Here is a 57,393-nt window from a genome sequence, read left to right on the forward strand (position 1 = left end):
GAGCATCCTGAACTTCGCCCCGTGCGTACTCTCGGTCCCGGAGGGGGTCGACGTGCGCAAGGTCGATCTCGCCATCGAGCTGCAGATCCTGTCCTTCCACGAGCACCGCAAGGCATCGCTGACCGCGCTCCCCGCCACCGGTGGGTCCGCCCTCACCGCCCTGCCCGGCGGCCTCGCGGTCACCGACACCCAGGAGGCGATCGGCACGTGAAACTGCTCGTCGTCGGTGCGTCCTACCGCACCGCTCCCGTCGCCACGCTGGAGCAGCTCGCGGTCCCGCCGGCCGACCTCACCCGCACTCTGGACCGCCTGGTCGCCCAGCCGTACGTGACCGAGGCCGTGCTCGTCTCCACCTGCAACCGGGTGGAGGTCTACGCCGCCGTCTCCGGTTTCCACGGCGGCCTCGGTGACATCTGCGCGGTGCTGGCCGACCAGGCCGGCTGCCAGCCCGCCGCGCTCGCCAACCACCTCTACGTGCACTTCGACGCCGCCGCGGTCGACCACGTCTTCCGGGTCGCCGCCGGGCTCGACTCGATGGTGGTGGGCGAGGCGCAGATCCTCGGCCAGCTCCGCGACGCCTACCACTCGGCGACCGGGGCCGACACGGCCGGTCGGCTGCTGCACGAGCTGATGCAGCAGGCGCTGCGGGTCGGCAAGCGGGCCCACGCGGAGACGGGCATCGACCGGGCCGGTCAGAGCGTGGTGACCGCGGCGCTGGAACTGGCCGCCGGCCACCTCGACGGTGACCTGGCCGGCCGCCCGGCCCTCGTCGTCGGGGCGGGGGCGATGGGCTCGCTGGGCGTCGCCACGCTGTCCCGGCTGGGCGCCGGGCCGCTCACCGTGACCAACCGGGGCGCCGACCGGGCCGTCCGGCTGGCCGAGGCGTACGGCGCCAGCGCGACGCCCATGGCGGAACTGACCGCGGCGCTCTCCACAGTGGACATAGTAGTGGCCGCCACGGCGGCCACGGAGGCGGTCCTCACCCGCGAGGTGGTCAGCCGGGCGCTCGCCGGGCGCGACCCCGGCCGGGGGCCGCTGGTCCTGCTCGACCTCGCGGTGCCGCGCGACGTGGAGGCCGGAGTCGCCGAGCTGCCCGGCGTCGAGGTGATCGACATCGACAGGATGGCGACGCTGCTCGCCGACGGCCCCGCCGCCACCGACGCCGCCGCCGTCGAGCGGATCGTGGTCGGCGAGGTCGACGCCTTCCTCACCTGGCTGCGCGGGTCCGACGTGGCGCCGACCGTGGCCGCCCTGCGCGGCCGCGCCGACGACGTGGTCACCGCCGAGCTGCGCCGGCTCGCCCAGCGCCGCCCGGACCTCACCGACGACCAGCGCGCCGAGGTCGCCCGGACGGTGCACCGGGTGGTCCAGCGCCTGTTGCACCAGCCCACCGTGCGGGTCCGGCAGCTCGCCGCGGAGCCCGGCGGCGACCAGTACGCGGCCCTGCTGCGCGAGCTGTTCGACCTCCAGGTGCCGCAGACGTCACCGGTCGACAGCGTCCCCGACATCGTGGACAGCGACGTCGCGCCCCTGCTCGGTCTCGCCGACTTCCCGCCGTCGTCCGTCCCGGCCGACGTCCCGCCCACCGGAGGTGAGCGATGAGCACGCCCCTGCGCCTCGGTACCCGGGGCAGCAAACTGGCGATGGCCCAGTCCGGCCACGTCGCCGAGGCACTGACGGCGGCCACCGGCCGCCCGGTCGAGCTGGTCGAGGTGGTCACCGCCGGCGACCGCTCCTCCGCGCCGGTGCACCGGCTCGGCGTCGGCGTCTTCGTCTCCGCGCTGCGCGACGCGCTGACCGCCGGCACGATCGACTTCGCGGTGCACTCCTACAAGGACCTGCCCACCGCGGCGGCCCCCGGGCTGCACGTCGCGGCGGTGCCGCCGCGGCAGGACCCGCGCGACGCGCTGGTCGCCCGCGACGGCCGGACGCTCGCCGAGCTGCCGCCCGGCGCGGGCGTGGGCACCGGCGCGCTGCGCCGCGTCGCCCAGCTGCACGCCCTCGGGATGCAGCTCCAGGTCACCCCGATCCGCGGCAACGTCGACAGCCGCCTCGCGCGGGTGCTCGGGCCGGAGGCCGACCTGGACGCCGTCGTCCTGGCCCGGGCCGGGCTGGCCCGGCTCGGGCGGACCGACGTGATCACCGAGACGCTCGACCCGATGCTGATGCTGCCCGCCCCCGCCCAGGGCGCGCTGGCGGTGGAGTGCCGGGTCGACGACACCGACATGGTGGAGCTGCTCGCCGTGCTCGACCACGCACCGTCCCGCGCCGCGGTCGTCGCGGAGCGGGCGCTGTTGGCCACCCTGGAGGCCGGATGCTCCGCTCCGGTCGCCGCCTACGCCGTCATCGCCGAAGGCGAGCCAACCGGCTCGAACGCCGAAGGCGACGCCGGTGAGGAGATCTACCTGCGCGGGGCGGTGATCAGCCCGGACGGCACGAGAGACATCCGGCTGTCCCGCACCGGTACGCCCGCCGACGCGGCGGAGATCGGCAAGGCACTCGCCGCCGAACTCCTCGACCTCGGCGCCGACTCGATCCTCGGCCAAGAAGGACACGCCGGCCCGGGGACCCAGCAATTTGGGAGCACAGAATGACCCGCACCCGTAAGCCCGTAGGCCGTATCGCGTTCGTCGGGGCCGGTCCCGGCGACCCGGGCCTGCTGACCCGCCGGGCGCACGACGCCCTGGTCGACGCCGACCAGGTGGTGTACGACCGGGGAGTCCCCGAGTCGCTGCTCGACGCCGTCCGTGCCCAGGCCAGGTCCGACGCCCAGTTCACCCCGGCCGAGGGCGCGCCGGGTGACGTGGCGAAGGTGCTGATCTCGGCGGCCCGCTCCGGGCTGAACGCGGTGCACCTGGTCGCAGGCGACCCGTTCGGCCACGAGTCGGTGGTCCGGGAGGTGCAGGCGGTGGCGCGTACCGCCGCGCACTTCGAGGTGGTGCCGGGCGTCGGCCAGGCCGAGGGCGTGGCGACCTACGCCGGCGTACCGCTGCCGGGCGTACGCACGGCGGCCGACGTCGAGGACGTCAGCACGCTCGACTTCGACGCGCTGGCCGCGGCCGTCGGCCGGGGCTCGCTCGCGCTGGCCGTGGACGCCGGCGACCTCGCCGCGATCCGGGACGGGCTGCTCGCCGCCGGGGTGGACGGTGCCACCGGCGTCGGCGTGACCGGGGACGGCACCGGCGAGACGCAGTACACCACCACGTCGACCGTGGACTCCTTCGTCGCGGCGGCGCTCGGCTTCACCGGCCGGGTGGTGCTCACCGTCGGCGAGGGCGTGGGCCAGCGGGACAAGCTGAGCTGGTGGGAGAACCGCCCGCTGTACGGGTGGAAGGTCCTCGTGCCCCGCACGAAGGAGCAGGCCGGCGTGATGAGCGCCCGGCTGCGCGCGTACGGGGCCATCCCGTGCGAGGTGCCGACGATCGCGGTCGAGCCGCCGCGCACCCCGGCCCAGATGGAGCGGGCGGTCAAGGGCCTGGTCGACGGCCGGTACGCCTGGGTGATCTTCACCTCGGTGAACGCGGTCCGCGCGGTCTGGGAGAAGTTCGCCGAGCACGGCCTGGACGCCCGGCACTTCGGCGGCGTCAAGATCGCCTGCATCGGCGAGGCGACCGCCGACGCGGTCCGCGCGTTCGGCATCCAGCCCGAGCTGATCCCGTCGGGGGAGCAGTCCTCCGAGGGGCTGCTGGCCGAGTTCTCGCCGCACGACGAGATCCTCGACCCGGTCGGCCGGGTGCTGTTGCCGCGCGCCGACATCGCCACCGAGACCCTCGCCGCCGGGCTCACCGAGCGCGGGTGGGAGGTCGACGACGTGACCGCCTACCGCACGGTGCGCGCCGCTCCGCCGCCCGCCGAGATCCGGGACGCGATCAAGTCCGGTGGCTTCGACGCGGTGCTCTTCACCTCGTCCTCCACCGTCCGGAACCTGGTCGGCATCGCGGGGAAGCCGCACGCGCGTACCGTTGTTGCGGTGATCGGGCCCAAGACGGCGGAGACCGCGACGGAGTTCGGCCTGCGGGTCGACGTCCAGCCGCCGCACGCCTCGGTCCCCGACCTGGTGGAGTCGCTCGCCGCCTACGCCGTCGAGCTGCGCGAGAAGCTCGCCGCCATGCCGGCGAAGCAGCGCCGCGGTTCGAAGGTGCAGGGGCCGACCGCCCTGAGGTTCCGGTAGTCGTCGTAGCAGGAGGCCCGTGATGCCGTACCCCGAGATCCGGCCCCGCCGGCTGCGCCGCAACGCGGCAGTCCGGCGGCTGGTGTCCGAGACCCGCGTCGACCCGGCCAATCTGGTCGTGCCGATGTTCGTCAAGGAGGGGCTGACTGAGCCGCGGACGATCGCGTCGCTCCCGGGGGTGCTCCAGCACTCCCGGGACTCGCTCCGCAAGGCAGCGGCCGAGGCGGTCGAGGCGGGCGTGGGCGGCATCATGCTCTTCGGGGTGCCGGAGCGGCGGGACGCCACCGGCTCCGGCGGCATCGACCCGGGCGGCATCCTCAACGTCGCGATCCGCGACGTCGTGGCCGAGGTGGGCGACGCCACGGTCGTCATGAGCGACCTCTGCCTCGACGAGTTCACCTCGCACGGGCACTGCGGCCTGCTCACCCCCGGCGGCGAGGTGGACAACGACGCCACGCTGGCTTCGTACGCCGAGATGGCCGTGGCCCAGGCCACCGCCGGGGTCGGCGTGGTCGGGCCGTCCGGGATGATGGACGGCCAGGTCGGCGTGGTGCGCAGGGCGCTCGACGCCGCGGGCCACCAGGACGTGGCGGTGCTGGCGTACGCCGTCAAGTACGCCTCGGCCTTCTACGGCCCCTTCCGTGACGCGGTGGAGTCGGCGCTGGAGGGCGACCGGCGCACCTACCAGCAGGATCCGACGAACCTGCGGGAGTCGCTGCGCGAGGTCGAGCTGGACGTCGCCGAGGGCGCCGACATGGTGATGGTGAAGCCGGCGCTGCCGTACCTCGACGTGGTGTCGGCGGTCCGCGCGGCGGTCGACGTCCCGGTCGCCGCCTACCAGGTCTCCGGCGAGTACGCGATGGTCGAGGCGGCCGCCGCGAACGGCTGGATCGACCGCGAGCGGGTCATGCTGGAGACGCTCACCTCGATCCGGCGTGCCGGCGCGCAGATCATCCTCACCTACTGGGCGGTCGAGGCCGCCCAGCTCCTCCGCCAGCGCTACTGACCGGTCCCGACACCGCGTCCTGGTCCCGACCGCCCGGCAGCGCCCGGTCGCGCCGGTGTCCGGTCGTGCCGGTAAGCGCTCGCTCGTGCCGGACGCCGCGTCGGCGAACCATTTCGCCACAGCCGGCGGGGTGCCGGCCAGCATCATCGCGATCAGGCGCCGGCAAGCCACGCATGATCGTCACTCATCGTGTTCATGGCTGCGATCCCCGTACCTTTTCCTCACACGCTTTGCTCTGCACCCATACCCGCACCGGTAACCGAGGGTGCCCGGTGCGGATGTGGGTGCAGAGCAAAGGGCGCGCGGCGAGTTCCTGGCCGGCTCCGCGCCGACCCATGAATGTGCTGTTCAGGAGGGTGTCCGCCCTGGCCGGCTCCCCGTAAGCCGTTTAGTGACGCTCGTGCCGGTACGGAGAGTGACCGTCGGGCGCTCTTCGCGCTGATGTCACGCAGAGTCATTTCGGGCGCTGGGTGACCGGCTGCTCGTCCCGATTGAGCGCCCTTACGTTTTCCACAGGCGGATGTGTTTTCCACAGGTCGAGCGGGCAGGATTGCGGGCGGGGCGCGCCGGCCGCGACGGGTGACGGGATGACCGACGCTTCCTCCGCCGAACCGGAGAACGACGACCACGCCGGCTGCGACAACCACGCTGGCTGCGACAACAGGGCCGGCTGCGACAACAGGGCCGGCTGCGACGACCAGACCGGCTGCGGCGATGGGGCCGGTTACGACCACCGAACCGGCTGCGGCGAGCAGCGCGACTCGGGGGCGCAGCCGGGTCCCGGTCGTCAGCCCGGTGTCCGTGACCAGCCGGACGCGGATTGGCCGGTGCTGTTGACCAAGCCGTTCGACGTTCCGTGGCCCGCCGCCGGCATCGTCCGGGCGGTCCGGCGCCGGGCCGACCTCAGCCAACGTGAACTGGCCCGATGGGCGGGGGTGCACCACGCCACCGTGGGGCGGGAACCGGACCCGGAACCGAGGTCAGGACCGAAGCCGGAGTCGGAGCCGGGGCCGTGAACGGCCGACGGTCCGCTGGCCGGGTGCTCCCCGGCCAGCGGACCGTCGGAACGGGCCGTCGAGCGACGTCAGTCGTCGTCGGTGATGGTGCCCACCGCGACCGGGTCGGCGAGGCGCAGCCCCGGCACGCCGGCCACCAGCAGCGTCAGCCTCTCGTCGGCCTCCGGCTTGCGGTCGCCGCGCACGGTCACCGGGAACACCACCGACGTCTGCCCGGCCGCGAGGACCTTGCAGCCGACGTACGGCTCGTAGTCGGCGCCGGCCTGGGCCGTGGTGCCGTACGTGGTGGCGCAGAGCAGCACGGGCTGGGACAGCGGCCGGGACACCGTGGCGGTGAAGTCGAGCTGCCGGGTGCCCTTGTCGCCCTCGACCACCGAGACGTCGGCGACGCTCAGCGCGGCCCGCGAGCGGAACCGGGCCACCTGCGGGTCGTGGTCGCTGGAGCCGCGAGTGCCGTCGGCGGCGTGGTCGGCGGGCCAGTCGGCGTTGATGTGCGCCGCCCGCATCTGCACCAGGTCCCGGTGCAGCGCGCCGTTGACGAACAGGTGGTCCAGCGTCTGCGCCTGCCCTTCGAAGCTGTACGAGTAGGCGGACGACGGCGCGTCGGCGAGCAGGTCGTCCCAGAGGTTGCGCATGCCGGCGGCGTACAGCGGCCCGAGCTGGTCCGACGGGATCGGCTCCGCCGCCGTGGCGATCGGGTCGTCGGGGCGGGGGAAGACGTTCAGGTCCCCGCCGTACACCACCCGTGCGTGCGGGTCTGACGCCTCGACGGCGGCGACGATCGCGGCGCCGTACGCGGCCTGCTCCCGGCGCTGCCCGACCCGGCTGTCCGGCCCGGACGAGTAGTGGTTGCTGGCGGCCCACAGCGTGTACCGCTCGGTGGAGCCGGGTGCCGCGGCGACGGTGAACTTGCCGAGCTGCGGAGCGCGGGTGAAGACGTTGTCGCCGTCCTTGCCGGTGGACGTGTCCACGTCGGCGGGGAGCACGGCGTTGAGCGCCTTCGGGTTCTGCACGTCGGCGTTGCCCGGCAGGCCCGCGCCCCGGTAGGCCACCGTCGGCGCCGAACCCAGCAGCGGGTCGTCGGCGGTCGCCTCGGCCAGCGAGACCCGGTCGGTGCGGTACAGGAAGGCCGCGGTGATGCCCCGCGCGTCCGCGCCGCTGCGGTCGTACGCGGCGGCGTAGGCCGGGCCGCCGTTGGCCGCGATGGTCAGCGCCAGGTCCTGCAGGCTGTCCGGCGCGCCGTCCGCGTTGTCGGTGGTGCCGCAGACCAGCCGACCGTCCGAGACCGAGCAGATGTCCTGGTCCTCGGCCTCCTGCACCAGGATCAGGTCCGGCGAGTGCAGGTCGGTGGTGATCTGATCGGCCAGCGCGGCGAGCTGCTCGCGGTACTCCTGCTCACTGCCCGGCACGTAGTCGAACGGCGGGCGTACCCCGGTGCAGCCGGCGTTGCCGGCGAAGTCGCAGCCGTCGAACGGGTCGTCACGGTGGTCGTACAGGTTCTCGACGTTGTAGGTCGCGACCGCGAGCTCCTCCGACCGGTTGGCCGGCTGCGGCGGGTGGTTCGTCGACGGGTCGGTCCCGCCGGTGAACGCGGCCTGCTCGACCTGCACGCCGTACTTCTCGAACGAGTAGTAGAGGCCGCCGATGGCGTCGGCGGTCAGCGTGTCGAACGTGCGGGCGGGCGGAAGCAGCGCGCCGCTGTCGCCCGTGGCGCCCTTGACGCCCATGCTGCCGAGCAGGATGCGCTGGCCGTTGCCGTCGTCGAAGCGGCGGGTCGGGTCGTTGTCCAGCGGGTGCGCGTCCCGGAACACCCGGCGGGCGTACGGGTCGGCGCGGTCCAGCAGCGGGTCGTCCCGGTCGATCACGAAGACCTCGCCGTCGGCGGTGGAGGCGAAGACGTTCCGCCCGCTCACCGCGCCGGAGCCGGCCCGCACCCGCAGCCGGGCGCCCTCGTGCCGCTCCCAGAACCGTTGCGCGTCGGCCAGCTCGACCGGCGGCACCGCGTCGGCCACCTCGACCTCGGCGTTCACGTCGACGCCGGAGGCGAGCTTGCGGACCAGCGACGCGCCGGAGAGCTGGGTGAAGTTGAAGTACTCCGAGACCCGCGCCCGGAGCACGACCTCGTCTCCGACCGTCGGCACGTAGCCGCCGATCAGCGAGGTGAACCCGCCCATGAAGACGAAGATGCCGTCCGAGCTGGTGGGGTCGCCGTCGGTGGCGTCCTTGCGGCTCTGCAGGAAGAAGCCGCGCTGGTCGCGGCCCGACGAGTCGCGCGCCAGGGTCAGCTGGGTGATCACGCCGCGCACGTCGTACAGCGTGCTGCTGGTCCCGTTGCCGGAGGCCGGCGCGAGCGGGGACCGGTCGGCCGGCCCGGCCTCGCCGGCGGTGGTCGGGCCCTGCACCTCGCCGACGGTCAGCTCGCGGGTGACCTGCACGGCCAGGGTGCAGGTGGCCGTGCCGCCGTCCGCGTCGGTCGCGGTCAGCACCACGGTGTACGCCCCGGCGGCCAGGTCGGCGCTCGCGCGAACCGTGGCGCGGGCGGTGCCGCCGACCGCGTCGGCCGGGGTGACGGCCGTACGCGCGACGGAGCCGGCGGCAGGGGTCGGGCTGACCGAGGTGAGCGCCACGTCGACGATCCGGTCGTCGGGGTCGACGGCGGTGACCTCCCGGGTCGCCGCCGTGCCGGCCGGGGTCACCAGGGCCGGGCCGCAGGTGAGCGTCGCCGGCGCGTCGACCGGCCCACCGCCGTCGACGGTGTGCGTGCCGAGCCCGTCGAACGTGTCGACGGGGAAGCCGGCCCACTGGGCGGCCGGGTCGAACGCGTCGGACGGGTCGGTGTCGCCGGCGGTGACGGCGGCCGACCGGCGCAGCGTGTTGTCGGCGGTGCTGGTGACGCCGGCGCCCCACTCGGTGCCCGGGTCGACGCCGACCTGGCCGATCGAGTCGAGCACGGTGCCGCCCCGGCGCAGCACGATCGCGTCGTCGCCGTTGAACAGGCTGGCGGTGGTGGTCTGGTCGGCCCGGTCGAGGATCCCGGCCGCGGCCGAGGCGGAGGCGAGGACGAAGGTGTCGCCGGCCGCGACGGTCCCGGTCAGCGCCAGGTTCGTCGGGTTGGTGGAGCCGTTGAAGTGCAGCTGGAGCTGGTATCCGCCGGCGGCCAGGTCGACGGCGGCGCCGGTGCCGTTGAACAGCTCGATCGCCTTGTTGTTCGACGAGCCTTCGACGTACTCGGAGATGAACAGGTCGGTGGGCGCGGCGCTGGCCGCGGTGGGTGCGACGCCGACTGCCGCCGCGGTCACGGCGGCGGTGGCGGTCGCGAGCGCGGCAAGAGTGCGGCGCGGGCGCATGAGGCCTCCACGATGGGTGGACGGGGAACTAACGCACGTTAAGGGGCGTTGCTGACCCTCGTCCATCCCCCACCGGAGGCGATTGGTGAACCTCCCGGTCAACGTCCGGCGTCGAGACGGTGCACCAGTTCGGCCACGTCGACGCTGTATTCGCACCACTCGCGGTCCGGACGGTAGCCGAGCTCGGCGTTGACCTTGAGCATGGCCTCGTTGGCCTGCGCGTTCCAGGTCTGCACCTCGGTCAGCTCCGGTGCCGCCGAGCGCAGCTCCAGCAGCATCCGGGCCTTGATCGCCCGGTCGATGCCGTAGCCCCGGTGGTCCTGCACGACGATGGTGTCGTACTGGTCGGCCCGGGTGGGATGCTGGGCCGGCACCACCACCTCGGTCAGGCCGGCCACCTCCCCGGTCTGCTCGTGGAGGGCGAGCACGATGTAGGGCTTCATGCCCCGCCGGTGCAGGCAGTCCAGGCTGTCCCGCAGCCGCTGCGGGTCGTAAGAGCTGGGGCGCAGGTCGCCGTCGTCGACGTCGCGCACCTCGGCCTTGGCCCGGGCGTACGCCTCGATCAGCTCGTCCGGCGGGCCGCCGGGACAGAACTCCAGGTGGTAGCCCGCACCGATGCCGGTGGCCATCTCGGCCAGCTCGGCCCAGTCCACCCCGGACAGGTCCAGCACGCTGCGGGTCTCGACGTACTCCTTGGAGAAGCCGAGCGACTCGAAGAAGGCGACGGCCGGCGTGTCGCCGACCACCTCCACCCCGATCGACTGGAAGCCCTCCTGGTAGACGCGGCGGGCGGCGACCAGGACGAGGTCACGGCCGAGCCCGCTGCGCCGCTGCGAGGGGTGCACCAGCACCTCCAGCACGCCGATGTCGCCGAGCAGGAGCACGTTGACCTGGCCGAGGATCGGCCCCGGCGCCCCGTCGGCGGCCGGCCCCGCCTGGGCGACCCAGCAGATCCGCCGCTCGCCGGGCATGACCTCGGAGAGGTATTCCCGCAGGGAACTCTCCCGCCACGGCGGATCCTGCGGCAGATCGGCCGCCAGGACCGCGTTCAGCGTGCCCAGCAGCGACGCGATCTCGGCGGACGAGGCGGTCCTGGGGTCCCACTCGCGCACCATCACCTGTCTAGCTTGCCGGTAACGGCTGCCCGGGGGAAGTGTCCAGTTCTCCAATGTGCGCGGACGATCACTTCACGTGCGGCTGGCCTGCCCGTAGCGGTTGGCGGTGTCGAAGACGTCCTGGGCGTAACGGCGGACGTCGTTGTAGGACAGGATGGCGTTCCACCAGTCGGCCGGGATGGTCAGGTTCCGCCCGCCCTTGCAGAGGTAGTTGCCGGCGGCGAGGGCGGCGTCGTCCAGGTCGTGCGGGTCCTTGACGCCGTCGTTGTCGGCGTCCGCCCCGATCTCCTGCCAGGTGGTCGGGATGAACTGCATCGGCCCGACGGCCCGGTCGAAGGTGGTGTCCTTGTCCAGCCGGCCGCCGTCGGTGTCGGCGATCCGCATCCGGTTGCCCTGCCCGTCCAACGGCAGACCGATGATCTCCGGGAGCGCCTTGCCGTCCTGGCCGAGCCGGGCGTTGTTGGCCTGCCCGTGCCCGGACTCGACGAAGCCGATCGCCGCCAGCGTGGTCCAGCTCAGGCCGCAACTGCGGTTGGTCTGGGCGAGCACCAGCTCGGCGTAGCCGTACGCCTGCATGGCGACCGGCGAGATGCCGACCTTCGGGCCGAACTCGGCGGCCCAGCCGGCGAGGGCGTCGGAGGGCCGGCCGGTGGTCACCCCGCCGACGGCGGGACCGGTCGGCAGCGTGCCGAGCGGCGGCACCGTCTGGGTGGGCAGCGGCAGCCCGCCGGGCAACGGATCCTGCGGGGCCGCCGTCGGCGCGACGGAGGCGGCGTCGGCGACCGGGCGGGGCGCGCGGACCGTGGCGGGCACCAGCAGCGCCCCCGCCGCGGCGGTCGCCGCGACCAGGGCCAGCAGGAACACTCCGGGCAGGGTCAGCCGCCCGCTGGGCCGCCGCGACCAGTCCCGGGTCGCGCGGACCGCGGTCGCCGCCACCTTGCGCGGCCGCAGGCGTACGGCGTGCGCGAACGGCACCCGGTGCCGCCGCGCCCGCCCGGCCGCTCCGTCGACGGGCGCGTCGACCTTCGTCGTGGTGAGGTCGGTACCGCCCGCCGACGCCCCGGCGGAACCGCCCCCGCCCCCGGCACCTGAGCCGGCGGGCTTCCCCGCGTCGCCGGCGGCCTTCGCCGTGTCGCTGGGTGCGTCGCCGGTCTTCGCCGTGTCGCCGGTCTTCGCCGTGTCGCTGGGTGCGTCGCCCGTCTTCGCCGTGTCGGCGGGTGCGTCGGCGGCCTTCGCCGTGTCGGCGGGTGCGTCGGCGGTCTTCGCCGTGTCGGCGGGTGCGTCGGCGGTCTTCGCCGTGTCGGCGGGTGCGTCGGCGGTCTTCGCCGTGTCGGCGGGTGCGTCGGCGGTCTTCGCCGTGTCGGCGGGTGCGTCGGCGGTCTTCGCCGTGTCGGCGGGCGTGCCGGCGGTCTTCGCCGTGTCGGTGGGCGTGCCGGCGGGTTTCGCCTCGTCGGCGGCCCGCCCGGGGGTGGCCGCCGCTGGCGCGGGCCCGGGCGCCGGGGCGTCCTGACCGGACGGTGGGGCGGGCGGGGTCGACGGCTCGGCGGGCCTCGGGGCGTCGGCGGGGGCCTCGGACCTCAGCCACGGACGGCGGGGACGGGGCAGCCGTGCCGGCGGCCCGGACGCCGCCCCGGAGCCGGGGAGCGGCCCGTCGGGCGGCACGGCCGGTCGCAGGGGCCGAAGGTTCGATCTGTCCTCGCCGTCCACCACAAGTTGAGTATCACCCATGTCTCCTCGGGAGTCAGGCTCGGCCGTACCCTGATGTCATGCCCCGGTACGAGTTCCGTTGCCGCGCGTGCGGCGACACCTTCGAGGTCAACCGTCCGATGGCGCAGGCCGGCGAGCCGGCGCCCTGCCCGTGGGGACACACCGACACGGTCAAGCTCCTCTCCACGGTCGCCGTCACCAGCCGGGGCGCCGGCGCGGCCGGCGGCGCGCCCGCCGTGGGCGGAGGCGGCTGCTGCGGCGGCGCCTGCGGCTGCTGACGCGTCGCGTCCGCCGACCGTCGGGCCGGTCCCGCCCGTCCGCGCCGCGACCGTCGGGCACCGTGAGTCCGACCCGGTCGACCGTTCTCACGATGCGTGACGGCCCGGTATCAGGCAGCATGAGTCCGACGTCACGGGGGAGGTCCCACGCATGTCGCCACGGATCCACCTCCCGAGCGGGTGGGTGACCTTCGTCTTCACCGACATCGAGGGGTCGACCCGGCTGGCCCAGATGCTCGGCCCGGACTACCGGCCGGTGCTGCGGGAGCACCGGCGCCTGTTGCGCCGGACGATCGCCGCGACCGAGGGCGCGGAACTGCTGACCGAGGGCGACTCGTTCTTCCTCGCCTTCGGCGACGCGACCGCCGCCCTGACCGCGTGCCTGACCGCCCAGCGCGCGCTGGCCAGCCACGACTGGCCCACCCCGGACGCCGTGCCCCGGGTCCGGATGGGCCTGCACACCGGGCGGGCCGAGCCGCGCGACGGCGAGTACGCCAGCCCCGAGGTGCACCGCGCGGCCCGCGTCGCCGCCGCCGCGCACGGCGGGCAGGTGCTCTGCTCGGCGTCGACCGCGCGGCACGCCGACCCGCTGCCGGCCGGCGCGTCCCTGCTGGACCTGGGCCTGCACCGGCTGCGCGGCTTCGACGACCGGGAACGCCTCTTCCAACTGGTCGCCCCGGGTCTGGAGCGTCAGTTCCCGCGCCCGCGTACCGCCGACGCGATCGCGCACAACCTGCCCACCCAGGTCACCTCGTTCGTCGGCCGGCAGGCCGAGCGCGCCGAGCTGAGGCGGCTGGTCGAGGCGCACCGGCTGGTCACCGTGCTGGGCGCGGGCGGCGCCGGCAAGACCCGGCTCGCCGTGGAACTCGCCGGCGACCTCGTGGAGGCGTACCCGGACGGCGTCTGGTTCGTCGACATCGCCGCGGTCACCGACCCGGGTCTGGTGGCGTTCGCCGTCGCCGCCGTGCTCGGCCTGCGCCCCGAGCCCGGCCGCCCGATGGTCGAGACCCTGGTGGAGTACGCCGCCGCGCGCCGGATGCTGGTGGTCCTGGACACCTGCGACGCCCAGCCGGCCGCCTCGGCCGACGTGATCTCGCGGCTGCTCGCCGGCGGTGTGGGCGTCCAGGTGCTGGCCACCAGCCGGGAGTCGTTCGGCCTGCCCGGCGAGGTGGTCTGGCGGATCCCGCCGCTGTCGGTCGACCCGCCGCCGGACGGGGCGGAGAGCGACGCGGTCGCGCTGCTGCTGGCCCGGACGGCGGCGGCCCGGGGCGGTCGGCCGCCGGACCCGGCCGAGTCGTCGGACCTGCGCCGGGTGGTGCGGCGGCTGGACGGGCTGCCGCTCGCCATCGAGCTGGCCGCCGCCCGGCTGCGGGTGCTCTCCGTCGGCCAGCTCGCCGAGCGCCTCGACGACGTGCTCGGCACGCTGGACGCGGGCCGGGAGGACCCGGAGCCGCCCCCGGTGGAGCGCGGCTGGACGGGCAACCAGCAGGACACGGTGGACCTGGTCGCGGCGGCCGTCGGAGTGTCGCCGCCCACTCCGGCGACCCGGGCGGTGCAGCGGTCCGCCACCGAACGGCACCTCACGATGCAGGCCACGGTCACCTGGTCGTACCGGACGCTGGGGCCACGCGCCGCCCGGTTGCTGCGCTGGCTGGCGGTCTTTGCCGGTCCGGTGGACCTGGCGGCGGTGGAATGGCTGCTCGGCACCGATCCGCTCGACCCGCTCTCCGTGCTGGTCGACAAGTCGATGGTGCTGGCCGAGCCGCACGCTTCGGGCAGCACCTACCGGATGCTCGACCCGATCCGGGCGTACGCGGCCCGGCGGCTGGCGGAGGCGGGGGAGGAGCAGGCCGCCCGGGACCGGCACGTCGCCTGGTCGACGCACGCGCTGGAGCGGGCACACCTCGGCCCGGACGGTCGACCGGTCACGCTCTCGCTCTACGCCCTCGACCCGCTCGCCGGGGAGTTGCGCGCCGCGCTGCGCTGGTGCGCGACCGGCGGCAGCGCCCGGGCGGGCCTGCGGCTGGCCGGTGGCCTGGACCAGTGGTGGCGGGAGCGGGGCCTGGCCCGGGAGGGGCGGCTCTGGCTGTTCCGGCTGTACGGGCGGATCGCCGAGACCGGCGAGCGGATTCCGGAGGCCGAGCTGGCGGCGGCGTACCACATGCACTCGCTGCACGCCGGCGCGGACGGCGAGTTCGCCGAGGAGCTGCGCTTCTCCCAACGGGCGGAGGCGGCGGCCCGGCAGGCCGGCGACGCGGCGCTGCTCGCGCGGGTGCTCGCCGGGCGGGCCGCCCCGCTGGTCGACATGGGACAGTTCGCGGAGGCCGAGCGGGTCTGCCGGGAGGTCATCGACTGGGCGCACGACGAGGACGTGGTGGGCGACGCGCTGTTCGCCGTGTTCAGCCTCGCCGGCCTGCTCTGGCGGCGGGGCGCCCTGGACGAGGCCGCCGAGCTGCTGGGCGCGGCCCGGCCGGTCGAGGCGGCCCGTCCGGTCGAGCGGGGACGGCGCTCGGTCGACATGCTGCTCGGGATGGTGGCCCTGGCCCGCGGCGACCTGATCGCGGCGCACGAGCACCTTCAGGTGGCGCTCCGCTCCCGGATGAGTCACGGCTTCCACGGCCGGGCCTGCGACACGCTGCACGCGCTCGCGGTGCGCTGCGCCGCCGGCGGCGACGGGCTGACGGCCGCCCGGCTGTTCGGCGCGGCGGGCGCGATCCGGGCGAGCATGCGGTGCGCCCCCGGCATCTACGGGACGTACTGGGCGCGGTGGCAGGTGGAGCTGCGCCGGGTGCTGGGCGACGCCGCCTTCGACGACGCGTACGGCGAGGGCGCGGAGTTGGGCCTGGAGGAGGCGGCGGCGCTGGCGCTGGGCGTCGAGCATCCGGACCTGGCCGCCGACTCGACCCGGTTCGGCGTGGATTCGGCCCGCCCGGCCCGCCGGCCGGTCACGCCGGACCGGCACACCGAGCACGCCTGACCGTGGCCGGTGCACCGCGCACGCTTGCCGAGGCAGGCGAATGCCCCGGGCGCCAGGGGCACCCGGGGCATTCGGTGGAACGTCAGCGCACGAACGCCGGCGGGCTGGCCGGGCTCTCGTTCGCCAGCCGGTCGAGCGCGGTCACGTAGTACGTGTACCGCTTGCCCGCCTCGGCGGTGGTGTCCACCCAGGACTGCGTCCGGAGGTCACCGTCGGCGCGGACCGTGTCGACCAGGTGTGCCGCGTCGGCGAAGTCGCACCGGTCCGCCAGGCCCACCCCGTCGAAGCGGTAGATCGCGTACGACGCGGCGGTGCCGAGCGGGCTCACGCCGTCGGCCGGCTGGAGCCAGTTCAGCCGGACCCCGTCCTCCTGCCGCGCGGCCTTGGTGACCACGGGCATGAGCAGCGGCTTCTTCGGCAGGTGCGTCATGGTCGGGACCAGCGCCGGCCGCGAGTAGTGCTCCGCGGCGTAGATGTCGGTCGCGCCGAGCCGGTTGGCCCGGACCTGCACCGCCGAGAAGTGGACGTTGCCCAGCACCTCCGGGTACTGCCGGTTCAGCGTCAGGTGGTTGGTCAGCTCCCGCGGGTTCATCCAGAACGAGCCGTAGACCGGTTCGCCGCTCTTGTAGTCGGCCTGCCCGATGTAGAGCTGCACCCGGGTGCCCTTGACCACGTCCGCCCACCACGGCACCAGCCGGGCGTAGTCGGCGGCCGGGTACTGGCCGATGTACCAGTAGAGCTGCGGCACGATGTAGTCGATCCACTCCTCCTTGACCCACTTGCGGGTGTCGGCGGAGATGATGTCGTACGACTGGCTGCCGGTGGTGTCCGAGCCCAGCGGGTCGGCCGACTGGTTACGCCAGATGCCGAACGGGCTGACGCCGAACTTCACCCACGGCTTCGCGGCCTTGATCTTGGCGTTCATCTCCTGGATCAGCAGGTTGATGTTGTCCCGCCGCCAGTCGGCCTTGTCGGTGAAGCCCCGGTTGTGCGCCGCGAAGGTGGCGTCGTCGGGCACCTGGTGGGTGCCGCTCGGGTAGGGGTAGAAGTAGTCGTCGAAGTGCACGCCGTCGACGTCGTACCGCTTGACCGCGTCCATCATCGCGGTCTGGACGAACTCGCGGACCTCCGGGATGCCGGGGTTGTAGTAGAGCCGGCTGCCGGCGACCCCGGCCGGCGGGTAGGCGAAGGTCCACTCGGGGTGCTCGCGCGCCGGGTGGTTGGGCGCGAGCTTGCTGATGTCGGCGCCGGCGCCGCCCGGGGCGGGCATGGAGACGCGGTACGGGTTGAACCAGGCGTGGAACTCCAGGTTCCGCTCGTGCGCCTCGGCGACCAGGAAGGCCAGCGGGTCCCAGCCCGGGTTCTCGCCACGGACCCCGGTCAGGTACTCCGACCACGGCTCGTGCGGCGAGGGCCAGAACGCGTCGGCGGTCGGCCGGACCTGGACGACCACGGCGTTGTGGTTGAGCCGCTCGGCGAGGTCGAGCAGTTCGCGGTATTCGGCCTTCTGGGTGGCGATGCGGTCGGGTGCGGTCTGGGACGCCTTGGTCGGCCAGTCGATGTTGACGACCGAGGAGATCCACATGGCCCGGAACTGCCGCTTCGGCGTGGCCGGGTCGGTGACGCAGGTGGTGGTGGAGGCGGTGGTCGCCGCGTCGGGCGCCGCGCCCGCGGGGGTGGCGGCGACGAGTGCGCCGAGCAGTGCGGCGGCCAGCCCGGCGGCTCCGAGCCGAGTTGCCTTCATGCGGTGTGTCCCTTCGTTGGGGCTCCCGTGTCAGGGGGTTCGTCGCGGCGGTTACCGGCAAGATTCGCCGTCGGCTATCTGCCGCTTGGTAGAAAATTTTCACACCTCCTGGGTTCGGCGCAAGGGTCTGCGCCGGATAGGTCCGTCCGTCGGGTTCGGCTCGCCCGGGTGGCCGGGATCACGACGCGGTCCGTGACGCCGCGCACACCCGCGGTTGTGACCGGAATGCGATGGCCGCAGCGATTGGGACGGGTTCGCCCCGGGTAGCAACGCCGGTCACCGGCCCGCCGTGGGGCGGTCCGGCGGCGATAAGGGGGTGACGCGCGGTGTCTGTGCTGCGTACCAAGCCGATCGGGGACGTGCTGGCCCAGGGCGAGTCCGACGGCGGCGACGGCGGGCCGGGCCTGCGGCGGCGGCTGCGCGCCCGCGACCTCACCGGCTTCGGCATCGGCATCGTGATCGGCACCGGCATCTTCACCCTCACCGGCATCGAGGCCCGCGACAGCGCCGGGCCGGGCGTGGTGATCTCGTTCGCCATCGCCGGCCTGGTCGCCCTGCTGGCCGCCCTCTGTTACGCCGAACTGGCCTCCAGCGTCCCGACCGCCGGCAGCGCCTACACCTACGCGTACGCGACGATGGGCGAGATCGTCGCCTGGATCATCGGCTGGGACCTGCTGCTGGAGTTCGCCCTCGGCGCGGCCGTGGTGGCGCGCGGTTGGTCCGGCTACCTCGCCGAACTCGTCGGCCTGCCCACCGCCTGGTTCGGCGAGGAGGGCAGCGTCGTCAACGTCGGCGCCATCGGCATCGTGCTGCTGCTCGGCGTCGTGGCGATCGTCGGCGTACGCGAGTCCGCCCGGGTCACCAACCTGCTGGTGCTGGTCAAGGTCGCCATCTGCGTCTTCATCGTGGTCGCCGGCCTGTTCTTCGTGAAGGCCGCCAACCTCACCCCGTTCATCCCGCCGGCCCGGCCCGCCGACGGCGGCGAGGACGGCGTCAGGCAGCCCGTCACCCAGGCGCTCTTCGGCCTGGAGCCCTCGGTGTTCGGCTTCGTGGGCGTACTCAGCGCCGCCGCCGTGGTCTTCTTCGCGTACACCGGCTTCGAGGCGGTCGCCAACCTCGGCGAGGAGGCGAGACGACCCCGCCGGGACCTCACCCTCGGTCTGCTCGGCACCCTGCTGATCTCGACCGTGCTGTACATCGGCGTCTCGCTGGTCGTGGTGGGCATGGTGCCGTACACCGAGATCGACCGGGGCGCCCCGATCGCGGCGGCCTTCAACGCGGTCGGCGCCGAGTGGGCCGGCATCCTGGTCTCCATCGCCGCCGTCGCCGGCCTGACCAGCGTGATCCTCGTCGACCTGGTCGCCATGGGCCGGATCGGCTTCGCCCTCGGCCGGGACGGGCTGATCCCGCCGTCGGTCGCCAAGGTGCACCCGCGCTGGGGCACCCCGTACCGGATCTCGGCGGTCATGACGGTGGCGGTCGCGCTGCTCGCGGGCTTCCTGCCCCTCTCCGCCCTGGCGGATCTGGTCAGCATCGGCGCGCTCGCCGCGTTCGTGCTGGTCTCGGTCGCCGTGCCGATCCTGCGGCGCAAGCGCCCCGACCTGGACCGGCCGTTCCGGGTGCCGTTCTCCCCCGTGCTGCCGATCGGGTCGGCGCTGGCCTGCCTCTACCTGATGCTGAACCTGTCGGTGGAGACCTGGCTGCGGTTCGGCGCGTGGATGCTGCTCGGCGTGCTGATCTACGTCGGCTACGGCTACCGGAACAACCGGCTCGCCCAGGGCTCCCCTGCCGCCGGTTCCCGGGATCCGGCTCCCGTCTGATCCGGCAGCGGCCGGGCGTCATCCCTTGAGGCCGCTGCGGGAGACGCCCTGGATGATGTGCCGCTGGGCGAGCACGAAGAGGATCAGCACCGGCACGCTGGCCAGCACCGCACCCGCCATGATCACCGGATAGTCCGTGTTGTAGGCGCCCTGGAGCAGGCCCAGCCCCGGCGGCAGGGTGAGCATCTCCGGGCTGAACAGCACGAAGATCGGCCAGAGGAAGTCGTTCCAGTTGGTCAGGAACGACAGCACGGCGAGGGTGGCGAGCGCCGGCTTCGACAGCGGCAGCACCACCTTCCAGAAGATCTGCCACTGGCCGGCCCCGTCGAGCACCGCGGCCTCCTCCAGCTCGCGGGGCAGGCTGAGGAAGAACTGCCGCAGGAAGAACACCCCGAACGCGCTCGCCGCCCCGGGGACGACCACCACGGCCAGGGTGTCGACCCAGTTCAGCTCGTCGACGATCAGGAAGTTCGGGATGATCAGCGAGGTCGGCGGGACGAACAGCGTCCCGACGATCAGCGCGAAGAGCACCCTGCGGCCGCGGAACCGCATCCTGGCCAGGGCGTACGCGGCCATCGAGGCGGTCGCCAGCACCAGCAGCGCGTGCAGCGTGGCGGCCAGCATGCTGTTGAGGAACCAGCGCAGCACGGGGTTGGCGGAGTTGTTCAGGATCTGTTCGTAGCCGTACCCGGAGACGGGGCTCGGCAGCCAGGTCGGCGGGATCCGCTGGGCCCCGGTGTAGGTCTTCAGCGAGGTGACGACCATCCACACCAGCGGCGTCAGGAAGACCAGGGCGAGGGCCACCAGGGCGGCGTAGAGCGCGGCGCGGCGCAGCGCGGTCCCGGGGGCGCGGCGGGCCGCCGGGGCGCCGGTCCGGCTCGGCGCGGGGGCGGGCGTGGACGTGGGCGTGGACGTCGTCATGGCGGTCCCCTCAGTCTTCCCGGTAGCGGAAGAGGCGGAAGTTGGCGATGCTCACCACCGCCAGCATCAGGGCGAACACGATGCTCATCGCGGCGGCGCGGCCCGCGTCGTTGTCCCGCAGCCCCTCGTCGACGATGAACCAGACCACCGTGCGGGTCTCCGTGCCCGGTGCGCCCTGGGTGATCAGGAACGACTGCCCGAACACGTTGGCCGAGGCGAGCACGGTCGTGGTGATCACGAACAGCAGCACCGGACGCAGCCCGGGCAGCGTCACGTGCCGGAACCGTTCCCAGGCGCTCGCGCCGTCGACCCTCGCCGCCTCGTACAGCTCCTGCGGGATGTCCTGGAGCCCGGCCAGGTAGATCACGGCGTTGAAGCCGGAGGTCCACCAGACGGTCACCCCGACCAGCGACACCCAGGCCCACGGCACGTCCGTCACCCAGGGGGTGTCGGCCGGCAGCCCGACCGCCCCGGCGAGCCGGTTGACCAGGCCCAGGTTGGCGTCGAGCAGGAACCGCCAGAGCAGGCCGATCACCGCCACGCCCAGCACGTACGGCGCGAAGTAGACCGCCCGGAAGAAGGTCCGGCCCGGGAACGAGCGGTTCAGCAGCAGCGCCAGCCCGAGCGGGACCACCACCAGCAGCGGCACCGCGAACACGGTGAAGATCGCGGTGGCCCGGACGCTCTGCCACCAGTCGCCGTGGACGGCCGAGTCGCTGGAGAAGAGCTCCCGGTAGTTGTCCAGCCCGACGAAGGGTCGGTTGGGCAGCTGGAAGTCCCACTGGTGCACGCTGAGCCAGAGGCCGAGCAGGATCGGCAGGAGGCCGAAGAGCCCGAACAGGACCAGGTACGGGGCGAGGAAGAGGTACGGCGTCAGCCGCCCCGACCGGCCCGACGGGGCGCCCCGGCGGGCGGCGCCGGCCGCCGGGGGCGGCGCGTCGCCCCGCGCCGCCCCGACCTCGATCACGTCCGCCACGGGGACTCAGCTCCCGTACTTCTTGCGGTTGTCCTCCAGCTGCTTGTTGGCCTTGGCGACCCCGTCGTCCAGCGCCTGCTTCGGCGACTTCTTGCCCAGCGCGGCCTCGTTGAACGAGTTGTAGAAGGTCGTCATGACCTCGCCGAGGCCGGGGGTGGCCGGCGGGAAGGCCGCGTACTCCAGCTCGGGGGCGAGCGCGTTGACCTCGGCCAGCGCCTTGAAGTCGGCGCTGTCCCGGACGGTCTTGCGGGCCGGGACCTGGCCGCCCTTGGCCCAGTCGAGGGAGTGCTGGCTGAGCCAGTTGATGAAGACCTTCGCCGCCGAGACCTTGTTGGCGTCGCCGGCCCGCTGCTTGACGATCGTGAAGTTGTGCGAGTTGGCCCAGGCGGCCGGCTGCGTGCCGATCTGCGGCAGGGGCGCGACGCCCCACTGGATGCCCGGGCTCTTCTTCAGGTCGTTGACCTGCCAGATGCCGTTCCAGTTGAAGGCGTTCCTGCCGCTCTTGAAGGCCAGGTAGTCGGCGTCCTGGCCGACGTTGGCCGGGGAGTGGCCCTGCCTGACCATGTCGGTCAGCCAGGTGCACGCCTCGACGGCCTGGTCGGAGTTGAAGGTGGCCCTGGTGGCCTCGGCGTCGAAGACGCTGCCGCCCCACTGGTGCAGCAGGGAGTAGAAGGTCATGCCGCCGGTGAACTGGAACGGGCTGACCCAGAAGCCCTGCACGCCGGACTTCTTCAGCTCGGCCAGCGCGGCGGCGTAGTCGTCCTTCGTCGTCGGCGGCCTGTTCGGGTCCAGTCCGGCCTTCGCCATGACCGCCTTGTTGTAGTAGAAGCCGAGCGGGTGCATGTCCAGCGGGATGCCGTACCGCTTGTCGTTGTAGAGCCCGCCCTTCCAGACGGTGGGGGCGAAGTCGCCCTCGCTCAGCTCGAGCGCCCTGGCCACGTCGTCGAGTTCGGTGATGACGCCGCGTGCGGCGAAGGTGGCGAGCTGGTCCATGTGCATGACCGCGATGTCCGGCCCGCTGCCGCTGGAGGCGGCGCCGGGAAGCTTGGCGTAGTAGTCCACCCACTCGTACGTCGCGGTCGTGACGGCGATGTTCTGGTGCTCGCTGTTGAACCGGGTCACCAGCGCCTTGAAGATGTCGCCGTCGCCGCCGGTGAACCCGTTCCAGAGCTTCAGGTCCACCTTGGGGCCGGTGTAGTCCTTGCCGCCGTTGCCGGCCGTCGGGCCCGAGCTGTCGTCGTCGCCGCCGCATCCGGCGAGGGTCAGCGAGGCGGCGGCGCCGAGCCCGAGGCCGAGGCCGAGCAGTCGGCGCCGGCTCATCTCGTTCTGCGTCATTGGGATCCACTCCTTGGGGACGGGGATGAACTGTGCCTGCCCGGCGTCAGCGGCCGGCGGGGGAGAAGCGCAGCACGTTCCAGGAGACGGCGGGCAGGCGCAGGGAGCACCGGCCGCCGTCGATGGTGGGGGTGGGTTGCGGCCGGGGCGTCACCCGCTCGGGCTCCGCCTCGGTGTTCGTCGCCGTCGGGTCGTCCCCGGCGGCGAGGCTCACGTGCGATGAAGCGGACAGTCCTGCGAGGCCGCGCAGGTCGAGGTGCAGCTCCAGGTCCGTGTTGCCCCGGTTGACCGCGAAGACGGTCAGCTCGCCCGTCTCCTCGTCGTGCACGGCGACCGTGTCGAGCACCGGGACCTCGCCGTACCGCTTCGTGACGTAGGTCGGGCCGACCGGCTCGGTGCGCAGCACGGTGCCCCGGGCGTGCCGGGCGGTCAGCGCGAACGGGTGGAAGATGCTCTGCCGCCAGGCCGGACCGCCGGTGCGGGTGCGGATCGGGGCGATGACGTTGGCGAGCTGGGCCTGGCAGGCCACCCCGACCCGGTCGGCGTGCCGGAGCAGGGTGATCAGGAGGTCGCCGACCACCACCGCGTCGACGGCGGTGAAGTCGTCCTCGATCAGCGCCGGGGCCTCCACCCAGCCGCGCCGGTCCAGGTCGGCCTGGAGGCGCGACTGGTACCAGACGTTCCACTCGTCGAAGGAGATCCTGAGCTTGCGCCGGTGCCGCTGCTTGGCGGCCACGTGGTCGGCGGTGGCGACGACCTCGCGGATGAAGTTGTCCATGTCGACGGCGGAGGCGAGGATGCTGGCCCGGTCGCCGTCTGACGGGTCGTAGTAGGTGTGCGCGGAGATGTAGTCGACGTGCTCGTAGGTGTGCTCCAGCACGGTCGCCTCCCACGAGGCGAACGTGGACATCGTCCGGTTGGAGCTGCCGCAGGCGACGAGGCTGATCGACGGGTCGATCATCTTCATGGCGCGGGCGGTCTCGGCGGCGAGCCGGCCGTATTCGTCGGCGGTCTTGTGGCCGACCTGCCACGGGCCGTCCAGTTCGTTGCCGAGGCACCAGAGCCGCACCCCGTACGGCTTCTCGGCGCCGTGCTTGCGGCGCAGGTCGGACAGCTGGGTCCCGCCCGGGTGGTTGGTGTATTCGAGCAGGTCGCAGGCCTCCTGCACGCCCCGCGTGCCGAGGTTGACGGCCATCATCGGCTCGACCTCGGCCGCCGTGGCCCAGGTCATGAACTCGTCGAGCCCGAAGGCGTTGGTCTCGATCGTCTTCCAGGCCAGGTCGAGGCGGCGGGGGCGGTCGCCGGCGGGGCCGACGCCGTCCTCCCAGCGGTAGCCGGAGACGAAGTTGCCGCCGGGGTAGCGGACGACCGACACGCCCAGCTCGCGGGTCAGCTCCAGCACGTCGCCGCGCAGGCCGCGCGGGTCGGCGCTCGGGTGCCCGGGTTCGTAGACTCCGCCGTAGACGCAGCGGCCCATGTGCTCGACGAAGGAGCCGAAGAGTCGCCGGTCGGCCGGTCCGATCGCGAAGGCCGGGTCGATCGTGAGCTGCGCGGTCCGCAAGGGATGCCACCTTCCTGTCACCGGTCTCCGGGTGACCCCGGTCACCCGCCGTCCCTGGTTTCTACAACGTTGTAAGCAACGTTGTAAAGAGCCGGTTGCGCGGTAAAGTGCGCAGTCATGGCGGGAGGTGGCGCGGTGCGACACAGGCTCAAGGACGTTGCGGAGCGGGCCGGCGTGTCGGTCAAGACCGTCTCCAACGTGGTCAACGGCTACGCGCACGTCCGGCCCGACACCCGGGCCCGGGTCGAGGAGGCCATCGCCGAGCTGAACTACCGGCCCAACCTCTCCGCGCGCAACCTGCGCAAGGGCCGCACCGGGGTGATCGCGCTGGCCGTGCCCGAGCTGGACATCCCGTACTTCGCCGAGCTGGCCCGGCACGTCGTCACGGCCGCCGCCGAGCTGGGCTGGACGGTGCTGATCGACCAGACCGGCGGCGGCCGCGAGCAGGAACGGGTGGTCGCCTCCGGCATCACCGAGCACCTGATCGACGGGCTGATCTTCAGCCCGCTGGCGCTCACCGCCGAGGACCTGACCGGCCTCGACGGCACCCCGATGGTGCTGCTCGGCGAGCGGGTCGACCACGGGCCCGCCGACCACGTCGGCATCGACAACGTGGGCGCGGCCCGTGAGATCACCGCCCACCTCGTCGGGCTCGGCCGCAGCCGGATCGCCGCCATCGGCGCGCAGCGCACCGCCGAGGGGGCCAGCGCCCGGCTCCGGCTCGCCGGCTACGGCGCCGCGCTCGCCGACGCCGGCATCGCGTACGACGAGCGGCTGGTGGCGCCCGCGGCGGCCTGGCACCGCGCGGACGGCGCCGCCGCGATGCGCGCGCTGCTGGCCTCCGGCGTACGCCCCGAGGCGGTCTTCTGCTTCAACGACACCCTGGCCCTGGGCGCCCTGCGCGCCCTGCACGAGGCGGGCCTGCGGGTTCCCGAGGACGTCGCGGTGGCCGGCTTCGACGACATCGAGGACGGCCGCTTCTCCGTGCCCACGCTGAGCACGATCGCCCCCGACAAGGAGCGCATCGCCCGGCTGGCCGTGGAAATGCTCGCCGGCCGCATCGACGGCGACCGCACCGCCCCGGCCCGCGAGCTCTCGGCCCCCTACCGCCTGGCCCTCCGCGAGAGCACCCTGGGCCGCTGAGCGGGTGGGGTCAGGCGAAGAACCGGGCCAGGTGGGTCGGGGTGGGTGGATCGGCGTCCGGGGGGATCGGTGTCAGGTCCGCGAAGATGGAGGCGCCGTCGCAGCCGGCGTGCAGGGGGTGCCAGCGCGGGGTGCCCGGCGGGCGCTGCACGCAGATCCCCTTGATCGTCTGCACGTCCAGCAGCCGTACGTGGGTCGGGTCGGCCACCGCGTTCACGTGCCCCCACCAGGGGCTCATGACGTGCAGCACGCCGCCCGGCCGGAGCACCCGGTGGCACTCGTCCACCAGGGGCAGGAAGTCGATCAGGTGCTCCAGGATGTGCACCGCGAAGAGTACGTCGACCGACTCGTCGGCCAGCGGCAGCGAGCCCGAGAGGTCCGCCACCGCGTCGACCGCCGGGGCCGGGAAGATGTCCAGCCCCAGGTTGCCCGGCCACTGTTTGGTCGCCCCGCAGCCCAGGTCGACCACCACGGGATCCCGGCCGGCGACCCGCACCCGGCACCAGACGCCGAACACCCCGGCCAGCCGGCCGATCCGCTCCCGGACCAGCCGCAGTTCGGCCGGGTCGGCCACCTCCCCGGTCACGTGCGCGACGCCCCGGTCGAAGCGCACCTCGACGGCGAGGCCACGCAGCCGGTCGTCGTGGCCGGCCTGATCCGCCCACGCCTCGGCGAGGAACTCGTCGATCGCCCGCAGCCGGTCTGCCGACGGCGCGATCTGGGTCAACGGGACCATGGGGCACCTCCGGCCGCCCGATACCCGCATCGCCGCCGGATATGCCCCACTCCGGTGACGTACGCGGCCTGAGCGGCAGTCGGGCATTTCGCTCGGCGACCTTCGGAGCTGACGTCGCAGGCGATCCGGCCGGCTCGGGGCGACGGCCGGGTCAGCCGGTGAGCGTCCGCCGGGGACGCCCGCCGCGCATCCGCTGCCGGGGCGGCGGGTCGGCCGGCCTGGGCCGCTTGAGGTGGTAGCGGTGCAGCTCGTTGTTGCCGGGCAGGGACGGGTCCTCGCTCATCGCGACCAGCTCCCAGCCCTGGTCACCGGCCCGGTTGAGGTGGGCCAGCGCGGTGTCGCCGTAGGGCGTCACGTCGACCATGGAGCCGTCCGGGCCGTACCAGACGAAGACGACCTCCCAGCCGATGTCGTTGGTGGCCGCCTGGCGGCGGCGGACCAGCAGCGCGTACTCCCACTTGAGCATGGGGTCATTGTCACCCGGCGCGAGCGGGTCGGCACGGATCAATCCTCGGCGATCCGTCCGGCGTCCACCCGCAGCCGCCGGTTGGTGGTCACCGCGTCGAGCATCCGCCGGTCGTGGGTCACCAGCAGCAGCGTGCCCGGGTAGCTCGCCAGGGCCGACTCCAACTGCTCGATGGCCGGCAGGTCCAGGTGGTTCGTCGGCTCGTCCAGCACCAGCAGGTTCACCCCGCGCCCCTGCAACAGCGCCAGCGCCGCCCTGGTCCGCTCGCCCGGCGACAGGGTCGCCGCCGGCCGCAGCACGTGCCCCGCCCGCAGGCCGAACTTGGCCAGCAGCGTCCGCGTGTCCGCCGGCGACAGATCCGGTACGGCGGCGCGGAACGCGTCGATCAGGGGCGCGTCGCCGAGGAAGAGCCCCCGGGCCTGGTCCACCTCGCCGACCACCACGCCCGGGCCGAGCGCGGCGTGCCCGGAGTCGAGGGGGAGCCGGCCCAGCAGGGCGGCGAGCAGGGTCGACTTGCCCGACCCGTTCGCCCCGGTCACCGCCACCCGGTCGGCCCAGTCGACCTGGAGGGTCACCGGGCCGAGGGTGAAGCCGCCCCGGCGTACGACGGCGTCGCGCAGCGAGGCCACGACGGCGCCGGCGCGGGGCGCGGCGGCGATCTCCATCCGCAGCTCCCACTCCTTGCGCGGCTCCTCGACCACCTCCAGCCGCTCGATCAGCCGCTCGGTCTGCTTCGCCTTGGCGGCCTGCTTCTCGGAGGTCTGGCCGCGGAAGTTCTTCACGTGCTTGTCGTTGTCGCTGGCCTTGCGGCGTGCGTTGCGCACGCCCTTCTCCATCCAGGCCCGCTGCATCCGGCCGCGCGCCTCCAGCTCGGCCCGGGTCTCGGCGTACTCCTCGTAGTTCTCCCTGGCGTGCCGGCGGGCCACCTCGCGCTCCTCCAGGTAGCCCGCGTAGCCGCCGCCGTAGTGCCGGACCTGCTGCTGGGGCAGGTCCAGTTCCAGCACGCGGGTGACCGTGCGGGCGAGGAACTCGCGGTCGTGGCTGACCAGCACCGTGCCGGCCCGCAGCCCGGTCACGAACTCCTCCAGCCGCTCCAGGCCGGCCAGGTCCAGGTCGTTGGTCGGCTCGTCGAGGAGGAAGACGTCGTAGCGGCTGAGCAGCAGCGACGCCAGCCCGGCCCGGGCGGCCTGACCGCCGGAGAGCCCGGTCATCGGGTGGTCCAGGTCGACGGTGAGGCCCAGTTCGGCGGCGACCTGCTCGGCGCGCTCCTCCAGGTCCGCCCCGCCCAGGCCGAGCCAGCGCTCCAGCGCCTCGGCGTAGGCGTCGTCGGCGCCCGGCGCGCCGTCGGTGAGCGCCACGGTGGCCGAGTCCAGGGCGGCCTGCGCGGAGCAGACCCCGGTGCGCCGGGCCAGGAAGTCGCGGACGGTCTCGCCGGCCCGCCGCTCCGGCTCCTGCGGCAGGTGCCCGACGCTCGCCGTGGGCGGGCTGAGCGCGACGCTGCCGGCCTCCACCGGCAACAACCCGGCGAGGGTACGCAGCAGCGTCGACTTGCCGGCCCCGTTCGGCCCGACCAGCCCCACCACGTCCCCCGGCGCCACCACGAGGTCCAGCCCGGAGAACAGCGCCCGGTCCCCGTGCCCCGCGGCCAGCCCTTTGACGATCATCGTCGCGCTCATCAGCCCCGACCCTATCCCGCCCCCCACCCTCGCGGCGATCTTGTACTTTCTGCCCCGGCGAAAAGCGCGAAAGCCGCGAATGACGGGCCGAAAGTGCAAGATCGCGGGGTGGTGGCGGGACGTCGGGGCGGGGTTCGGGAGGTGGGGGACGGGGGCCGGGTGGTGCGCGGCACACTGCTGGGGTGGTGACCACTCTGGCGATCGACTGCGGCGGCGGCGGGATCAAGGCGTCCGTGCTGGACGAGGCCGGCACGATGCGCGCCCGGCCGCTGCGGGTGCCCACGCCGTACCCGCTGCCGCCGGCGCTGTTCGTCAAGACGCTGCTCGACCTGGGTGGCCGGCTGCCCGCGGCGGACCGGCTGACCGTGGGCATGCCGGGGATGATCCGGCACGGCGTGGTGGTCGCCACCCCGCACTACGTGACCCGGTCCGGGCCCCGGTCGAAGGTCGACCCGGCCCTCGTCGCCGAGTGGTCCGGGTACGACGCGCGGACGGCGCTAGCCGAGGCGTTCGGGGTGCCGGCGCTGGTGCTCAACGACGCCGAGGTGCACGGCGCCGGGGTGGTCGCCGGGACCGGCTGCGAACTGGTGCTGACCCTCGGTACGGGGCTGGGCAGCGCGCTCTTCGACGGCGGGCTGCTCGCCCCGCACCTGGAGCTGTCCCACGCCCCGGTGCGCTGGGGCACCACCTACGACACGTACGTGGGCGAGCCGGAGCGGCGCCGCCTCGGGGACGCGTTCTGGTCCCGCCGGATCCGGCAGGTCGTGGACGGGCTGCGCCCGGTCTTCCGCTGGGACCGGCTCTACCTGGGCGGCGGCAACTCCCGCTTGATCCGGCCAGAGCAGCTCGCCCGGATGGGCGACGACGTGGTGGTGGTGCCCAACACCGCCGGCATCGTCGGCGGCGTACGCGCCTGGGAGCTGGTCGCCGGCCGGCACGGCGCCGCCACCTGACCGCCGGTCGGCACGCGCCGCCACCTGACCGCCGGCCGCGCGTCCCGGCGCGGGGAACAGTCGCGGTGCGGCGGGTGTTGTGCCAGCGTCGGTAGAAGTGGCGGCGCGACACGAGGGGGTGGGTCGAATGGATCTTCTGGCCGAGTACCGGCGGGCGACCATGTTCTTCGAGGCCGGTGACCCGACCGGAGCGGCCCGGCTGCTCGAACCGATCGTCGAGGCCGAGCCCGGCAACGCCTCCGTGCGGCAGTTGCTGGCCCGGGCGTACTTCCAGTCGGCCCAGCTCAACCGGGCCGAGGAGCAGCTTCGGGAGCTCGTCGACCGGGACCCCAGCGACCACTACGCCCACCACGTGCTGGGCCGGACGCTGGAGCGGCTCAACCGGCACGTCGACGCGCTGCGGCACCTGCGCATCGCGGCGGCGATGCACAGCGCCAACGACGACTACCGCACCGCCCTGGACCGGGTGCAGAGCCGGGTCGCGGGCGGGCGCTGAGAGGGGACGGCGCGGCTCCGTCGGAGCCGCGCCGCCTACCATCGGCGTCATGGGACGGGACCGGACGGCGGGTGTGCGATGAAGCTGAAGCTGGACCTGCACGACATCTTCAACAAGGGCCACGACATCGACCGGGCCCTGCGCGGGGTCATGGACGAGGCGGTGGCGAAGAAGGCCACCCTGGTCGAGATCATCCCCGGCAAGGGCTCCGGCCAGCTCAAGAAGCGGGTGCTGCGCTTCCTCGACCAGAAGGACGTCAAGCAGCTCTACCACCGCGTCGAGAAGGACTCGAAGAACTTCGGCCGCCTCTTCGTGCACTTCCGCTGGAAGTAAGACCGGCGGCCTCCCAGCCTCCCGTGCGCTCCCTGACGCGGCTTCTGACCTTTTGAAACGTCTTCCGCAGTTTCCGGCGTCTTCCGTCGCTACTCGCGCTCGGTTGTGCCGGATCGGTGCCTGGACCTGAGCCCGGGGATTGCCAGCGAGGCGGTCGCTGGTGCCCGGTATGCAGGCAGGCTGCGGGCGACGGGCCAATCGCAAATTGACGCTTTGCTTACAAGCTCTGTGCGTCGCGTTCGCATGTGTTCGGCAACGGCTGCGCCCTCGGAGCCGTCACCCAGTTAGTCACGCACTCACTCGGCAGCCGCACCACCTGATTCTCCGACTAGACGCTGTGCTGCGGTAGTAGGAAGTCCGCCGTTCCGGCATGCCACCTGTGATCATTTTGTCCGATCCAGGACAGCAGTGTGGCAAGGGGTGCGGCGAGACGATATGGTGCCGCCACTGCCATTTCTGGCTAGCGCAAGGGAGGATGTGTGATCCAACCTCAGCAGGCATGGCCGGGCGGCCCGCATCCCGGCCAGATTGCTGCCATGCAAGCACAAGCCGCTGGCATGCGACAACGTAAGGCGGTCCTACGTCATCTACTGCTTCTGCGTCGATGAACCCACGTTGGGAATACCTGGTCGTTATTTATGAGACATCGACCCAGCGAGGCTCGATGGGCCAGCAGACATGGAAGCACGTCTACCATGTCTTCCACCCAGAGCCAAATAGGACGGGAATTCGCTCGGCCGATTCAGTAACATGGGCGGGCCTGCTTAACGAGTTCGGATCCCAGGGCTGGGAGCTAATTTCGGAATCCACCGTAGACACTACTGTCGTCGGCCAAAAGGATGGTTGGCTGGAAGTTGGCGTGCCAGTGAGGGTCAGGTTCACTTTCAAACGCCGGGTCGAATAGCCGACGACCACTCTCAGTGACTTGAGGGAAGTGGCTTCCAGTGACCGGGACACTTCCCATCCCGATTCTCCTATGGAGGTCAAGGGGTGAGGGCGGCGAAGTCGGCTCGTAGGGCGGTGTAGACGTCGCGGACGATGTAGCGCTTGAGGCAGCGGATGATTCTTGCTTGCTGAGGCCGGTGATGCGTCGTTGCTGGTACGCGGTGCATGGGTCGTGGTTAGTGGTGGGCGCCTCTTGCACAGGCTGCTATCAAGTCACGACGCCTGGCCGGTGACATGCAGATGTCGGGGCCACCGAACCGGCCGACGAATCGGGATCAGGACAGCAACCGTCGGTCTGCCGGTGAGTCAGACCAACCCGGCGGACCCAACCCCACCATCCTTACTGTCTGCCGCCGACCCGCCGCCAGGGGAGCGGCCGCCGCCCGGCCCGCCATGTCAAGCGATTGACGCACGGACAGACGCTACCCGCACAGACTGAATCGGCTCTCGCGTCACGGATAGCCCGCCCGACGGGTCCGCTGTCCGACGGGATCCCCGCTCGACGGGCCCGCAGTCCTGCCGGGATCGCCGTTCGTCGGCGTCGTCAGCCGGGGTGCCGGATGCTCTCGACGATCCGGGCGAAGCCCTCCTTCCCGTGGCCGGCGTCGATCTGGCGCCGGATGAGGCGCTGGACCATGTCGACGACCTCCGTGCTGACGCCCTGCTCGACGCTCGCGGTCAGGATGTCGCGCAGGTCGGAGAACTCCAGGCTCTGCTGCCCCTCGACGGTGTAGTCCCCACCGTCGATGACCTTGGCGAACTCGTGGAAGCCGCCGGTCATGGCGGTCAGCCAGGGCGCGGCCATGGCCGCGAACCTCGTCGCCGACACGCCGGCCGGGGCGACCATCGCGGCGCCGTGCATGAACCCGGCGAACATGACATACATGCCGGCGAGCAGGGCGAGGTCGTAGAGGGACGCGAGCCCGGGGTCCTCGCCGAACCAGGTGCTGTCGCCCCAGAGGTCGAGCACCGCCCGGTGCTCCTCGAAGGCGTCCGCCGACCCGCTGTAGAGGATCGACGAGCCGGGCTGGCCGATCATCTGCGGAACGGCCATGATGCCGCCGTCCAGGTAGGCGACGCCCGCCTCGGCGGCCCAGGCCGCCAGCTCGCGCGACTGCTCCGGCGACGTGGTGGTCACGTTGACCAGCGTCCGGCCGGCCAGGTCTCCGGCGAGCGGATCGAGCACCTCGTGGACCGACGCGTGATCCAGCAGGCAGGCGATCACCAGCGGGCTGGCCCGGACCGCGTCGGCCGCCGTGGCGGCGACCCGGGCCCCCTGCGCGACGAGGTCGTCCGCCCTGCCCGGCGAGCGGTTCCAGACCGTCGTCTCGTGTCCGGCGCGCACCAGGGCGGCGGCGAGGGCGCTGCCCATCGCGCCCAGCCCGAGCACGCTCACCCGTACGCCGTCGTTCGTCGTCATCGTCGATCCCCCTCGTGATTGGTGGTACGGGAGGATCGTCGCCGGCGCGGGGTAAGGTGCGCCAGTACCGACTATTTACTCAGGTACTCACCTTCAGGTAAGTAAGGCGGGGAGGGCGGATGGCGACGTCGGGGCGACGCGGTCCCTACATCTGCGGCATCGACGCGGCGATGGACGTGGTCAGCGGCAAGTGGAAGTCGCTGATCCTCTGGGAGCTGCACCACCACGGGATCCGGCGCTTCGCCGAGCTGCGGCGCGGCCTGCCGGGCGTCAGCGAGAAGATGCTGATCCAGCACCTGCGGGAGATGGAGGAGGACGGGCTGGTGCACCGCGAGGTCTACCGCGAGGTGCCGCCCAAGGTCGAATACTCCCTCACCGAGCACGGCGTCTCCCTCAACGCCGCCCTGGCGCCCCTGGGCGAGTGGGGCACCGACCGGATCCGGCGCATCGGCGCCGACCGGGTCCCGGTGGATGCGGCCGGCCCGGCCCGTCGCTAGCCCGGCCGGCCGCCGTTACGAAGGCGGGGCGATTGCGGCCAGTTGGGCACGGGAGGTGACCCCCAGCTTGGGGAACGCCTTGTAGAGGTGGTAGCCGACCGTGCGTGGGCTGAGGAAGAGCTGCGCGGCGATGTCGCGGTTGGAGGCGCCGTTCGCCGCCAACAGGACGACCTGGCGTTCCTGCGGGGTGAGCACGCTGAGCGGGTCGTCGGACCTGCGCGGGGCCGCCGGCACGTCTCCCGTCGCGCGCAACTCCGCGCGGGCGCGCTCGGCCCACAGTTCCGCACCGAGGCGGTCGAAGGTGTCCAGCGCGCCCCGCAGTTGCGCGCGGGCGTCCGCCCGCCGCCGCGCCCGTCGTAGCCACTCGCCGTACGCGAGCTGCGTCCTCGCCTGCTCGTACGGCTGGGGGCCCTGCTCGTGGAGGCGTACGGCATCCGCGAAGTGCGCCTCGTCCTCCTCGACGAGGGCGCGGCAGCGCAGGGCGACGGCGTCCGACGACGGCTGCCGGACGTGCCGTGCCCAGGTCAGGTAGCGGTCGAGTGGCTCCTTCGCCCGCTCGGGCCGGCCGCTGCGGACGGCCGCCTCGACCTGGTCCGCGGCCGAGATGGCGCCGACGCCCGTCGGCGGGATGGCCGACAGCTGCTCAAGGGCGGCGTCCGGCCGGCCCAGGCCGAGTTCGAGCAGCCCGAGTGCCCAGCGCCCGATGGCCGCCGCGAGAACCTGTCCCTGGCGGTCGGCCCTCGCCACACTCTCTTCGGCCTTCGTCCGCCACCCCCGCGCGTCGCCCTGGTGGGCGAGCACCCACGCCAGGGAGGAGGTGAGGTGGCGTACCGCGTGCTCGTGACCCAGCTCCGTCGCCAGCCGCAGCCCGGCGCTCAGGGTCGCCCTGGCCTGGCCGTAGCGGCAGAGCAGCCCCTGGGCGAAGCCGTGGTCCCGCAGCGCGATGGCGAGCCAACCCATCATCCCGCTCCGCTGGCAGTCCGCCACGACGCCCTCGGTGATCTCCTCGTACCGGCTGACGCGGCCCAGCGGGAGGCACAGGGCGGAAGCGAAGGTCAGTCCGGGTACCGCCAGTCCGCCGAGCGCGGGTACGTCGACCGCTTCGTCCATGAGCCTGATTCCACCGCCGACGTCGCCGTGCAGCAGGCGGGCCAGCCCGAGCGCCCCGCCGACCAGCGGCGAATCGATCTCGGGGAGCGCGCGGAGGCTCGCCGCGGCCTCCTCCGCCAGCCGGCTGTCACCGGCGAACCAGGAGCAGCGGACGGCCTCCACCAGCAGCCAGGTGGCCCATTCGGTGGAGCGGGCCGCCACGCGGGGGACGCCGTCGAGGATGATCCTGCCCGCCGCGAGCGGTGTGCCCAGCTCGAATTCGCGATGGGCGCGTACCTGGATCAGCGCGGTGATCATGTCGGGGTCGTCCGCGTCCGGCGTGGCGCTGTCGGCGAGCGCGGCGGCACGACCCATCAGGCCGGCGTCGCTCGCGGCCACCGCGGCGTTGGCCAGCTGGCTGGACCGTCGCACCGGATCGACGGTGAGTTCGGCGGCCCGCTCGTAGGCGTCCGCCACCGCGACGTGTCCGCCGCGGGTGCGTGCCCGCTCCGCCGCCTCCTCCAACTCCCGTGCCACGTCCTCGTCGGGACCGATCGCGGCGGCGGCCAGGTGCCACGCCCGCCGGTCGGCCGCGTCCGTGGCCGCCGAGCGGGTCAGGGCGTCCGCGAGGGCCCGGTGTACGGCGAGGCGGCGGGTGACCGGCGCGCTCTGGTAGGCGGCAGCCCTGATCAGGGGATGGCGGAAGCCCACACTTCTGCCTCGCACCTCGATCAGCCGCGCGCGCTCGGCCGTCTCCAGGGCGTCGAGGGAGGCGCCCGCGCCCACCAGCGTCTCCAACTCGCCGGAGCCGTCCGCCGCCGCGATGAGCAGCGCGGTCCGCGCGGCCTCGGGAAGCGCGGCGATCCGTGCCTGGAACGCCTCCTGGACCCGGTCGGCGACGGGCATCGCGCCCACCGGTGACAGCCGTCCCGCCCGCTGCTCGGCGGTTAGCGCGGCGGGCAGCTCGATGAGCGCCAGGGGGTTGCCGTCCGACTCCTCGACGAGGCGTTCCCGCACCTGTGGGGGAAGGTCGGCGGGCAGCAACGCGGCGGCGGCGTCGTTGTCCAGCCCGCCGAGCCGGAGCTCGGGCAGCCCCGCGGCCTGAAAGCCCGCGCGGGCACCGAAGATCATGACGACGCCCTCGACCTCCAGTCGACGGGCCGCGAACAGCAGCGCATCGACGGACGCCTGGTCGAACCACTGTGCGTCGTCGACGAGGCAGAGCAGCGCGCCGTCCCCGGCGAGTTCGGCGAGCAGGCTCAGCGTGGCCAGCCCGACCAGGAACCGGCTCTCCGGAGCGACGTCGCCCAGCCCCAGGGCGCCGTTGAGGGCGCTGGCCTGCGCGTCGGGCAGCGCGTGGATCCGCTCCAGCCCGGCGCGCAGCAGCAGGTGGAGGGCGGCGTAGGGCAGGGTGGCCTCGGACTCGACACCGACGCCGCGCAGCACCCGCATGCCCTCTGCCGCCTCGGCGGCGTGGTCGAGGAGCGCGGATTTGCCGATCCCCGCCGGGCCCCGGACGACCAGGGCCCCGCTCCGGCCGGCCCGGGCGGCCGCGAGGAGCCGTTCGATCTCCGCCTGTTCCTCGGCTCGTCCGTGCAGCACGTCAGGAACCTACCGTCACGATGACTGATTCGGCCGGGAGCGGACCTGCCTAGCGTCGTGGTGACAGATCGTCAGCCCCACGAAGGGACATCCGATGGCCACCATCGCGAGCACCGTGCAGACCGCCGCCGCCGACGCCAAGCTGCTCCGTTTCGCCCTCAAGCAGGACGCCGTGGGCTCCGGCGCCAACGGCGTCGTCTACGTCCTCGCCGCGGCGATCTTCGGCGAGATGTTCGGCCTTCCCGCCGCCTTCCTCTACCCGGTCGGTGCGTTCCTGGTCGTCTTCGCCGCGGCCCTGCTCCTCCTCGCCTCGCGCCCGACGGTCAACACGGCCGCCGTAATCGTCGTGATGGCGGTCAACATCGCCTGGGTGGCCGCGAGCGTGGAGTTGCTCGTCGCGGGCTGGTTCCCGTTGACCGGCCTCGGCACCGCGCTGGTGATCGCGCAGGCGGTCGTGGTCGCCGGCTTCACCGCACTGCAGTACGCCGGCCTCCGCAAGTCCGGTTGACCGATCCCGCAGGACCGGTCGACCGATCCGTCGGTCCGTCCGGCAGCGCCCGGCACCGCCGGAATCGGGATCCCGCCGGTGGCCGCCCGCCTGGGCGGCCACCGGCGGGCGCGTCACAGCGGATAGGTGCGGGCGACGGCCAGCATCTCCGAGCTGTGCGATCCGACGACGCCCACGCCGGGCGGGCGGGGCCGGAAGCCCGGCAGCGCGTCCAGGCCGTCGCTGGCGTCCATCGCCCGCAGCGCCACCTGCCCCGCCTTCGGCGCGAGCGTCAGCGTCACCTCGATCCCCTCCGGAGGCGGGGCGTGGAAGACCAGGCCGAAGCTCCAGCGGCCCTCCCCGGCCTCCGCCGGCACCGGCCGGCCGGCCACCTCCGCCCGCAGCACCGTCGCCGTCGCCGCCTCCACGTGCAGGGTGGCCAGGCGGGCCTGGCGCTGCGGGACGAGCCGCAGGCGCAGGGTGCGCTCGGCGCCGGCGGTGCTGTCCGCGAGCACCTCCAGCTTCGGGGCGGGCAGGTTCGCCGCCTGCGCCGGGCCGGCGCGCAGCTCGGCGTCGCCCAGGCCGGGGAAGTCGGTGACCTCGACGACCCCGTCGACGTAGCCGTCGGTCCAGGGCTGTGGGTCCTCCTCGTGGCTGAGCCAGCGGGCCTGCCCGGTGCCGGCGTCGAGGGCGTACATCAGGTGGGTGGGCGCGGGGTGCGCGGCGTCGAAGCGGTCGACGGCCAGCCCGGTCGCGGCGAACACCGCCGTGGCCAGCGCGGCGGCCCCGGCGGGCAGCGCGCCCAGCCGGCGCGCGCGCAGGGCGACCAGGCCCCGCTGGCCGCCGGCCCGCGGGTGCAGCAGGTCCACCACCGGCAGCGCGGCCAGGCCGAGCAGCACCGCGACCAGCGCCGCGACCCCGCCCATCGCCATGCCGAGCGCCGGGAAGAGCAGGACGACCGTGGGCAGCAGGATCACCACGGCCACCGCGGCGGCCAGGGTCGTCGCGACCACCGGCCACGGCCCGTCGATCCGCGCGCCCAGCGCGGCCAACCCGGCCAGCGCGCCGGCCAGGGCCGGCAGGGTGACCAGGTACGCCCCGCCGGGCACCAGCACGGCGAGCAGCACCCCGAGCACGGCCAGCCAGCCCAGCCCGCCGATCGCGAGCGCGGCGGGGCCGACCGGGCGGCGGGTCAGCGCGTACCAGGTGAACAGGACGGCGGCGGCGAGCGCCACGACGGCCAGCCGGTACCAGCTCGGCCGGTACGGGTCGAGCAGCTCGGCGTAGCCGGGGCGCAGCGCGGTGACCACGGCCCAGAGCAGTTGGGCGGCGAGCGGGGCGGCCACGATCGGCACCAGCGCCAGCCCGAACCCGGCGGCGAGTCGGCCGGCGGTGACGCGGCCCCGCCGCCGGGCGAGCCAACCGAGGACCGCCACGGCGGCCAACGCCAGCAGCGCCAGCGGCAGCACCAGCCAGCCGGGGTAGCGGACCAGCCCGCCGGGGACGGGGAAGTAGGTGGCGTCGTGTCCGGAGCCCAGGGCCGTCAGGTCGACCCGGCCGAACTCGCGGGCGAGGCCGAGGGCGTTGTCGCCGTGGTGCTGGAGGCTGGCCCGGTCCATCGCGGCCGGGGTGTCCAGCGGGGTGTGGTAGATCGCGCCGCCGTCGATGTACGCCGAGTTCAGCCCGACGAAGTCGTGGTCGAGGAAGGCGGTGAAGTCGGTGTCGTTGGGCAGCGCGCGGTAGATCTCCACGGCGAACGAGGTGCCCACGGGGTGCGGCGCGGCCCGGCCGAAGGCGTCCACCAGCGCGGCGTTGTTCCGCGACGTCTCGAACATGATCACCGGGCCGGTGGAGCCGCGCGCCTCCAGGTTGAGCACCACGCCGCCGTCGGCCGCGAGCGGGTGGCCGGACGCGAAGGCGGACGCCCCGCACAGGCACGCCTCCTCCGCGTCGGTGAGCACGAAGACGATGTCGTTGCGGGGCCGGGGACCGGCAGCCAGCGCGCGGGCCACCTCCAGGATCGCCGAGGTGCCGGCGGCGTCGTCGTTGCCGCCCGGCCCGGTCTGCACCGAGTCGTGGTGCGCGACGAGGAACACCTTGCCGGTGGGATCGGTGCCGGGCAGCCGGGCCACCACGTTGCGGACCCGGGCCAGGGTCGCCCCGCCGGCCGCCCCGCTGAGCTGGCCGGCCTCGGACGCGACGGTGTCCTGCACCTCGGTCTCCAGGCCCAGCCCCCGCAGCACCCCCTCGACGTGGGCACGGACCTGGTCGTTGGCCGGGCTGCCGGCCACGTGCGTCCGCGCGGCGACCACCTCGACGTGCGCGTACGCCCGGTCGGCGCTGAACTCGCCCGGCGGCGCGTCGGCCGGCCGCGGCGCGGGGGTGCGCAGGTCGAACAGGGTGCCGGCGCCGACGGCGGCGAGCGCGGCGAGCGCCGCCGCGGCGGCGGCCAGCCGGCGGCGGGGCCGGGCCAGCGCACGGTCGGCGGCGCGGGTGGGGGGTGCGCCCACGGAGACTCCTCGGGGGTGGGGCCAGGGGTGGCACCATCCTGCACCGGGCCGGCCGTCCCGGGGACTCCCCCGGACGGGCGGGCCGGGCGGCGCCGTCCCCGCCGGCAGTGATGCGGCCCATGCCCGCGCCGCCGGAGCCCGTCGTGTTGTGTGCGAACGTTGTCTAATACAGGATCAGCAGGGCACTCGGAAGGAGCCCGACATCACCAGTGATCTCCCGCGCCTCGCGGCGGTGACCCGGCCGCTACGGGGGACCGGCACGGCCGGTTCCCCTGTCGTGCCGTACCCGCACGGCGGCATGGGGAGGCACCCCAACCTGCCTCCGGGCGAGCGGCTGCGGGTGCTGCTGGTCGAGGACGACGAGGGCGACGCCTTCCTGGTCGGCGAGCTGCTCGCCGAGACCAACTCGATGATCGACCTGCTGGTGGCGACCAGCCTCAGCGAGGCCCGGCAGCGGGTGACGGGCGTCGACTGCGTCCTGCTCGACCTCGGGCTGCCCGACGCGCAGGGCCTCGACGGCCTGCGCCAGGTGCTGGAGATGGCCAGCGGGGCCGCCGTCTGCGTGCTGACCGGCCGCTCCGACGAGCACCTCGGCATCGTCGCGGTCGCCGAGGGCGCGCAGGACTACCTGGTCAAGGGCCAGGTCGACGGGGTGCTGCTGACCCGGGCGCTGCGCTACGCGGTCGAGCGCAAGCGGGCCGACGAGAACGCGCGGCGGCTGCGCGAGGTCGAGCTGCGCCAGGCCGAGTCCGCCCGCCTCGAACGGGGCCTGCTGCCGCAGCCGCTGATGACCACCGACGAGGTCGCGGTGCACACCTTCTACCGGCCCGGCCGGCACGCCGCCCTGATCGGCGGCGACTTCTTCGACGTGGTGCAGACCCGCCCCGACCGGCTGGAGCTGATCGTCGGGGACGTCTGCGGGCACGGCGCCGACGAGGCGGCCCTCGGCGTGGAACTCCGGGTCGCCTGGCGGGCGCTGATCCTCGCCGGCGTACCCGACGACGAGGTGCTGCCGGCGTTGGAGCAGGTGCTGATGAGCGAGCGCCGGCTCCAGGAGATCTTCGCGACCGTCGCCACCGCGCGGCTGGACCTCGACGCCAACCGGGCCACCGTCCGGCTGGCCGGGCACCCGCCGCCGCTGCTGCTCGCCGGGGGCAAGGTGGTGCCGGTCCCGGCGCCCGGCGGCCTGCTGCTCGGCGTACGACCCCGCCGGCCCGTGGCCTACGACCTGGAGTTCGACACCGATGACTGGTCCCTGCTGATGTACACCGACGGCGTGATCGAGGGACGGGTCGGCGAGGGCGACGAGCGCCTCGACGTGCCCGGCCTGAGCGGCCTGCTGGCCGACCCGGCGAGCCAGGAGGTGCCGCTGGCGGAGCTGCCGGCCTGGCTGGTCGGCAGCGCCGAGCAGATCAACGGCGGGCCGCTGGCCGACGACGTCGCCATGCTGCTGGTCAGCCGGGGCGGTGGCCGGTGATCGGCGTACGCGGGTGGACCCTGCGCCAGCGGGTCGTCACGCTGCTCGTGATCGTCGCCGTGCTCCTGGTCGGTCTGGCCGGCGGCGCGGTCGCCGTGGCGGCGAAGAACCGCACCCACATCGACGCGATCCTGAACCGGACCGGCCCGCTGCGCGTGCAGGCGCAGGAGGTGCAGAACGCGCTGCTGGACCAGGAGAACGCCGTACGCGGCTTCGCGGTCAGCGGCGACCCGGCCGACCTGGCCCCGTACGACGCCGGCCGGGCGCGGGAGCGCGACCTGGTGGCCTCGATGCAGCGGCTGCTCGGCGACTACCCGGGGATCCGGGAGGGGCTGCGGGGCGTGGAGGAGCGGGCCGAGGCCTGGCGTCAGGCGGTGGCCGTGCCGGTGATCACCACGACCGAGCAGAGCGGCACCGCCGCCGGTCAGGCGCTGATCACCGACCAGGCGCGCCAGCGGTTCGACGAGGTCCGCACGTCGCTGGACAATCTTCAGCTCGAGATCTTCGAGGTCCGGCAGCAGAGCGCCGAGGACGTCCGGCGGACGAGCAACCTGCTGGTCGTCCTGCTGATCACCGCCCTCGCCGTGGTGGTCATCGCCGGCAGCATGCTGCTGGTCTCCCTGGACAAGATGGTCATCCGCCCGCTGACCGGGCTCGCCGACCAGGTCCGCGAGGTCGCCGAGGGCGACTACCGGCACGGCATCACCGGCGACGGCCCGCCCGAGTTCGTCCGGCTCGCCGACGACGTGGACGCCATGCGGCGCAAGATCGCCAAGGACCTGGACGAGGTACGGGAGGCCCGCGAGCGGATCGAGTGGGTCAACAGCCAGCTCCAGAAGCAGGCCGAGGAGCTCACCCGATCCAACCGCGACCTGGAGCAGTTCGCGTACGTCGCCTCGCACGACCTGCAGGAGCCGCTGCGCAAGGTGGCGAGCTTCTGCCAGCTCCTCCAGCGCCGCTACGCGGGGCAGCTCGACGAGCGGGCCGACCAGTACATCGCGTTCGCGGTGGACGGCGCCCAGCGGATGCAGCGCCTGATCAACGACCTGCTCGCGTTCTCCCGGATCGGCCGGCTCACCACCGGCTTCACCGAGGTGGACATGAACAAGGTCATGGGCGACGTGGCCGGCCAGACCGAGGCGGCCCGGCAGTACGCCGACGCCGAGCTGACCTGGGGCGAGATGCCGGTCATCCGCGGCGAGGAGCCGCTGCTGACCAACCTGCTGGCCAACCTGGTCAGCAACTCGATCAAGTTCCGCCGCCCCGACGTGCCGCCGAAGGTGCACGTGTCGGCCCGGCTGGTGGGCGACGAGTGGGAGATCAGCTGCCAGGACAACGGCATCGGCATCGAGCCGGAGTTCGCCGACAAGATCTTCGTGATCTTCCAGCGGCTGCACGCCAAGGACGCGTACCCGGGCACCGGGATCGGCCTGGCGATCGTCAAGAAGATCGTGGAATACCACGGCGGTCGCGTCTGGGTGGACACCGGCACCGAGGTGGGTACGGCGATCCGCTTCACCCTCCCCGCGCTGCCCGAGGACGTCGAGGCCGCCGCGGCGGCAGCGCAGCACGAGGCGGCCGGCGACGGCGACGGCCCCGAGACCGGCGACGGCCCGGCGACCGGCGACGACGACGAGCCGACGGCCGCCGGGGCGGGCGCGCCGGAGCAGGCCGGTGGCCCCGACACGGCGGACGCCCCGGATGGGCCCGACCGGGCGCCGGGAGGCGGTAGAACGGGTGACATGAGGGAGACGGTGGGATGACCGCGCCGGCGGACGGCAAGAGCCCGATCGAGGTCCTGCTGGTCGAGGACGATCCGGGTGACGTGTTGATGACCCAGGAGGCGTTCGAGGAGCACAAGCTCCGCAACCGGCTGACGGTGGTCTCCGACGGCGCCGAGGCGCTGGCCTACCTGCGGCGCGAGGGCCAGTACGCGGACGCGGTGACGCCGGACCTGGTCCTGCTCGACCTGAACCTGCCCCGCCGGGACGGGCGGGAGGTGCTGGAGGAGATCAAGAAGGACGAGCAGCTCTGCCGGATCCCCGTCGTGGTGCTGACCACCTCCCAGGCCGACGAGGACATCCTGCGCAGCTACCAGCTGCACGCCAACGCGTACGTGACCAAGCCGGTGGACTTCGAGCGGTTCATCTCGGTGGTCCGGCAGATCGACGAGTTCTTCGTCAGCGTGGTCAAGTTGCCGCCGCGTGGCTGACACCCTCCTCGACGACGTCGGCGGGCTGCTGCGCGAGACCGCCGACCAGGTCGTGCTGCCGCTGTTCCGCAAGCTGGACGACGACGACGTCACCGAGAAGGTGCCGGGCGAGCTGGTCACCGTCGCCGACCGCCGCGCCGAGGAGATGATCTCGGCGAGCCTGCGCCGGCTGCGCCCCGGCTCGGTGGTGGTCGGCGAGGAGGGGGTCGCCGACGACCCGGCCCTGCTGCGCCACCTGCGCGGCACCGGCGACGTCTGGCTGGTCGACCCGGTCGACGGCACCTCGAACTTCGCGGCCGGCCGGCGACCGTTCGCGCTGATGGTCGCGCTGCTGACCGACGGCGAGCCGGCCGCCGCCTGGGTGCTCGACCCGCTCGCCGGCACGCTGGCCGTCGCGCGGGCGGGCGAGGGGACGTGGCTGGACGGCCGACCGGTGCGGACGACCGGCGACACGCCGGCCGTGGGCGCGCTGCGCGGCGCCGCGATGTCGCGGTTCCTGCCGGCGGCGTCGAAGGCACGGGTCGAGGCGGGTGGCGCCCGGCTCGGCGAGCTGCTTCCCGGCCAGCACTGCGCGGGTCGGGAATACCTGGACGTGCTCACCGGCGAGCAGCAGTTCGTGCTGTTCTGGCGCACCCTGCCGTGGGACCACGCCCCCGGCGCGCTGCTCGTCCGGGCTGCCGGTGGGGTGGCCCGCCGCTTCGACGGCACGGACTACCACCCGGCGGACGAGGGCAACGGCCTGCTCGTCGCGGCGAGCGAGCAGGTGTGGACGCAGGTGCGCGAGGCACTGCTGGGCGCTGAGTGACGTCGATGCGACGCTGCGTCGATTCTCGACGGGGAGGGCGGTCGCGGGCCCGGTCCGGGGCGCGCGGTCCGGTATCCTGACCGCCGGTCTCCGCCAGCAGGCCGCCGACCGGCGCCCGGCGGAAGCCGCCGCCGCGCAGCGCTGTCCCCCGGCGGCCGACGAAAGGATGCTTTCGTGCGCAGGACCATGCCCGTCGGGCGGCGCGGCCGTCGGCCGCTGACCGCCCTGTCGGCCCGGGCCGCCCGCCGCCCGTTGACCGCCCTGTCGGCGCGGCCTGTCGGCCGCGCGGTGGCCGCCCTGTCGGCGCGGCGCGTCGGCCGCGCGGTGACCGCCCTGCTCGCCGCGGTGGCGCTGCTCCTCGGCGGCGGCGCCGTTCCCGCGTACGCGGAGCCCAACGAGGGCGGCACCAAGAAGCTCCGGGACGCCCTGGCGGCCACCGCAAAGGCGCACCTGGAGGCCAAGGCGAAGCTCGACAACTCCAAGCGCCGGCAGAAGAAGCTGACGGGGGAGGTGGCCGCGCTGGAGGTGCGGCTGGTCGACCTGACCACCCAGGTCGGCGAGGTGGCCGCCCAGTCCTACCGGGTGGGCCGGCTCACGCCCACGGCGATGCTGCTCAACAGCGCCTCGCCGGAGGCCTTCCTGGAGCGGGCGGCCAGCCTCGACATGATGGCGCAGCGCGACGGCCGGCGGCTGCGCGACCTCACCGAGGCGCGCGAGCAGGCGCGGCAGGCCAAGATCGCCCTCGACGCCGAGGTCCGCGAGCAGCAGAAGCAGCTCGCGGTGATCGCGAAGAAGAAGAAGGAGGCCGAGGCGGCCCTCGCCGAGGTCAGCTCGGGCAGCAGCGGCGGCTTCAGCGGCGGGAGTTCCTCCTCGGCCAGGCCGGCCCCGCGCAACCCGGACGGTTCCTGGCCCTCGGAGTCCTGCACGGTCAACGACCCGACCACCTCCGGCTGCATCACCGCGCGTACGCTCAACGCCCTCCAGCAGACCCAGGCGGCCGGCTACAAGCGGTACGTCTCCTGCTACCGCAGCGGCGGCTCCGGCGAGCACCCCAAGGGCCGGGCCTGCGACTTCTCGGCCGCCGCCGGCGGGTTCGAGGACAAGACCGCCACCGGCGGGGACAAGGCGTACGGGGACAGCCTCGCCGCCTGGCACGTGCGCAACGCGAGCCGGCTCGGCGTGCTCTACGTGATCTGGTACCGCCAGATCTGGCACCCGGGCACCGGTTGGCGGGCGTACAGCGGCAGCGGCAGCCCCGCCGCCGACCATACGAACCATGTTCATCTCTCGATGTACTGACCCGCGACCCCAGTTTTCCTGCGTACCATCGCGCGGGTGAGTTCCCCATCGCCCGACGTCACCGTCCCGCCGGCCCCACCGACGCCGTCGGCCGCACGGGCCCTGCCCAACGGGCTCGCCGCGTTCCTGGTCTTCTTCTCCAGCGGTGCCGTCCTGGTGCTGGAGACCGTCGCCCTGCGGCTGGTCGGCCCGTACGTCGGGGTGACCCTCCAGGTGACCAGCTCGGTCATCGGCATCGCGCTGGCGGCCATCGCGTACGGGGCGTGGTCGGGCGGCTGGCTGGCCGACCGGCGCGACCCGCGCACCCTGCTGGCCCCGGCGCTGGTGCTGGCCGGCATCGCCACCGCGGTCACCCTGCCCGTCGTCCGGTACGCCGGCGAGGTGCTGCGTGGCGGCGCGGCGACGGCCATCCTGCTGCTCGTCGCGCTCGCCGTCTTCGTGCCGGCGGCCCTGCTCGCGGCGGTCACCCCGCTGGTGGTCAAGCTCCAGCTCGCCGACCTGCGGCGCACCGGCCAGGTGGTCGGGCGGCTCTCCGGCATCGGCACGCTCGGCGGGATCACCGCCACCCTGGGCACCGGGTTCGTGCTGGTGGCGGCGCTGCCCAGCACGGTCATCCTCTTCGCGCTGGCCGCCGCGCTCGGGCTCACCGGGCTCGGCCTCGGGGTGTGGCTGCGCCGCCGGGACCGCGCGGAGCTGCCCGGCCCGGCCCGCGCCCGGGCGGCGCTGGCGGTGCTCGGTCTCGTCGGTGCCGGGCTGACCACCGTCGCCCCCGACCCGTGCGACATCGAGACGGCCTACCACTGCGCCAGCGTCGAGGCCGACCCCGGCCGGAAGTCCGGGCGTACCCTGCTGCTCAACTCGGCCCAGCACTCGTACGTGGACCTCGCCGATCCCACCCACCTGGAATACGCGTACACCCGGTGGATCGGGGCGGTGGCCGACGTGACGGCCCCGAAGGGGCAGCGGCTGGACGCGCTGCACCTGGGCGGCGGCGGGTTCACCGTGCCCCGCTACCTGACCGCCACCCGCCCCGGCACCGACAACGTCGTGTTCGAGATCGACGGCGGGCTGGTCGAGCTGGGCGAGCGCCAGCTCGGCGTACGCCAGGGGCCCGACCTGCGGGCGGTGGTGGGTGACGCCCGGATGCTGGTCGCCGGGGAGGCCACCGACAGCCGCGACCTCGTCGTCGGCGACGCCTTCGGGCACCTGGTGGTGCCGTGGCACCTCGCCACCCGGGAGATGGCCGCCGAGGTCCGCCGGGTGACCCGGCCCGGCGGCGTCTACGTGCAGAACGTCATCGACTACCCGCCGCTGCGCTTCATCCGCAGCGAGCTGGCCACCGTGGCCGCCGAGTTCCGGCACGTCGCGCTGGTCGCGCCCGCCGCGGCGCTCGCCGGGCGGCAAGGCGCCAACTTCCTCATCGTCGCCTCCGACGCCCCGCTGCCGCTGGACGCGATCCGCGCCCGGCTGGCCGACCGGCGGGAGCAGGTCGGCCTGCTCGCGGGTGCCGAGCTGACCGCCTTCGTGGGCGACGCGCTGGTGCTGACCGACGACTACGCGCCCGTGGACCAACTCCTCGCCACCGCCTGATCGGGTGACATCGCTGACCGATTCCGACCGCCGAGGTGTAGCCGGGGCGGTCGCGGGCAACAACGACCCTCATGGGTGGAGCGATCAGGGACGGCGCGCAACTGCTGGGTGAGCGGTACCGGCTGATCGAGCAGCTCGGCGCGGGCGGCATGTCCGTCGTGTGGCGGGGCTACGACGAGGTGCTCGGCCGCCAGGTGGCGGTCAAGGTGCTCGCGTCCCGGCTGGCCAGCGACCGCGCGTTCCGGCACCGCATCCGGATCGAGGCGCAGGCCGCCGCCCGGCTGTGCCACCCCAACATCACCAACGTCTACGACTACGGCGAGTCCGAGCAGGTCGGTTTGACCGTGCCGTACGTCGTCATGGAGCTGGTCGACGGCGAGTCGCTGACCGGGCGGCTGCGCCGGGGCAGCCTGCCGTGGCGGGAGGCGGTGACGATCGGCGCGGAGGTGACCTCGGCGCTGGCCACCGCGCACGCCCGCGGCGTGGTGCACCGGGACGTCACCCCGGGCAACATCATGCTGACCGCCACCGGCGTGAAGGTCGTCGACTTCGGCATCTCCGCCCTGGTGGGGGAGAAGGAGAAGGGCCCGGACGGCGCCCTGCTCGGCACGCCCGCCTACCTCGCTCCGGAGCGGCTCGACAACGGTCAGGTCTCCCCGGCCACCGACGTCTACGCGGTGGGCCTGCTGCTCTACCGGATGCTCACCGGCCGGCTGCCCTGGCAGGCGAGCACCACCACCCAGATGCTGCGCGCGCACATGTACAACGAACCGGAGCCGATGCCCCCGGTCGCGGGGCTGCCCGGCGAGGTGCGCGAGCTGGTGCACCGCTGCCTGGCGAAGCGGCCCGTGGACCGGCCCGGCACCGCCGAGGTCGCCCGGACGCTCGCCGAGGCGGCCGGCATGACCGCGGCGGTGCCCGTCTCCCCGGCCGCCGGGCCCGTGGACCCGGCCGACCTGGCCAGCGCCGGCACCACCATCCTGCCCTGGTCGGCCGCCACCGACGCGCTGCCGTTCTCGGGCACGCGCAACCGGCGGGCGGCGGCCCGGCGCCGGCGTGTCGAGGCGGGGGTGGCCGCCGCCGGGCTGGTGGCGGTGACCGCGGCGCTGTGGGGGGTGACCTCCCGCAGCCCGGCCAGCGGCGGCATCGACCAGCCGACGCAGGCGCGGATGGGCGCGGAGCAGCCGGCGCCGTGCCGGGTCGCGTACACGCTGCGTAAGGACTCGGGCAGGGACTTCGCCGCCGAGCTGACGCTGACCAACACCGGCCAGCGGGAGCTGCGCGGCTGGCGGATGAGCTTCACCTTCCCGGGTCAGCAGACCGTGACGAAGTCGGTGCCCGTGCCCGTACGCCAGGAGGGCCGCACGGTGCTGGTGGAGCAGGCCCCGGAGCACGGGCTGGCCCCCGGCGCGTCGGAGAAGCTCACCCTGACCGGCCGCCACACCGGGGCCAACCCGCTGCCGGTGGAGTTCCACCTCGGCGACGAGACCTGCGGGGTGGAGGTGGCCGGGGTGGCCGGTTCGACGCCGAGCGCCGCGCCCACCACGAAGGCCCCGGTCAAGGCCCCGGTCAAGGCCCCGGCCGTCAAGGCGCCGACGGCGAAGGCCGGCACCTCCGGGAGCGGCTCCGGCGGGTCGAAGGCCAAGCCCGACAACTCCGGCAAGGGCAAGGGGCCGGGTGGTGGAAAAAAAGCGGTAAGCCCGGAAAGGGGCGAGGACGATGACGACGGCGACGACGACTGATTCCGCCCAGCTCAGCTGAGCGCCGCGAAGCGCTGCACCTGCTCGATGTTCCCCTCGACGATCAGCATGCTGCCGGCCGCCACGACGGTGGCGTCGGTGGCGTACCGGAAGCGCTCGCCGGGCAGCTTCACCCCGACGACCCGCACCCCGTAGCGCTCGGTGGGGGCCAGGTCCGCGAGCGGCCGGCCCACCATCGCCTCGGGGGTGCACACCTTGGCGATGGCGAAGTCGTCGCCGAACTCGATGAAGTCGAGCATCCTGCTGACGATCAGGTGGGCCACCCGTACGCCGGTCTCCGCCTCGGGGAAGATCACGTGGTGCGCGCCGACCGAGCCGAGGATCTTGGCGTGCTTCTCCGAGGTGGCCCGCGCCCAGATCTGCGGTACGCCCAGCTCGGCAAGCGCCAGCACGGTCAGCACGCTGGCCTCCACCGAGGCGCCGATCGCGACCACCGCCCGGGCGAAGTCGGCCACGCCGAGCTGGCGCAGCGCCCCCTCCTCGGTGGCGTCGGCCTGCACGACCCGGTCGAGCTGGGCCGACCAGCGCTGCACCTGGTCCGGGCTGCGGTCGATGGCCAGCACCTCGTGGTTGAGCGCGGCCAGCGCGCCGGACAGGTGGCAACCGAACCGCCCCAGCCCGATCACCACGACGCCGCCTCCGCCCGTCTTCCTAGCCGACAATGGGTTGCTCCTCCGGGTAGCGGTACAGCCGCCGGCGGGTGTTGAGGGCGATCGCCGACCCGAGGGTCAGCGGCCCGATCCGGCCGACGAACATGAGGACGATCAGAGCGAACTGTCCGCTCTCGGGCAGCGACGCGGCGACCCCGACGCTGAGCCCGGTGGTGGTGAGCGCGGAGGTCACCTCGAACAGCGCCGCGTAGAGGGGGACCCCCTCGGTGAGCAGGATCAGCAGGACCGTGCCGCAGGCGACCAGCGCCACGCTGAGCAGGGCGACGGTGACCGCCTGCCGCTGGCTGGCGGTGGCCACCCGGCGGTGCCCGACCGTCACGTCCGGCTCGCCCCGCAGCTCCGCCCAGATGACGAATGCGAGCAGGAAGAAGGTCGTCACCTTGATCCCGCCGGCCGTGCTGGCGCTGCCGCCGCCGATGAACATCAGCGCGATGACCAGCGGGTAGCTCTCCTCCTCCAGGCCCTCGACGTCGACGACGTTGAAGCCGCCGGTGCGGATGAACGCGTCCTGGGCGAACGCCACGAGGAGCTTGTCGTGCCAGGCGTAGATGCCCAGGGTACGCGGGTTCGCCCACTCGATGACGAGCATCCCCAGGAAGCCCGCCACCAGCAGCGTCAGGCTGCCCCAGACGGTCAGCTTGGTGGCCACTCCCCAGCGGCTCGGGCGGCGCCACTCCCGGGCGGCCTCGAACAGGGCCGGGAAGCCCAGGCCGCCGACGACGGTGCCGATCGCCAGGGGCACGATGACCCAGGCGTCGGTGGAGAAGCCGATCAGGCTCTCGGTGTAGAGGGCGAACCCGCCGTTGTTGAAGGCCTGGACGGCGTGGAAGACGCTGATCCAGAGGGCCCGGGCGAACGGGTAGTCGTAGGTGAGCCACAACCGGGCCGTCATGACGACCGTGATGATCGACTCGCAGACCAGCGCGAGGCCGGCGATGCGCAGCAGCAGCCGGCGTAGGTCGCCGATGCCGAACTCGGCCGTCTCGGCCTGCACCAGCAGCCGGCTGCGCAGCCCGAGCCGGCGGGCCACCACCAGGATCACCATGGTCGCCCCGGTGACGATGCCGATGCCGCCGACCTGCGTGAGCACGGTGATCATCAGCAGCCCGAACTCGTTCCAGTAGTTCGGGGTGTCCACCACCGACATGCCGGTCACCGAGACCGCCGAGGTCGCGGTGAACAGGGCGGTCAGGAAGGGCGTGTACTGGTGCTGGCTGGTCGTCCAGGGCAGCATCAGCAGCCCGGTGCCGAGCAGGATCGTCACCAGGAAGCCGAACGGCACCAGCCGCACGGGGTGACGAAGAAGCCGGCGCATCAGACAATCTTCCTTTTCCACCGTGAGTCGGGTGTGGAAACCGGCATCCCGAGGATTCATCCCCGCGTCAGGCGCCGACCAACTCGCCGTCAACCCCGCCCGGTCTGCTGAGGCCGATTCCTCGACGACGACAGGAGACGGCGTTGCGACGCACCCTTTCCGCCCTCGGCGTGGCCGGGGCCCTGCTCGTGGCCGCCGTGGCCGTGCCGACCGTGGCCGCGTCGGCCGCCCCGACGCCCGCCGCCGAGCGGGCCCGGGCGACCGACCGTCCCCTCGTGATCGGCCACCGCGGCGCCAGCGGCTACCGGCCCGAGCACACCCTGGAGGCCTACCGGCTGGCGATCCGGCAGGGCGCGGACTACATCGAGCCGGACCTGGTCGTCACCCGCGACGGCGCGCTGGTCGCCCGGCACGAGAACGAGATCAGCGGTACGACCGACGTGGCCGCCCGCCCCGAGTTCGCCGGCCGTCGGGCCACGAAGACCATCGACGGCGTCGCGGTCACCGGCTGGTTCACCGAGGACTTCACCCTCGCCGAGCTGAAGACGCTGCGGGCCAAGGAGCGGCTGCCGCAGGTGCGGGTCGCCAACACCGCCTTCGACGGCCGGTTCGAGGTGCCCACCCTCCAGGAGGTCGTCGACCTGGCCCGCGCCGAGGGGCGGGCGCGCGGGCGCACCATCGGCGTCTACCCGGAGACCAAGCACCCGACCTACTTCGCCTCCATCGGGCTGCCGCTGGAGGAGCCGCTTGTCGAGGTGCTGCGGCGCAACAAGCTCACCCACCGGAACTCGCCCGTCATCATCCAGTCGTTCGAGACGGCGAACCTGCGCAAGCTCGACCGGATGATCGACGTCAGGCTCGCGCAGCTCCTCGACGCCGCCGGCCGGCCGTACGACTTCACCGTCGCCGGCGACGCCCGCACCTACCGGGACATGGCCGCCCCGGCCGGCCTGAGGTGGATCGCCTCGTACGCCGACGGCGTCGGCGCGAACAAGAACCTGATCGTCCCGCGTGACGCCGCCGGCCGGCTGCTCGCCCCGACCACCCTGGTCCGGGACGCGCACCGGGAGCGGCTGATCGTGCACGCCTGGACGTTCCGGGCCGAGAACCAGTTCCTGCCGGCCGATCTCCGGATCGGGAGCGACCCGAACGCCCGCGGCGACATCCAGTCCGAGTACGAACTCTTCCTCGGCCTCGGCCTCGACGGCGTCTTCACCGACCACCCGGACACCGCCGTCGCCGCCCGGGAGGGCCTCGCCCGCCGCTGATCCTTGCCCGGCGCTGATCCTCGCTCGCCGCACCGACGCCGGCCCGGCACCCCTGTCCCGGGGTGCCGGGCCGGCGCGTCATCCCCTGGGTGCCTGGCCGGTGCTGTCATGTCCCGGGTGGCGGGTCGGTGCTGTCATCTTCGGGTGGCGGGCCGGTGCTGTCATCTTCGGGTGGCGGGCCGGTGCTGTCGCCTCTTCGCCGGCCTGGTGCGGGTGTCGGCGACCACCGTTGTCGGGCTGGCCCTTGTCGGGGTCCTGTGCCGGGGCGACCGAGGTCTGCGCGGGCGCTGTGGAGCTGATGTCGTAGACGATTCACCCTGCGCCGGGGTCGGGTCCTGCGGGCGCTATGGAGCTGATGTCGTAGACGATTCGCTTCTGGGGCGCTCGCCGCCGGCCCGGCCCCCGATCGCTGCCGGCACAGCACCTCCGGCACAGCATCTGCGAGATCTTGGCAGGAAACGGCCCCTGGAAGGGCCGTTTCCTGCCAAGATCTCGCGCGCTCACCGCCCCGCCGAGTCGTTGGCGGGGCGGGCGCTGTCATCAGTGCTGCACCGCCCCATCCACGGGGCAGGCAGTTCGACAGCGTTTGCAGGACCGGCCCCCGGTCGCAGGAGTGAATCGTCTACGACATCAGTTCGACAGCGTTCGCAGCAGCCCACCACTGTTCCGGCGGGTTGGTGCTGTGCCGGCGGCGCTCAGGTTCTGTTCCGGGGAGTGCGCAGGGCAGCGACGAGGAGGCGTTCGTGCGTAACGTGCTGAATCTGTTCCGTGCGCCGGGCGGGCGGCCGTGAGCCGGGAGCGGTTCGTGGTGCACCTGCCGGTGCTCGCCGCCGACCTGGCCACCGCGAGGCGGTTCGCGCGGGCGATCACCCGGGCGGTGGGCTTCCTCCCCGACGTCGACCGCGGCGAGACCACCGTCTCGGCGGAGGACGCCCAGTTCGTACGCCATCGGGTCTTCTGCGACAGCCTGCTCGACGGCGGCCACCGCTGCGGCCGGACGGCCGACCACGACGGCCCCTGCGTCCCGCTCGACCAGCAGTGAGGGGTGGCGTCGAGGGCGCCGCGAGCGAGTCGGCCGAACGGGCGGGGCGGCGCCGGCCCGACGGGTGCGTCCGGCCGGTGAGGCGGCGGGACGAATACGGCATTCGGTGGGTGTCGGTGGCGCGGGGCGACACAGGAGCGCTTCCATCGATGGCCGGAACACCCATCGCGGACGCCCGCCGTCGCCACCTGGCCGTTACCGCTGTAATCCCCGGCCACCCCACCTCTGTTACTTGTGTGTTGCGCCCACATAGCCCGTGGGTGACGTCACTCCTAGCGTGAGCCGTCAAACGAGTTCCCTACCTCCGAGTCCTCACGTGGAGTCGCAATGACGGTCCGGACGACGCGGCGGGTGTTCCTCTCCGCCGCCACGATGATGGCCGCGGCGCTTGCCGCCACGGCCTGTGGCAGCCCGCAGGAAACCGCCTCCGGCGGCGGCGACAGCACCGCCCCGGTCAAGGTTGGCCTGGTGTATTCCCAGTCGGGAGCCCTCGCCAGCTACGGCAAGCAGTACATCGAGGGGTTCAAGGCCGGCCTCGACTTCGCCACCAAAGGCACCAACAAGGTCGGCGACCGGACGATCGAGATCACCGAGGTCGACGACGCCGGTGACCCGGCGAAGGCGGTCTCCGCGGCCAAGGACCTGATCGGCAAGGGCAACAAGATCATCGCCGGCTCGACGGCGTCCGGCGTGGCGCTCCAGGTCGCCCCGATCGCCGCGCAGAACAAGGTCCTCTTCATCTCCGGCCCGGCCGCCACCGACGCGGTGACCGGCGCGAACAAGTACACGTTCCGCTCCGGGCGGCAGTCGTACCAGGACGTGGTGACCGCCAAGTCGTTCATCGGCGACCCGGCCGGCAAGAAGGTCGTGGTCTTCGCCCAGGACGGTGCCTTCGGCGACGCCAACGAGGCCGCCGTCAAGACCGTCATCGGCGGTGCGGGCGCGACCGTCAGCAGCGTCCGGGCCCCGGCCAGCGCCACCGAGTTCACCCCGTTCGCGAGCCAGATCAAGTCCGCCAAGCCGGACCTGCTCTTCGTCGCCTGGGCCGGCACCACCGCCCCCGCCATGTGGCAGACCCTCGACCAGCAGGGCGTGCTCTCCTCCACCACGGTCGTCACCGGCCTGGACATCCGCGCCTCGTGGCCGACCTTCGGCGCCGCCGGCAGCAAGATCTCCTTCCTGTCGCACTACTTCGACGGCGCCTCCGACAACGAGGCCACCAAGGCGCTCAAGGCCAAGGTGGGCACCGTCGACCTGTTCCACCCGGACGGCTTCGCCGCCGCGCAGATGGTCGTCCGCGCCGCCTCCGAGGGTGGCGACGACGTCGAGAAGATGGTCAAGGCCCTGGAGGGCTGGAGCTTCGACGGGGTCAAGGGCAAGATGACCATCCGCCCCGAGGACCACGCCCTGCTCCAGCCGATGTTCCAGGCCAAGCTGACCGGCAGCGGCACCACGTTCACCGCCACCGCCCAGAAGGCGCTGACCGGGGACGAGACCGCGCCGCCGGCCGTGGCGATGAAGGGCTGACAACAGATGCTCGCCACCCGCGGTCTGACCTGGCGGATCGGTGAGGTCGCCATCGTCGACAGCGTCTACCTCGACCTGGCGCCCGGGGAGTTCCTCGGCGTCATCGGGCCCAACGGCGCCGGCAAGACCTCACTGTTCAACCTGATCACCGGCGTACGCCGGGCCACGGAAGGACGGATCACCCTCGACGGGCAGGACATCGGCGACCTGCCGCCGCACAAGCGGGCCCGTCTCGGCCTCGGCCGCACCTTCCAGGCATCCTCGGTCTTCGGCTCGCTCAGCGTGCGGGAGAACGTCCGGCTCGCCGTGCAGGCGCACCGCGGGGGCTCGATGAAGCTGTGGCGGCGGGCGGCGGCCGACCGGGAGGTCGCCGCCGCCGCCGACGCGGCGCTCGACCGGGTCGGCCTCGCCCACCGGGGTACGGCGCTGGCCGGCACCCTCGCACACGGCGAGAAGCGGAAGCTGGAGATCGCCCTGCTGCTCGCCGGGGAGCCCCGGGTCATGCTGCTCGACGAGCCGATGGCCGGCGTCAGCGCCGAGGACGTGCCCGAGCTGGTCGCCGTGATCCGCTCGCTCACCGGCGACACCGGCCGGTCGGTGCTGATGGTCGAGCACCACATGGACGTCATCCTGGAGCTGGCCGACCGGATCGCCGTCATGCACCATGGCGCGCTGCTGGCCTGCGACACCCCGGAGACGGTGATGGCCAACCCCACCGTGCAAGAGGCCTACCTGGGGGAGTCGCTCTAGTGGAACCCATTCTCAGCGTGGAGAACCTGTCGGTCCGCATCGCCGGGCTGCACATCCTCCAAGGGGTGTCCTTCACGGTCGCCCCGACCGGCGTCACCGTCCTGCTCGGGCGCAACGGCGTCGGCAAGACGACCACGCTGCGCGCGATCGTCGGCCTCACGCCGCGCGGCGGCGAGGTGCGGGGCGCGATCCGGATGGGCGCGCAGAGCCTGCTGGCCCGCCCGACCCACCGGCTGATCCGCGGCGGGCTCGGCTACGTGCCGGAGGACCGCTGCGTCTTCGCCGGGCTCACCGTGGCCGAGAACCTCCGGCTCGCCGAGCGGCGCGGCACCTCCCCGGCGTACGACAAGGTGTTCGCGCTCTTCCCGGAGCTGGACCGGCGCGGACGGCAACGGGCCGGCTCGCTCTCCGGCGGGCAGCAACAGATGCTCGCGATCGGCCGGGTGCTGCTCAACGACAACCGGCTGCTGCTGGTCGACGAGCCGACCAAGGGGCTCGCGCCGAAGGTGGTGACCGAGGTGGCCGAGGTGCTGGAACGGGTCGCCGAGTCCGTGCCGGTGCTGCTGGTCGAGCAGAACCTGGCCGTGGTCCGGCGGCTCGCCCGGGACGCGGTCGTGCTCGCCGCCGGCCGGGTCGCCTGGACCGGCGACGCGCGGGAACTGCTGCTGGAGACCGCCCTGACCAAGTCGCTGCTGGGCGTCGGCTCGGCGGAGGGGCACCACCCCGCCGGTACGCCGGCCGGCGCGCGGAAGGACGAGCGCTGATGGACACCGTCATCCTGTTGACGCTGACCGGGCTCGGCCTGGCGGCGCTCTACTTCCTGGTCGCCAGCGGGCTCTCCCTGGTCTTCGGCCTGGCCGACGTGCTCAACTTCGCGCACGGCGTCTTCCTCGGCGTCGGCGCGTACGGGACCTGGTGGGCGGCGCACAACCTGCCCGGCGCCGGCTCGGACGGCTTCGGCTTCGTGCTCGCGGTCGCCTTCGGGGTGGCCGCCGGGACGCTGGTCGCGGTGCTCGTCGAGCTGGTGCTGATCCGGCCGCTCTACTCCCGCACCATCGAGCAGGTGCTGGTCACCGTCGGCCTCTCGCTGGCCGGCGTCGCCCTGCTCCAGGCCACCTGGGGCGCGGACGCCCGGCCGTTCCCGCGCCCCGAGTGGACCCGGCAGGTCACCTCGATCCTCGGCGCGAACGTGCCCAACGGCGGCCTGCTGCTGATCATCGCGGCGGTGCTGGTGCTCGGCGCGATCCTCGCCTTCCTCCGCTGGACCCGCTACGGCCTGATCATCCGGGCCGGGGTGGAGAACCGGGAGATGGTCACCGCGCTCGGCATCGACGTGCGCAAGGCGTTCACCCTGGTCTTCGCGATCGGCGGGGCGGCGGCGGCGCTGGCCGGCGCGCTCGGCGGCGTCTACTTCGGCACCGTCTCGCCCGGCCAGGGCGGCTCGCTGCTGATCTTCGCGTTCATCGTGGTGGTCATCGGCGGGATGGGCTCGGTGACCGGGTCCGCGTACGCGGCCGTCGCCGTCGGCCTGACCCAACAGTTCGTCAACTACTACGGCACCTCCGGGCTGGGCGACATCTGCGTGGTCGCGCTGCTGGCCGTGGTGCTGCTGCTGCGCCCGCAGGGCATCGCCGGAAAGGTGGCAACGGCATGACCGAGGTCAAGAGCCCCGAGGTTCCGGCGCCGCCGGCGGCGGTGCCCGACGAGCTGACGCCGGGCGACGGGCGACTGCACCGCATCCGCCCGTACCTGCCGTTGGTCGCGCTGGTGGTGGCGCTGATCCTGCCGTACTCGACGCTGCACCTGCCGGGCGTCTTCGAGGGGGCGCTGAACTCCCCGGGCACCCTGCAACTGCTCGCCGTCTGCCTGGTCTTCGGGGGCCTGGCCGCCGGGTACGACCTGCTGTTCGGGCGGACCGGCATGCTCTCCTTCGGACACGCCCTCTACTTCGCCGCCGGCGTGTACGGCACCGACATCCTGGTCACCAAGGCGGGACTGCCGCTGTGGCAGGCCGGGCTGCTCGCGATCACCGGCGGGACGATCCTCGCCGCGCTGCTCGGGGCGGTGGCACTGCGTACCGTCGGCATCGCGTTCGCCATGGTGACGCTCGCCTTCGCCCAGGTCGGGGCGATCCTGGTGGCCCGCGACTTCGGCGGGCTCACCGGCGGCGAGGAGGGGCTGCCGCTGGACGTCTCCGGGCTGCCCGAGGGGCTGGTCGGGGTCACCAACACCGTCAACCTCTACTGGCTGGCGCTGGCGTACCTGGTCGTGGTGGTCTTCGTGGTGCACCGGGTGTCGGGCTCGCCGACCGGGCGCGTGCTCGCCGGCCTGCGCGACGACGAGCGGCGGATCGGGGTGCTGGGGCTCGACCCGTACCGGTTCAAGCTGGTGGCGTTCACCCTGGCGGGTGGGCTCGCGGCGGCCGGCGGCGTGGTCTACGTCCTGATCGTCGGCGGTGCCTCGCCGCACATCACCTCCTCCGAGTGGACCCTGGCGCTGCTGGTCATGGTGGTGCTCGGTGGGCCGGGCACCCGGTGGGGTCCGGTGATCGGCGGCATCCTCTACATGTACCTGGACCACCGGCTGGTCGCGTTCGGCACGTCCGACGCGGTGGAGGCCCTGCCGGCGTTCCTGAGCAACCCGCTGTCCCAGCCGCTCTTCGTGCTCGGCACCGTCTTCATCCTGGCCGTCTACTTCTTCCCCGGCGGCCTGGCCAGCCTCGCCCCGCGCCTGGCACTGCTGCGGCACTCCCTACGCCCCGCGAGCCGCCGCACCTGACGCCTCCGGCCCCGGCTCCGTCGGGGCCGGAGCCCGGCTCGCTACTTCCGGGATGTGGTCCCTTCCACACCCGGCGAGGCCACTACATCCCGGAGGTAGGGAACACGGGCGACCGCCCGGTCCGCCGACGCTGGTAGAAATGCCGGATGGGTCAGGATCGGACGGCGGTACGGGAGCGGGCCGAGGCGGTGCTGCGGCGGTTGGCCGGCGAGCACGCCCGACTCCGCGAGGACCAGTGGCGGGCGATCGAGGCGCTGGTGGTCGACCGCCGCCGGGTGCTCTGCGTGCAGCGCACCGGGTGGGGCAAGTCGGCCGTCTACTTCGTGGCCACCGCCCTGCTGCGCGAGCGCGACCGGGAGCGGCAGGGCGACGGCGGCCCCGGCCCGACCGGCCCCGGCAGCCCCACCGGCTCGACCGGCCCGACCGGCCCTGGCAGCCCCACCGGCTCGACCGGCCCGACCGGCCCGACGGTGATCGTTTCGCCGCTGCTGGCGCTCATGCGCAACCAGGTCGAGTCGGCGGCCCGGGCCGGCATCCGGGCCCGCACCATCAACTCCGCCAACCTGGACGAG

General features: G+C 73.4%; 45 protein-coding genes and 2 pseudogenes (2 of these 47 only partly in view). 30 read left to right on the forward strand and 17 right to left on the reverse strand.

The features are described from left to right. From GA0070606_RS19045 to GA0070606_RS33395, 6 genes are all read left to right on the forward strand, one after another. Positions 1-211: the final stretch of a redox-sensing transcriptional repressor Rex gene (locus tag GA0070606_RS19045; RefSeq protein WP_091102208.1), read on the forward strand. 560 nt of this gene lie to the left of the window's left edge; 211 of the gene's 771 nt are visible here — the last part of the coding sequence; its start codon lies beyond the left edge, outside the window; it ends in the stop codon at positions 209-211. Next, complete coding sequence (locus tag GA0070606_RS19050; RefSeq protein ID WP_245724737.1) at positions 208-1,602, forward strand: glutamyl-tRNA reductase; 1,395 nt, start codon at positions 208-210, stop codon at positions 1,600-1,602. Before GA0070606_RS19045 ends, GA0070606_RS19050 begins: the two co-directional genes overlap by 4 nt. Then, positions 1,599-2,594, forward strand: a complete 996-nt coding sequence (gene hemC, locus GA0070606_RS19055) for a hydroxymethylbilane synthase (RefSeq protein WP_091102210.1) — start codon at positions 1,599-1,601, stop codon at positions 2,592-2,594. Before GA0070606_RS19050 ends, hemC begins: the two co-directional genes overlap by 4 nt. Continuing rightward, positions 2,591-4,171, forward strand: coding sequence for a bifunctional uroporphyrinogen-III C-methyltransferase/uroporphyrinogen-III synthase (locus GA0070606_RS19060; RefSeq protein WP_091102214.1), 1,581 nt, complete (start codon positions 2,591-2,593; stop codon positions 4,169-4,171). Before hemC ends, GA0070606_RS19060 begins: the two co-directional genes overlap by 4 nt. Before the next feature lie 22 nt (positions 4,172-4,193). Beyond that, positions 4,194-5,177 (forward strand): porphobilinogen synthase, encoded by a 984-nt coding sequence (gene hemB / locus GA0070606_RS19065; RefSeq protein ID WP_091102217.1) that lies wholly within the window; start codon positions 4,194-4,196, stop codon positions 5,175-5,177. A gap of 587 nt (positions 5,178-5,764) precedes the next feature. Next, positions 5,765-6,193, forward strand: a complete 429-nt coding sequence (locus GA0070606_RS33395) for a helix-turn-helix domain-containing protein (protein ID WP_245724738.1) — start codon at positions 5,765-5,767, stop codon at positions 6,191-6,193. A 68-nt stretch (positions 6,194-6,261) separates the two neighbouring features. Here GA0070606_RS33395 and GA0070606_RS19075 read toward each other — a convergent pair whose 3' ends face one another. The 3 genes from GA0070606_RS19075 to GA0070606_RS32075 form a co-directional block, all read right to left on the reverse strand. Continuing rightward, entirely contained in the window at positions 6,262-9,540 is a 3,279-nt protein-coding gene (locus tag GA0070606_RS19075) for a lamin tail domain-containing protein (RefSeq protein WP_091102221.1), read from the reverse strand. 98 nt (positions 9,541-9,638) lie between these two features. Further along, on the reverse strand, positions 9,639-10,655 hold the full coding sequence (locus GA0070606_RS19080) for a GNAT family N-acetyltransferase (RefSeq protein ID WP_091102225.1): 1,017 nt from the start codon (positions 10,653-10,655) through the stop codon (positions 9,639-9,641). A gap of 72 nt (positions 10,656-10,727) precedes the next feature. After that, positions 10,728-12,383: a lytic murein transglycosylase gene (locus tag GA0070606_RS32075; protein WP_425413059.1), complete on the reverse strand. Its 1,656-nt coding sequence runs from the start codon at positions 12,381-12,383 to the stop codon at positions 10,728-10,730. 38 nt (positions 12,384-12,421) lie between these two features. Here GA0070606_RS32075 and GA0070606_RS19090 point away from each other — a divergent pair, with 38 nt between their 5' ends. Both GA0070606_RS19090 and GA0070606_RS19095 read left to right on the forward strand, forming a co-directional pair. Then, positions 12,422-12,640: an FmdB family zinc ribbon protein gene (locus tag GA0070606_RS19090; protein WP_091102229.1), complete on the forward strand. Its 219-nt coding sequence runs from the start codon at positions 12,422-12,424 to the stop codon at positions 12,638-12,640. Between the two features lie 151 nt (positions 12,641-12,791). After that, positions 12,792-15,617 carry an ATP-binding protein gene (locus GA0070606_RS19095; RefSeq protein ID WP_245724739.1) on the forward strand — a complete coding sequence of 942 codons (2,826 nt, stop codon included), beginning with the start codon at positions 12,792-12,794 and terminating at the stop codon, positions 15,615-15,617. Between the two features lie 82 nt (positions 15,618-15,699). Here GA0070606_RS19095 and GA0070606_RS19100 read toward each other — a convergent pair whose 3' ends face one another. Beyond that, complete coding sequence (locus GA0070606_RS19100; protein ID WP_091102232.1) at positions 15,700-17,361, reverse strand: glycoside hydrolase family 10-like protein; 1,662 nt, start codon at positions 17,359-17,361, stop codon at positions 15,700-15,702. Between the two features lie 326 nt (positions 17,362-17,687). Here GA0070606_RS19100 and GA0070606_RS19105 point away from each other — a divergent pair, with 326 nt between their 5' ends. Beyond that, positions 17,688-19,181 (forward strand): amino acid permease, encoded by a 1,494-nt coding sequence (locus GA0070606_RS19105; protein WP_091102235.1) that lies wholly within the window; start codon positions 17,688-17,690, stop codon positions 19,179-19,181. Positions 19,182-19,199: 18 nt separating this feature from the next. Here the strand turns inward: GA0070606_RS19105 and GA0070606_RS19110 are convergent, their stop codons facing one another. The 4 genes from GA0070606_RS19110 to arfA are packed head-to-tail and all read right to left on the reverse strand — an operon-like array spanning position 19,200 to position 23,974. Next, the gene (locus GA0070606_RS19110; RefSeq protein ID WP_091102239.1) at positions 19,200-20,102 is read right to left on the reverse strand and encodes a carbohydrate ABC transporter permease; all 903 of its coding nucleotides are present in this window, start codon (positions 20,100-20,102) and stop codon (positions 19,200-19,202) included. A gap of 10 nt (positions 20,103-20,112) precedes the next feature. Next, on the reverse strand, positions 20,113-21,078 hold the full coding sequence (locus tag GA0070606_RS19115) for a carbohydrate ABC transporter permease (protein ID WP_091102242.1): 966 nt from the start codon (positions 21,076-21,078) through the stop codon (positions 20,113-20,115). Positions 21,079-21,084: 6 nt separating this feature from the next. Then, on the reverse strand, positions 21,085-22,413 hold the full coding sequence (locus GA0070606_RS19120; protein ID WP_091102245.1) for an ABC transporter substrate-binding protein: 1,329 nt from the start codon (positions 22,411-22,413) through the stop codon (positions 21,085-21,087). A 46-nt stretch (positions 22,414-22,459) separates the two neighbouring features. Further along, complete coding sequence (gene arfA, locus GA0070606_RS19125) at positions 22,460-23,974, reverse strand: arabinosylfuranosidase ArfA (RefSeq protein WP_091102247.1); 1,515 nt, start codon at positions 23,972-23,974, stop codon at positions 22,460-22,462. Between the two features lie 135 nt (positions 23,975-24,109). On the opposite strand from arfA, the gene GA0070606_RS19130 reads away from it, so the two are divergent. Beyond that, positions 24,110-25,117, forward strand: a complete 1,008-nt coding sequence (locus GA0070606_RS19130) for a LacI family DNA-binding transcriptional regulator (protein WP_091107897.1) — start codon at positions 24,110-24,112, stop codon at positions 25,115-25,117. Between the two features lie 10 nt (positions 25,118-25,127). Here GA0070606_RS19130 and GA0070606_RS19135 read toward each other — a convergent pair whose 3' ends face one another. From GA0070606_RS19135 to GA0070606_RS19145, 3 genes and pseudogenes are all read right to left on the reverse strand, one after another. Continuing rightward, the gene (locus tag GA0070606_RS19135; protein ID WP_091102251.1) at positions 25,128-25,853 is read right to left on the reverse strand and encodes a methyltransferase domain-containing protein; all 726 of its coding nucleotides are present in this window, start codon (positions 25,851-25,853) and stop codon (positions 25,128-25,130) included. Between the two features lie 220 nt (positions 25,854-26,073). Next, a pseudogene (locus tag GA0070606_RS19140) lies at positions 26,074-26,319 on the reverse strand (hypothetical protein); the annotation flags it as partial. Between the two features lie 38 nt (positions 26,320-26,357). Next, positions 26,358-27,995 (reverse strand): ABC-F family ATP-binding cassette domain-containing protein, encoded by a 1,638-nt coding sequence (locus tag GA0070606_RS19145; protein WP_091102259.1) that lies wholly within the window; start codon positions 27,993-27,995, stop codon positions 26,358-26,360. A gap of 182 nt (positions 27,996-28,177) precedes the next feature. Here GA0070606_RS19145 and GA0070606_RS19150 point away from each other — a divergent pair, with 182 nt between their 5' ends. From GA0070606_RS19150 to GA0070606_RS19160, 3 genes are all read left to right on the forward strand, one after another. After that, entirely contained in the window at positions 28,178-28,948 is a 771-nt protein-coding gene (locus GA0070606_RS19150; RefSeq protein ID WP_091102263.1) for an ROK family protein, read from the forward strand. A gap of 127 nt (positions 28,949-29,075) precedes the next feature. Then, positions 29,076-29,444, forward strand: a complete 369-nt coding sequence (locus tag GA0070606_RS19155; protein WP_091102267.1) for a tetratricopeptide repeat protein — start codon at positions 29,076-29,078, stop codon at positions 29,442-29,444. Between the two features lie 78 nt (positions 29,445-29,522). Beyond that, a complete protein-coding gene (locus tag GA0070606_RS19160; protein ID WP_091102271.1) occupies positions 29,523-29,777 on the forward strand; it encodes a Smr/MutS family protein in 255 nt (84 codons plus the stop codon). A gap of 983 nt (positions 29,778-30,760) precedes the next feature. On the opposite strand, the pseudogene GA0070606_RS34035 reads toward GA0070606_RS19160, so the two are convergent. Together GA0070606_RS34035 and GA0070606_RS19165 are read right to left on the reverse strand one after the other, a co-directional pair. Further along, positions 30,761-30,882, reverse strand: a pseudogene (locus GA0070606_RS34035) (IS110 family transposase); the annotation flags it as partial. A gap of 384 nt (positions 30,883-31,266) precedes the next feature. Further along, complete coding sequence (locus GA0070606_RS19165; RefSeq protein ID WP_091102274.1) at positions 31,267-32,142, reverse strand: NAD(P)-dependent oxidoreductase; 876 nt, start codon at positions 32,140-32,142, stop codon at positions 31,267-31,269. Between the two features lie 119 nt (positions 32,143-32,261). Between GA0070606_RS19165 and GA0070606_RS19170 the strand changes: the two genes are divergently transcribed. Continuing rightward, entirely contained in the window at positions 32,262-32,639 is a 378-nt protein-coding gene (locus tag GA0070606_RS19170; protein WP_091102277.1) for a winged helix-turn-helix transcriptional regulator, read from the forward strand. Positions 32,640-32,654: 15 nt separating this feature from the next. Here GA0070606_RS19170 and GA0070606_RS19175 read toward each other — a convergent pair whose 3' ends face one another. Next, complete coding sequence (locus GA0070606_RS19175) at positions 32,655-35,330, reverse strand: helix-turn-helix transcriptional regulator (protein ID WP_091102281.1); 2,676 nt, start codon at positions 35,328-35,330, stop codon at positions 32,655-32,657. Positions 35,331-35,424: 94 nt separating this feature from the next. Between GA0070606_RS19175 and GA0070606_RS19180 the strand changes: the two genes are divergently transcribed. After that, complete coding sequence (locus tag GA0070606_RS19180; RefSeq protein ID WP_091102285.1) at positions 35,425-35,838, forward strand: hypothetical protein; 414 nt, start codon at positions 35,425-35,427, stop codon at positions 35,836-35,838. Between the two features lie 113 nt (positions 35,839-35,951). Here the strand turns inward: GA0070606_RS19180 and GA0070606_RS19185 are convergent, their stop codons facing one another. Next, entirely contained in the window at positions 35,952-38,327 is a 2,376-nt protein-coding gene (locus GA0070606_RS19185; RefSeq protein WP_091102288.1) for a M28 family peptidase, read from the reverse strand. 298 nt (positions 38,328-38,625) lie between these two features. Between GA0070606_RS19185 and GA0070606_RS19190 the strand changes: the two genes are divergently transcribed. From GA0070606_RS19190 to GA0070606_RS19220, 7 genes are all read left to right on the forward strand, one after another. Beyond that, positions 38,626-39,804 carry a PP2C family protein-serine/threonine phosphatase gene (locus tag GA0070606_RS19190; RefSeq protein ID WP_091107899.1) on the forward strand — a complete coding sequence of 393 codons (1,179 nt, stop codon included), beginning with the start codon at positions 38,626-38,628 and terminating at the stop codon, positions 39,802-39,804. Then, positions 39,804-41,567: a sensor histidine kinase gene (locus GA0070606_RS19195; RefSeq protein WP_245724971.1), complete on the forward strand. Its 1,764-nt coding sequence runs from the start codon at positions 39,804-39,806 to the stop codon at positions 41,565-41,567. Before GA0070606_RS19190 ends, GA0070606_RS19195 begins: the two co-directional genes overlap by 1 nt. Further along, positions 41,564-42,016 (forward strand): response regulator, encoded by a 453-nt coding sequence (locus GA0070606_RS19200; RefSeq protein WP_091102297.1) that lies wholly within the window; start codon positions 41,564-41,566, stop codon positions 42,014-42,016. Before GA0070606_RS19195 ends, GA0070606_RS19200 begins: the two co-directional genes overlap by 4 nt. Further along, a complete protein-coding gene (locus GA0070606_RS19205) occupies positions 42,009-42,821 on the forward strand; it encodes an inositol monophosphatase family protein (protein WP_091102300.1) in 813 nt (270 codons plus the stop codon). The genes GA0070606_RS19200 and GA0070606_RS19205 overlap by 8 nt, the downstream gene beginning before the upstream one ends. Positions 42,822-42,995: 174 nt before the next feature. Next, positions 42,996-44,120: a coiled-coil domain-containing protein gene (locus GA0070606_RS19210; protein WP_245724740.1), complete on the forward strand. Its 1,125-nt coding sequence runs from the start codon at positions 42,996-42,998 to the stop codon at positions 44,118-44,120. A 36-nt stretch (positions 44,121-44,156) separates the two neighbouring features. Further along, positions 44,157-45,710, forward strand: a complete 1,554-nt coding sequence (locus tag GA0070606_RS19215; protein ID WP_091102303.1) for a fused MFS/spermidine synthase — start codon at positions 44,157-44,159, stop codon at positions 45,708-45,710. A 71-nt stretch (positions 45,711-45,781) separates the two neighbouring features. Next, positions 45,782-47,452: a serine/threonine-protein kinase gene (locus GA0070606_RS19220; RefSeq protein WP_091102307.1), complete on the forward strand. Its 1,671-nt coding sequence runs from the start codon at positions 45,782-45,784 to the stop codon at positions 47,450-47,452. A gap of 11 nt (positions 47,453-47,463) precedes the next feature. Here the strand turns inward: GA0070606_RS19220 and GA0070606_RS19225 are convergent, their stop codons facing one another. Beyond that, a complete protein-coding gene (locus GA0070606_RS19225) occupies positions 47,464-48,096 on the reverse strand; it encodes a potassium channel family protein (protein WP_425413103.1) in 633 nt (210 codons plus the stop codon). A gap of 25 nt (positions 48,097-48,121) precedes the next feature. Then, complete coding sequence (locus GA0070606_RS19230; protein ID WP_091102313.1) at positions 48,122-49,456, reverse strand: TrkH family potassium uptake protein; 1,335 nt, start codon at positions 49,454-49,456, stop codon at positions 48,122-48,124. A gap of 143 nt (positions 49,457-49,599) precedes the next feature. Between GA0070606_RS19230 and GA0070606_RS19235 the strand changes: the two genes are divergently transcribed. From GA0070606_RS19235 to GA0070606_RS19270, 8 genes are all read left to right on the forward strand, one after another. Further along, complete coding sequence (locus GA0070606_RS19235; RefSeq protein WP_091102316.1) at positions 49,600-50,724, forward strand: glycerophosphodiester phosphodiesterase; 1,125 nt, start codon at positions 49,600-49,602, stop codon at positions 50,722-50,724. A gap of 787 nt (positions 50,725-51,511) precedes the next feature. Beyond that, positions 51,512-51,766 (forward strand): hypothetical protein, encoded by a 255-nt coding sequence (locus tag GA0070606_RS19240; protein WP_091102319.1) that lies wholly within the window; start codon positions 51,512-51,514, stop codon positions 51,764-51,766. 327 nt (positions 51,767-52,093) lie between these two features. Then, positions 52,094-53,293, forward strand: a complete 1,200-nt coding sequence (locus GA0070606_RS19245; protein WP_091102323.1) for a substrate-binding domain-containing protein — start codon at positions 52,094-52,096, stop codon at positions 53,291-53,293. 6 nt (positions 53,294-53,299) lie between these two features. Beyond that, positions 53,300-54,043 carry an ABC transporter ATP-binding protein gene (locus GA0070606_RS19250; protein ID WP_091102326.1) on the forward strand — a complete coding sequence of 248 codons (744 nt, stop codon included), beginning with the start codon at positions 53,300-53,302 and terminating at the stop codon, positions 54,041-54,043. Further along, a complete protein-coding gene (locus tag GA0070606_RS19255) occupies positions 54,043-54,807 on the forward strand; it encodes an ABC transporter ATP-binding protein (protein WP_091102329.1) in 765 nt (254 codons plus the stop codon). The genes GA0070606_RS19250 and GA0070606_RS19255 overlap by 1 nt, the downstream gene beginning before the upstream one ends. Further along, on the forward strand, positions 54,807-55,697 hold the full coding sequence (locus tag GA0070606_RS19260; protein ID WP_091102332.1) for a branched-chain amino acid ABC transporter permease: 891 nt from the start codon (positions 54,807-54,809) through the stop codon (positions 55,695-55,697). Before GA0070606_RS19255 ends, GA0070606_RS19260 begins: the two co-directional genes overlap by 1 nt. Beyond that, complete coding sequence (locus tag GA0070606_RS19265; protein ID WP_091102336.1) at positions 55,694-56,821, forward strand: branched-chain amino acid ABC transporter permease; 1,128 nt, start codon at positions 55,694-55,696, stop codon at positions 56,819-56,821. Before GA0070606_RS19260 ends, GA0070606_RS19265 begins: the two co-directional genes overlap by 4 nt. Before the next feature lie 146 nt (positions 56,822-56,967). Beyond that, on the forward strand, positions 56,968-57,393 hold the 5' portion of the coding sequence (locus GA0070606_RS19270) for a RecQ family ATP-dependent DNA helicase (protein ID WP_091102339.1). The gene runs 1,797 nt beyond the window's last position; only the first 426 of its 2,223 coding nucleotides appear in the window; it begins with the start codon at positions 56,968-56,970; the stop codon falls past the right edge of the window.

It is taken from the genome of Micromonospora citrea (assembly GCF_900090315.1).
In the GTDB taxonomy this organism is placed as follows: domain Bacteria; phylum Actinomycetota; class Actinomycetes; order Mycobacteriales; family Micromonosporaceae; genus Micromonospora; species Micromonospora citrea.

Bases quoted from the DNA above. Each gene is read 5' to 3' on its own strand.
- GA0070606_RS19160 (WP_091102271.1), top strand. From the start codon at position 29,523: ATGAAGCTGAAGCTGGACCTGCACGACATCTTCAACAAGGGCCACGAC.
- GA0070606_RS19260 (WP_091102332.1), top strand. From the start codon at position 54,807: ATGGACACCGTCATCCTGTTGACGCTGACCGGGCTCGGCCTGGCGGCG.
- GA0070606_RS19155 (WP_091102267.1), top strand. From the start codon at position 29,076: ATGGATCTTCTGGCCGAGTACCGGCGGGCGACCATGTTCTTCGAGGCC.
- GA0070606_RS19090 (WP_091102229.1), top strand. From the start codon at position 12,422: ATGCCCCGGTACGAGTTCCGTTGCCGCGCGTGCGGCGACACCTTCGAG.
- GA0070606_RS19095 (WP_245724739.1), top strand. From the start codon at position 12,792: ATGTCGCCACGGATCCACCTCCCGAGCGGGTGGGTGACCTTCGTCTTC.
- GA0070606_RS19245 (WP_091102323.1), top strand. From the start codon at position 52,094: ATGACGGTCCGGACGACGCGGCGGGTGTTCCTCTCCGCCGCCACGATG.
- hemB (WP_091102217.1), top strand. From the start codon at position 4,194: ATGCCGTACCCCGAGATCCGGCCCCGCCGGCTGCGCCGCAACGCGGCA.
- GA0070606_RS19220 (WP_091102307.1), top strand. From the start codon at position 45,782: ATGGGTGGAGCGATCAGGGACGGCGCGCAACTGCTGGGTGAGCGGTAC.
- GA0070606_RS19190 (WP_091107899.1), top strand. From the start codon at position 38,626: ATGGGGAGGCACCCCAACCTGCCTCCGGGCGAGCGGCTGCGGGTGCTG.
- hemC (WP_091102210.1), top strand. From the start codon at position 1,599: ATGAGCACGCCCCTGCGCCTCGGTACCCGGGGCAGCAAACTGGCGATG.
- GA0070606_RS19120 (WP_091102245.1), bottom strand. From the start codon at position 22,413: ATGACGCAGAACGAGATGAGCCGGCGCCGACTGCTCGGCCTCGGCCTC.
- GA0070606_RS32075 (WP_425413059.1), bottom strand. From the start codon at position 12,383: ATGGGTGATACTCAACTTGTGGTGGACGGCGAGGACAGATCGAACCTT.
- GA0070606_RS19230 (WP_091102313.1), bottom strand. From the start codon at position 49,456: ATGCGCCGGCTTCTTCGTCACCCCGTGCGGCTGGTGCCGTTCGGCTTC.
- GA0070606_RS19200 (WP_091102297.1), top strand. From the start codon at position 41,564: ATGACCGCGCCGGCGGACGGCAAGAGCCCGATCGAGGTCCTGCTGGTC.
- GA0070606_RS19145 (WP_091102259.1), bottom strand. From the start codon at position 27,995: ATGAGCGCGACGATGATCGTCAAAGGGCTGGCCGCGGGGCACGGGGAC.
- GA0070606_RS19170 (WP_091102277.1), top strand. From the start codon at position 32,262: ATGGCGACGTCGGGGCGACGCGGTCCCTACATCTGCGGCATCGACGCG.
- GA0070606_RS19100 (WP_091102232.1), bottom strand. From the start codon at position 17,361: ATGAAGGCAACTCGGCTCGGAGCCGCCGGGCTGGCCGCCGCACTGCTC.
- GA0070606_RS19265 (WP_091102336.1), top strand. From the start codon at position 55,694: ATGACCGAGGTCAAGAGCCCCGAGGTTCCGGCGCCGCCGGCGGCGGTG.
- GA0070606_RS19250 (WP_091102326.1), top strand. From the start codon at position 53,300: ATGCTCGCCACCCGCGGTCTGACCTGGCGGATCGGTGAGGTCGCCATC.
- GA0070606_RS19135 (WP_091102251.1), bottom strand. From the start codon at position 25,853: ATGGTCCCGTTGACCCAGATCGCGCCGTCGGCAGACCGGCTGCGGGCG.
- GA0070606_RS19080 (WP_091102225.1), bottom strand. From the start codon at position 10,655: ATGGTGCGCGAGTGGGACCCCAGGACCGCCTCGTCCGCCGAGATCGCG.
- GA0070606_RS19180 (WP_091102285.1), top strand. From the start codon at position 35,425: ATGGCCACCATCGCGAGCACCGTGCAGACCGCCGCCGCCGACGCCAAG.
- GA0070606_RS19060 (WP_091102214.1), top strand. From the start codon at position 2,591: ATGACCCGCACCCGTAAGCCCGTAGGCCGTATCGCGTTCGTCGGGGCC.
- GA0070606_RS19110 (WP_091102239.1), bottom strand. From the start codon at position 20,102: ATGACGACGTCCACGCCCACGTCCACGCCCGCCCCCGCGCCGAGCCGG.
- GA0070606_RS33395 (WP_245724738.1), top strand. From the start codon at position 5,765: ATGACCGACGCTTCCTCCGCCGAACCGGAGAACGACGACCACGCCGGC.
- GA0070606_RS19075 (WP_091102221.1), bottom strand. From the start codon at position 9,540: ATGCGCCCGCGCCGCACTCTTGCCGCGCTCGCGACCGCCACCGCCGCC.
- GA0070606_RS19165 (WP_091102274.1), bottom strand. From the start codon at position 32,142: ATGACGACGAACGACGGCGTACGGGTGAGCGTGCTCGGGCTGGGCGCG.